42 protein-coding genes are annotated in these 45,922 nt (G+C 73.4%); 26 read left to right on the forward strand and 16 right to left on the reverse strand.

What is annotated here, in order from left to right; translation table 11 throughout:
• Positions 1–196: 196 nt before the first annotated feature.
• On the forward strand, positions 197–1,021 hold the full coding sequence (locus tag ABD352_RS53090) for a sugar phosphate isomerase/epimerase family protein (RefSeq protein ID WP_425553982.1): 825 nt from the start codon (positions 197–199) through the stop codon (positions 1,019–1,021).
• Between the two features lie 3 nt (positions 1,022–1,024).
• Here the strand turns inward: ABD352_RS53090 and ABD352_RS53095 are convergent, their stop codons facing one another.
• From ABD352_RS53095 to ABD352_RS53105, 3 genes are all read right to left on the reverse strand, one after another.
• On the reverse strand, positions 1,025–2,431 hold the full coding sequence (locus ABD352_RS53095) for a serine/threonine-protein kinase (protein ID WP_344620312.1): 1,407 nt from the start codon (positions 2,429–2,431) through the stop codon (positions 1,025–1,027).
• A 230-nt stretch (positions 2,432–2,661) separates the two neighbouring features.
• Entirely contained in the window at positions 2,662–3,126 is a 465-nt protein-coding gene (locus ABD352_RS53100; protein WP_344620313.1) for a MarR family winged helix-turn-helix transcriptional regulator, read from the reverse strand.
• A 782-nt stretch (positions 3,127–3,908) separates the two neighbouring features.
• A complete protein-coding gene (locus ABD352_RS53105) occupies positions 3,909–4,676 on the reverse strand; it encodes a DUF72 domain-containing protein (RefSeq protein WP_344620314.1) in 768 nt (255 codons plus the stop codon).
• A gap of 168 nt (positions 4,677–4,844) precedes the next feature.
• Here ABD352_RS53105 and ABD352_RS53110 point away from each other — a divergent pair, with 168 nt between their 5' ends.
• The 14 genes from ABD352_RS53110 (at position 4,845) to ABD352_RS53175 (ending at position 18,856) form a co-directional block, all read left to right on the forward strand.
• Positions 4,845–4,976, forward strand: coding sequence for a hypothetical protein (locus ABD352_RS53110; RefSeq protein ID WP_344620315.1), 132 nt, complete (start codon positions 4,845–4,847; stop codon positions 4,974–4,976).
• A gap of 456 nt (positions 4,977–5,432) precedes the next feature.
• The gene (locus ABD352_RS53115) at positions 5,433–8,183 is read left to right on the forward strand and encodes a helix-turn-helix transcriptional regulator (RefSeq protein ID WP_344620316.1); all 2,751 of its coding nucleotides are present in this window, start codon (positions 5,433–5,435) and stop codon (positions 8,181–8,183) included.
• A gap of 167 nt (positions 8,184–8,350) precedes the next feature.
• The gene (locus ABD352_RS53120; RefSeq protein ID WP_344620317.1) at positions 8,351–9,055 is read left to right on the forward strand and encodes a sensor histidine kinase; all 705 of its coding nucleotides are present in this window, start codon (positions 8,351–8,353) and stop codon (positions 9,053–9,055) included.
• Positions 9,052–9,717: a response regulator gene (locus ABD352_RS53125; RefSeq protein WP_344620318.1), complete on the forward strand. Its 666-nt coding sequence runs from the start codon at positions 9,052–9,054 to the stop codon at positions 9,715–9,717. The genes ABD352_RS53120 and ABD352_RS53125 overlap by 4 nt, the downstream gene beginning before the upstream one ends.
• A gap of 467 nt (positions 9,718–10,184) precedes the next feature.
• The gene (locus ABD352_RS53130) at positions 10,185–10,673 is read left to right on the forward strand and encodes a hypothetical protein (RefSeq protein WP_344620319.1); all 489 of its coding nucleotides are present in this window, start codon (positions 10,185–10,187) and stop codon (positions 10,671–10,673) included.
• A gap of 113 nt (positions 10,674–10,786) precedes the next feature.
• A complete protein-coding gene (locus ABD352_RS53135; protein ID WP_344620320.1) occupies positions 10,787–11,041 on the forward strand; it encodes a DUF6412 domain-containing protein in 255 nt (84 codons plus the stop codon).
• 234 nt (positions 11,042–11,275) lie between these two features.
• Positions 11,276–11,887 (forward strand): membrane protein insertase YidC, encoded by a 612-nt coding sequence (gene yidC, locus ABD352_RS53140; RefSeq protein ID WP_344620321.1) that lies wholly within the window; start codon positions 11,276–11,278, stop codon positions 11,885–11,887.
• 159 nt (positions 11,888–12,046) lie between these two features.
• Positions 12,047–13,180 (forward strand): inositol-3-phosphate synthase, encoded by a 1,134-nt coding sequence (locus ABD352_RS53145; RefSeq protein WP_344620322.1) that lies wholly within the window; start codon positions 12,047–12,049, stop codon positions 13,178–13,180.
• Positions 13,177–14,025, forward strand: coding sequence for an SCO3242 family prenyltransferase (locus ABD352_RS53150; protein ID WP_344620323.1), 849 nt, complete (start codon positions 13,177–13,179; stop codon positions 14,023–14,025). The genes ABD352_RS53145 and ABD352_RS53150 overlap by 4 nt, the downstream gene beginning before the upstream one ends.
• Entirely contained in the window at positions 14,022–14,885 is an 864-nt protein-coding gene (locus tag ABD352_RS53155) for a sugar phosphate isomerase/epimerase family protein (protein ID WP_344620324.1), read from the forward strand. Before ABD352_RS53150 ends, ABD352_RS53155 begins: the two co-directional genes overlap by 4 nt.
• Positions 14,882–15,478, forward strand: a complete 597-nt coding sequence (locus ABD352_RS53160) for an EboA domain-containing protein (protein WP_344620325.1) — start codon at positions 14,882–14,884, stop codon at positions 15,476–15,478. Before ABD352_RS53155 ends, ABD352_RS53160 begins: the two co-directional genes overlap by 4 nt.
• A complete protein-coding gene (locus ABD352_RS53165; RefSeq protein WP_344620326.1) occupies positions 15,478–16,326 on the forward strand; it encodes a TatD family hydrolase in 849 nt (282 codons plus the stop codon). Before ABD352_RS53160 ends, ABD352_RS53165 begins: the two co-directional genes overlap by 1 nt.
• The gene (gene eboE, locus ABD352_RS53170; protein ID WP_344620327.1) at positions 16,326–17,483 is read left to right on the forward strand and encodes a metabolite traffic protein EboE; all 1,158 of its coding nucleotides are present in this window, start codon (positions 16,326–16,328) and stop codon (positions 17,481–17,483) included. The genes ABD352_RS53165 and eboE overlap by 1 nt, the downstream gene beginning before the upstream one ends.
• Positions 17,480–18,856, forward strand: a complete 1,377-nt coding sequence (locus ABD352_RS53175; protein ID WP_344620328.1) for an alkaline phosphatase family protein — start codon at positions 17,480–17,482, stop codon at positions 18,854–18,856. The genes eboE and ABD352_RS53175 overlap by 4 nt, the downstream gene beginning before the upstream one ends.
• On the opposite strand, the gene ABD352_RS53180 is transcribed toward ABD352_RS53175, so the two are convergent.
• Complete coding sequence (locus ABD352_RS53180; protein WP_344620354.1) at positions 18,816–19,160, reverse strand: GGDEF domain-containing protein; 345 nt, start codon at positions 19,158–19,160, stop codon at positions 18,816–18,818. The two genes, ABD352_RS53175 and ABD352_RS53180, sit on opposite strands and share 41 nt — an antisense overlap.
• Here ABD352_RS53180 and ABD352_RS53185 point away from each other — a divergent pair.
• The 5 genes from ABD352_RS53185 to ABD352_RS53205 all read left to right on the forward strand — a co-directional run bounded on the left by ABD352_RS53185 (position 19,060) and on the right by ABD352_RS53205 (position 23,469).
• Entirely contained in the window at positions 19,060–19,929 is an 870-nt protein-coding gene (locus tag ABD352_RS53185; protein WP_344620329.1) for a hypothetical protein, read from the forward strand. The genes ABD352_RS53180 and ABD352_RS53185 overlap by 101 nt on opposite strands.
• Positions 19,930–20,033: 104 nt before the next feature.
• The gene (locus tag ABD352_RS53190; protein WP_344620330.1) at positions 20,034–20,990 is read left to right on the forward strand and encodes an ABC transporter ATP-binding protein; all 957 of its coding nucleotides are present in this window, start codon (positions 20,034–20,036) and stop codon (positions 20,988–20,990) included.
• Entirely contained in the window at positions 20,974–21,843 is an 870-nt protein-coding gene (locus ABD352_RS53195; protein ID WP_344620331.1) for an ABC transporter permease, read from the forward strand. Before ABD352_RS53190 ends, ABD352_RS53195 begins: the two co-directional genes overlap by 17 nt.
• Position 21,844: 1 nt before the next feature.
• Entirely contained in the window at positions 21,845–22,756 is a 912-nt protein-coding gene (locus ABD352_RS53200) for an ABC transporter ATP-binding protein (protein WP_344620332.1), read from the forward strand.
• Complete coding sequence (locus tag ABD352_RS53205) at positions 22,756–23,469, forward strand: ABC transporter permease (protein ID WP_344620333.1); 714 nt, start codon at positions 22,756–22,758, stop codon at positions 23,467–23,469. The genes ABD352_RS53200 and ABD352_RS53205 overlap by 1 nt, the downstream gene beginning before the upstream one ends.
• Before the next feature lie 55 nt (positions 23,470–23,524).
• Here ABD352_RS53205 and ABD352_RS53210 read toward each other — a convergent pair whose 3' ends face one another.
• Positions 23,525–24,280, reverse strand: coding sequence for an alpha/beta hydrolase (locus tag ABD352_RS53210; protein ID WP_344620334.1), 756 nt, complete (start codon positions 24,278–24,280; stop codon positions 23,525–23,527).
• 62 nt (positions 24,281–24,342) lie between these two features.
• Between ABD352_RS53210 and ABD352_RS53215 the strand changes: the two genes are divergently transcribed.
• Both ABD352_RS53215 and ABD352_RS53220 read left to right on the forward strand, forming a co-directional pair.
• Positions 24,343–24,876, forward strand: a complete 534-nt coding sequence (locus ABD352_RS53215) for a CGNR zinc finger domain-containing protein (RefSeq protein ID WP_344620335.1) — start codon at positions 24,343–24,345, stop codon at positions 24,874–24,876.
• A 150-nt stretch (positions 24,877–25,026) separates the two neighbouring features.
• Positions 25,027–26,478: an MFS transporter gene (locus ABD352_RS53220; RefSeq protein ID WP_344620336.1), complete on the forward strand. Its 1,452-nt coding sequence runs from the start codon at positions 25,027–25,029 to the stop codon at positions 26,476–26,478.
• Here the strand turns inward: ABD352_RS53220 and ABD352_RS53225 are convergent.
• On the reverse strand, positions 26,441–28,594 hold the full coding sequence (locus ABD352_RS53225; protein ID WP_344620337.1) for a transglycosylase domain-containing protein: 2,154 nt from the start codon (positions 28,592–28,594) through the stop codon (positions 26,441–26,443). The two genes, ABD352_RS53220 and ABD352_RS53225, sit on opposite strands and share 38 nt — an antisense overlap.
• A 90-nt stretch (positions 28,595–28,684) precedes the next feature.
• Positions 28,685–29,116 (reverse strand): GtrA family protein, encoded by a 432-nt coding sequence (locus ABD352_RS53230; protein ID WP_344620338.1) that lies wholly within the window; start codon positions 29,114–29,116, stop codon positions 28,685–28,687.
• Between the two features lie 125 nt (positions 29,117–29,241).
• Between ABD352_RS53230 and ABD352_RS53235 the strand changes: the two genes are divergently transcribed.
• Positions 29,242–30,804, forward strand: a complete 1,563-nt coding sequence (locus ABD352_RS53235; protein ID WP_344620339.1) for a DUF2142 domain-containing protein — start codon at positions 29,242–29,244, stop codon at positions 30,802–30,804.
• Positions 30,805–30,869: 65 nt separating this feature from the next.
• Here ABD352_RS53235 and ABD352_RS53240 read toward each other — a convergent pair whose 3' ends face one another.
• From ABD352_RS53240 to ABD352_RS53250, 3 genes are all read right to left on the reverse strand, one after another.
• Entirely contained in the window at positions 30,870–32,891 is a 2,022-nt protein-coding gene (locus ABD352_RS53240) for a cell wall-binding repeat-containing protein (RefSeq protein ID WP_344620340.1), read from the reverse strand.
• A 426-nt stretch (positions 32,892–33,317) separates the two neighbouring features.
• Positions 33,318–34,073 carry a 3-ketoacyl-ACP reductase gene (locus ABD352_RS53245; RefSeq protein WP_344620341.1) on the reverse strand — a complete coding sequence of 252 codons (756 nt, stop codon included), beginning with the start codon at positions 34,071–34,073 and terminating at the stop codon, positions 33,318–33,320.
• Between the two features lie 174 nt (positions 34,074–34,247).
• Positions 34,248–35,540 carry a hypothetical protein gene (locus ABD352_RS53250; RefSeq protein ID WP_344620342.1) on the reverse strand — a complete coding sequence of 431 codons (1,293 nt, stop codon included), beginning with the start codon at positions 35,538–35,540 and terminating at the stop codon, positions 34,248–34,250.
• A gap of 84 nt (positions 35,541–35,624) precedes the next feature.
• On the opposite strand from ABD352_RS53250, the gene ABD352_RS53255 reads away from it, so the two are divergent.
• Positions 35,625–35,990 (forward strand): hypothetical protein, encoded by a 366-nt coding sequence (locus ABD352_RS53255; protein ID WP_344620343.1) that lies wholly within the window; start codon positions 35,625–35,627, stop codon positions 35,988–35,990.
• Between the two features lie 48 nt (positions 35,991–36,038).
• Here ABD352_RS53255 and ABD352_RS53260 read toward each other — a convergent pair whose 3' ends face one another.
• The 5 genes from ABD352_RS53260 to ABD352_RS53280 all read right to left on the reverse strand — a co-directional run bounded on the left by ABD352_RS53260 (position 36,039) and on the right by ABD352_RS53280 (position 41,367).
• Positions 36,039–37,631, reverse strand: coding sequence for a DUF2334 domain-containing protein (locus tag ABD352_RS53260; RefSeq protein ID WP_344620344.1), 1,593 nt, complete (start codon positions 37,629–37,631; stop codon positions 36,039–36,041).
• 14 nt (positions 37,632–37,645) lie between these two features.
• A complete protein-coding gene (gene wecB, locus ABD352_RS53265) occupies positions 37,646–38,818 on the reverse strand; it encodes a non-hydrolyzing UDP-N-acetylglucosamine 2-epimerase (RefSeq protein WP_344620345.1) in 1,173 nt (390 codons plus the stop codon).
• 94 nt (positions 38,819–38,912) lie between these two features.
• On the reverse strand, positions 38,913–40,223 hold the full coding sequence (locus tag ABD352_RS53270; protein WP_344620346.1) for a glycosyltransferase: 1,311 nt from the start codon (positions 40,221–40,223) through the stop codon (positions 38,913–38,915).
• Positions 40,224–40,228: 5 nt separating this feature from the next.
• Positions 40,229–40,396 carry an LPXTG cell wall anchor domain-containing protein gene (locus ABD352_RS53275; RefSeq protein ID WP_344620347.1) on the reverse strand — a complete coding sequence of 56 codons (168 nt, stop codon included), beginning with the start codon at positions 40,394–40,396 and terminating at the stop codon, positions 40,229–40,231.
• Between the two features lie 179 nt (positions 40,397–40,575).
• On the reverse strand, positions 40,576–41,367 hold the full coding sequence (locus tag ABD352_RS53280) for a serine/threonine-protein kinase (RefSeq protein WP_344620348.1): 792 nt from the start codon (positions 41,365–41,367) through the stop codon (positions 40,576–40,578).
• 197 nt (positions 41,368–41,564) lie between these two features.
• Here ABD352_RS53280 and ABD352_RS53285 point away from each other — a divergent pair, with 197 nt between their 5' ends.
• Together ABD352_RS53285 and ABD352_RS53290 are read left to right on the forward strand one after the other, a co-directional pair.
• Entirely contained in the window at positions 41,565–42,560 is a 996-nt protein-coding gene (locus ABD352_RS53285; RefSeq protein WP_344620349.1) for a LacI family DNA-binding transcriptional regulator, read from the forward strand.
• A 2-nt stretch (positions 42,561–42,562) separates the two neighbouring features.
• Positions 42,563–43,921 (forward strand): serine/threonine-protein kinase, encoded by a 1,359-nt coding sequence (locus tag ABD352_RS53290; RefSeq protein WP_344620350.1) that lies wholly within the window; start codon positions 42,563–42,565, stop codon positions 43,919–43,921.
• Positions 43,922–43,932: 11 nt separating this feature from the next.
• Here ABD352_RS53290 and ABD352_RS53295 read toward each other — a convergent pair.
• Positions 43,933–45,922: LuxR C-terminal-related transcriptional regulator (locus ABD352_RS53295; RefSeq protein ID WP_344620351.1), on the reverse strand; the 1,990-nt coding region annotated here is incomplete at its 5' end.

The raw sequence follows: 45,922 nt of genomic DNA on the forward strand, positions 1-45,922 counted from the left end.
GGCGTGGGCGGGGGGTGTTGGCGGAGAGGCGGCGGCCTGTTGCGCTCCGCGGTCGGGCGGGCCGGGGCGGAATGCTGCGGCTCGTCGTGCTTTGCGGGGTGGGCGGGGGTGGGCGGGGGTGGACGGAAAGGACAGCGGCCCGTTGCGCTTTGTGGTGTGGCGGGCTTGGCGCGGTACCGAATCGGAAATTGCCAATATTGGAGGCGAAGTGGGCGATTTATCGAGGTTTTCGCTCAACCAGGCGACTACCAAACGATGGCCGACCGCGGACACGATCGCGGGCTGCGCGGCCGCCGGCGTGAGCGGTATCGGGCTGTGGCGCGACCAGGTCGCCGAATGCGGCCTCGAGCGCACCGCCGCCCTCGTGCGCGAAGCCGGCCTCGCCGTCACCAGCCTGTGCCGGGGCGGGTTCTTCACCGCCGAAGGCTGGCGCGAGGACAACCTCCGGGCCATCGACGAGGCCGCGGCCCTCGGCGCCCCCGTGCTCGTGCTGGTCAGCGGCGGTCTCCCGGACGGTAGCCGCGACGTCGACGGCGCGCGCCGCCGGGTCGCCGACGCGATTGCGGAGCTGGTGCCGCATGCGCGGGCGGTCGGCGTACGGCTGGCAATTGAGCCCTTGCACCCCATGTTCGCGTCGGACCGTTGCGTCATCGCCACGCTCGGCAACGCCCTCGACATTGCCGAGCAGCACCCGGCGGATGTCGTCGGGGTCGCGGTCGACACGTACCACCTGTGGTGGGACGACGGCGTCTGGGCGCAGCTGGCCCGGGCCGGCGCGGGCGGGCGGATCGCGTGCTTCCAGGTCGCGGACTGGATCACGCCGCTGCCGGAGGGCGTGCTGCTGGGCCGCGGCCTGCCCGGCGCCGGCTGTGTCGAGCTACGCCGCTTCCGCGAGGCGGTCGACGCCGCGGGATACACGGGGCCGGTCGAGGTCGAGGTCTTCCACGAGGACGTGTGGTCCCGCCCCGGGATCGAAGTGCTTCAGGAGACCATGCGACGGTACGTCGAACACGTCGCCTGACGGCTACTGCGCCTGGACCCCGCCGTCCAGGGGCGGCGTCGAGGTGGTCGTCGGCGGGTCGGGCGGCGTGGTAGGGGCCGGCGGCGTGGTCGTCGCCGGCGGCGTGGTGTCGGTCGGCGACGGCGTGGTGCGGGTCGGCGTCGGGGTGCCCTGCGACGGCGTCGGCTGACCGTCCACCGTCTGCGTCGCCACCGGCGTCTGGGCCACGTTCGTCGGGTTGCCGATGAGCGTGGCGGTCGCGCCGCCGTTGGGCTTGCCGGCCTCGCCGTTGCCGGCGGTGCCGTGCGGGCCCGGCTGCGGGGAGGCGTTGGCCGGCCCGCTGTCGCCGCCGTTGGTGGTGCCGTGGTGCGAGTCGCCGCCGGGGTTGCCGCCCATGAGGTCGGAGGTCGTCTCGGCGGCCGCGAAGACGAGGGCCAGGGCCATCGGCAGGGCGATCGCCATCGAGGTGACCCGCCGGCGCGACATCTGGCCGGCGCCGCGCAGCCAGCGGCGCTGGACCGGGACGGTGGCCGCCTCGAGGTCGTCGATGGCCAGGCCGAGCAGCAGCTGCCGGGCGTCGGGGCGGTCGCCCGGGTCGCGGCTCAGCGCGGCGGCGACGAGGTCGCGGACCGGGTCGGGGATGCCGCTGAGGTCGGGCTGGCCCTCCAGGATCTTCCAGGCCCGGGCGGCCGCCTCCTCCCCGCCGTAGGGGTGGCGGCCGGTGGCGGCGAACGCGACCAGGCAGCCCCAGCCGAAGATGTCCATCGCCGCGGTCGGCTCCTCGGCGCGCAGCTGCTCGGGGGAGGCCCAGCCGAGGCTGCCGACGATGTTGCCGGTGCCGGTGATGTCGCTGGCCGCGTCGAGCGCCCGGGCGATGCCGAAGTCGATGATGCGCACGCCACCGAGCGTGACCATGAGGTTGCTCGGCTTGAGGTCCCGGTGGACCAGCCCGACGTTGTGGATCGCGGCGAGCGAGGCCGCGACGCCGAGCGCGACGCTGTGCAGCATCGCCGGGTCGAGCGGGCCGTCGTCGGCGACCAGCCGGGACAGCGGGATGCCCTCGAGGTACTCGGTGACGAGGTAGGGGCGCTCCTCGTACACGCCCGAGTCGAGCACCCGGGCGGTGCAGAACCCCGGCACCCGCTGGGCGGCGCGGACCTCGCCGGCGAAGCGCACCCGGAAGCGGGGGTCGCGGGCCAGGTGGGCGTGGACCAGCTTGACCGCGACGCGGTTGCCCTCCGGCGACTGGGCCAGGTAGACGGTCCCCATGCCGCCGATGCCGAGCTGGCCGAGCAACCGATAGTCGTCGATGTGTAACGGATCGTTCTGGTTCAGGTCCCCGACGGTGGCCCTCCGGGCCGGCGCGGCCGAGCGCAGGGGCAGGTCCGGCGCGCCACCGTCGGCGTCGTCGTGCTTGCCTGCCTCGGTCATCGGGGTCCTTCCACGTGTACTAGGGGTGGTCGTGCGGTCTGGTTCACGTGCAGTCTGGCCCCTTCACCGGGAGATGAAAAGACCGCGGGGGCGCACCGTCCGAACAGTAGTCCAGGCAGGCACGTCCGTCCGCGCCGGAGGTCACACCAGAAGTGTCACGGTTCCGGTACTTGCCCAACGATCGCGACGCCCCGCGATGACGCGATTTCCCCCGTTCCCGGGCCAATCGGTCAGCGTTGTCGCTCCAGGTGATCGACCAGTCCACGCAGCGCCGCGGTGACCCGGGCGAGCTCGCCGGGCTCCAGATAGGACAGTGCGTAGGCCTCGGCGGTCTGCGACTCCGGCAGGAGCTCGCGGATCAGCCGGTGGCCCTTGCGCGTGAGCTGCAGCAGGACGAGGCGCCCGTCGTCGGGGTGGTTGTTGCGGCGCACCAGCCCCCGGCCGGACAGGGTGTCGACCACGCCGGTGAGCGTGGCCTTGGAGATGCCGGCCTGCTCGGCGACGTGCCGGGTCTCGATGCGGCGCGCGGCCCACACGGTGCGCAGGACCACGAACCCGGTCCAGGTCAGCTGGCGCGGCCGGAGCACCTCCTGCTCGACGTGCTGCCGGACGGCGTTGGCGGCGCGGTGCAGGTGCAGGACGGTCTCGGTCGGCCCGGAGAAGCCGCCGCCGTCCCTGCCGACCGTTGCGGTCACCGTGTCCTGCGCCGAGCTGCTCGCGCCGGCGCAACCCCGTGCTTGCCCATATGGGCGGCCCCCCTCTGGTCCCCGCATCGAACACACAGAATATCGGGAACGTGCTGGTTCCGTTGTCCCCTCATTACGCTGAGCGATCTTCCACCCACCCTGCGGCGCCGCCAATTGCGGGCATTGACCGTCTTTGTCCGCCTGCTCTGTCGGTTATCCGGTGAATTGGAACTTCTCGTGATCCTTGGGAGGCTCGTGGGCATGCGTCCCCGCCCGTGCTGTCTGTGCGTGTAGTGGCACTTGACGAGAGAAGGGCTGTGTCCCGCCTGATACACCCGTCGCGTCCCGGCCTGCTCGGACGGCACTGACGGACGCGCCCGGCCCGGGCGCACTGAGGCGGCCGCCGCGACGCCCGCGGGCTGCGGCCGCGCCCACCCGGGCGCGCGCGGACGGCCATCGTAGTGCGGCCCGGCGGCCCAGTCGGGGTCTGCGACGCAGGGCCGATCCTGGTCGGTAGGCCGGAGCCCCCGTTCTCCGTCTCGGGCGGTGCCACCGGCGGGTCGGGCGCACCGTGTTCTGCCGGTGCTTCTGCCGCCGTTCCTGCCGGTCGATGGTGGCGCTGCGTAGCCGGGCCGCCCGCGGCGGGACCTGCGCGGCGGGCCCGCCGGCCCGTTTCAGCGGCGGCGGTCGCCGGGGCCGCGGTTGATCAGACGGCGGCGTTGCCACACCAGGAACGCGAGGAAGGCGACGACCACGAAGATCGCGCAGCAGAACTTGGCCACGGTCGAAGCCTACGACCAGTTCGGGCGGCGGTCCGGGGCGCGGCCGGTGCTGAGCTTCCGGTGCTCGGCCAGCCGGGCGAAGGCCACGGCGTCGGCGACGGCCGCGCAGCCGGGGTCGTTGTTGAAGTACACGTAGACGTCCTGGCTCTTGAATGCCTCCCACAGGCGGCCCGTCCACGTGTCGAGGGCCGAGCGGCCGTATCGGGGTCGGGGCGTCGCGCGGCCCTCGTGCATGCGTAGGTAGCCCCAGTCGGCGGTGCGCCACAGCGGGGCCTGCGGACGGCCTTCACGGTCCGACCAGCACAGTGCGGAGTTGTGCGATTGCAGTACGTCACGAATCTCCGGCGTCCACCAGGAGTCGTGCCGCGCCTCGACCGCCACCCGCACGCCCTTCGGGAACGCGGCGAGGGTCTCCTCCAGCGCGCCCGCGTCGGCCGGCAGCGTCGGCGGCAGCTGCAGCAGCACCGGGCCGAGCTTCGAGCCGAGGCCCTCGGCCCGCTGCATCAGGCGGTGGACCGGCTCGCGGGGCTCGCGGAGGCGCTTGATGTGGGTGAGGTACCGGCTGGCCTTCACCGCGACCACGAAGTCGTCCGGGGTGCGGGCCCGCCAGTCCTCGAACGTGGCGCGCTCGGGCAGCCGGTAGAAGGCGTTGTTGACCTCGACCGTGCCGAACGCCTGCGCGTAGTGCTCCAGCCAGAGGCGTTGCGGCAGGTCGGACGGGTACAGGCGGCCCTTCCAGTCCTTGTACTGCCAGCCGGACGTCCCGATGCGCATCATGCCCGCACTGATTCCCCGCGCCGGGATGACTAGTCACGCCGAGGGGATACGTAGACGCCGCGGTGGCCCGTCTACGTATGTCGGCGGCGCCGGAGTACGTAAGCGTTACCGATGGCACGGAAGCCTTACGCGGCGAGGATGGAGTCACAAGGTTGAGAGGGGAATGCGATGAACGTCCACGATGGTCTGCTGACCGAGCTCGTCCGCCAGCGCCGCCTGCACATGCTCGACGAGGCCAAGAACTGGTCAGGCCGCGTACGGCTACGGCGGCGAGCACAGCGCGTGCGGGCCGCGGCGTAGCCGGCGTGACCGGCCCGCCGCGACCGAACCGCGGGGGAGTTCAGCCCCGGCGCTCCATGTGGACCACACCCCTCCTGGTGGTCCACACGGGGCGCCGGGGCTGTTCTGGTTCTACCGGGTAGCGCGTGCGGCCGTCATGACTAGGCCCCCGCAGGCCATGACTAGGCACCGCCGGCGGGCGAAGATACGTAACAGGTACAGATGGCAGGGGCTCCTTACCTCGACAGGATGGAGACACAACACCGAACCGTCCGGCCGAGGAGTCCAGATGATGCACCCCGCGTTCCTGTACAGCCAGCTCCAGCACCGCCAGCAGAGCCTGCTGGGGCTCGAACCGCACGAGCGCCCCGCCGCGCGCCACGCGCGCCGGCCGTGGTGGCGCAGGTCGCGCCCATCACAGCCAGAGCACCGGCCACGCGCCGGTAGGCTGGTGGCGTGCGGGCCAGCCGTAGCGGAATGAGTCAGGTGATGGTCGGCCGCGACGATCAGCTGCGCCGGTTGCGCCGGCTGATCGACGGGTCCGAGCCTTCCATCGCCATGCTCGGCGGGGAGGCCGGGATCGGCAAGAGCCGCATGGTCCAGGAACTCATCTCGGGGCTGCCCGGTGCGGTTCCGATCCTCGACGGCCAGGCCGACCCCGGCACCCTCAGCCGCCCCTTCGAGGTGCTGCTCGACGCGATCGACAGCTGCCACCGCTCCGAGGGTCTCGACCCGGAGCTGCTGGAGGTGGTCACCGACGCGTCCCGGTCGATGATCGACCGCATTCAGGCCGGGCTGGAGATCGTCCGGCGGCTGACCACCCCGGGGCCGTCGATCGTCGTCTTCGAGGACCTGCACTGGGCCGACTCCGAGAGCGTGGCGCTGTTCGAGCGCATCGCCGAGTTGCCCGGCAGCCGGCTGCTGATCGGCACCTACCGCCCGGACGAGATCACCCGCCGGCACCCGCTCGCCGACCTGCTGACCCGGCTGGAGCGGCGCTACACGGTGAGCAACGTGCGGCTGGAGCGGCTGAGCCTGGCCGACACCTCGATGTTCGTCAAGTCCGCCACCGGCCGCGCGCCCGCCTACCGCACGGCGCTGTCGCTGCACAACCGCACCGGCGGCAACCCGTTCTTCCTCGAGGAGCTGCTCAAGGCCAACGGCGACAACGACCTCGACACGCTGTGCGACCGGCCGCTGCCGTGGAACATCGCCGAGGCCATGCGCCGCCAGCTCGACGAGCTCGACGACGAGGAGAAGCGCATCGTCGAGGCCGCCGCCGTGCTCGGCCGCAAGGTGCCCTTCGACCTGCTCGCCGCGGTCACCGGCTTCGACGAGCCCGCGCTCATCGACGGGCTGCGCGACCTGGTCCGCCGGGGGCTGATGGTGGAGACCGGCGACGACGAGTTCAGCTTCCGCCACGCCCTGACCCGCGAGGCGCTGGTCGACGAGATGCTCGCCCGGCAGCGGCGGCGGCTGCACGAGCTGGCCCTGGAGACGCTGCTGTCCACCGGCAGCAGGGACTACGCGCTCGTCGCCCACCACGCCAGGGGCGCCGGGCGCTATCTCGACATGGTGGAGGCGGCGCGGCGGGGGCTGCACGTCTACATGGGGATGGGGTCGCCGTACCAGGCGCTGCAGCTGGCCGAGATGGGCCTCGACGAGCTGCCCGACGACGTCGAGCTGCTCTCCTGCGGGGCCCGGGCCGCCTGGCTGGCCGGCCTGCTCGACGACGCCCAGGAGCTCGGCAAGCGCTGGCTCGGCGCGGCCGCCACCCACGAGGAGCGGGCCGACGCGCTGCGGCTGCTGACCCGGCTCGGCTGGGAGATCGGCAGCAGCAACACCATGCAGGAGCGGGCCGCGCAGCTGCGGGCCGAGATCGCGCACCTCGACGACGGGCCGGCCAAGGCCCACGCGTTCGCCGCGATCGCGCAGGCCTACATGCTGCACGATGACACCGAGCGGGCCGTGGCCTGGGCCGACATGGCGATCACCCTCGGCGAGGAGCTCGGGATGCCGGCCGTCTGGCTGGCCGGCAAGGTCGAGAAGGGCTGCGCCCTGGTCGGCGTCGCGGCCGGCGTCGAGGAGGGCATCAAGCTGCTCAACGAGGCCGCGCAGGAGGCCGAGGAGGCCGGCGAGTGGCTCATCGCCGCGCGGTCGATGAACGGCCTCTACAACCTGCTGCCGGGCGGGCCGGCCGACTGGGCCGCGGCGCTGGAGAAGATGCGCACGTTCGCCGAGCAGGCCGGGTTCGAGTCGCTGGCCGTGGCCGCGTACTTCCAGGGCCGCGCCCGCCTCGCCGTGCAGGAGGGCAACCTCGCCGCGGCGATCGCCGAGCTGGAGGCGGCCCGGCGCCGCGACCGGGGGCTGCTGCGCACCCGCAACGGCAGCGACTACCACGGGGTGCTGTTCGCCGGCCTGCTGCTCGAGGCGGGCGAGCTGGACAAGGCCGACATGGTGATCCGCGGCCTCATCGAGAGCTCCACCGACGCCTACACGATGCTCACCCAGACCTCCGTGCCCGGCCTGCAGTTCCACCTGGCCTGCCGCCTCGGCCGCGCCGAGCAGGCCCGCGAGCTGCTGCGCGTCGTCCTCGACGCGGTCCGGGTCACCGGCATCTCCGGCCGCGACTTCGCCCACGACCTGATCTCCGCCGGCCTCGCCGCGGGCCTGAGTGCCGACGAGCTGCGCCCGCTCGCCGTGGCCATCGACGACCCGCTGTTCGACGACGCGTACCGCTGGCTCGCCGACGCCCACATCGCCGAGGCGTCCGGCGACCTCGCCGACGCGTTGCGCCTCTACCGGGCCGCGGTCGCCGAGCCGACCATGCTGCTGCCGGCCCAGCGCGGCAGCGGCCACCTCGGCGCGGCCCGGTGCCTGCTCGCGCTCGGCGACGCCGACGCGGCCCGGGAGCACGTCCGGGCCGCGGAGCCCCACCTGGCCCGGTGGGCGGGGTGGCGGGTGGCCGAGCTGACCGGCCTGCGCGGCCGCCTGGGCCTGGCGACGCCGGTGGCCGCCGGCGCGGCGGGCGCGGGGGACGAGGCCCTGACGCCGCGGGAGCGCGAGGTGGCGGTCCTGCTGGCGGAGGGCCTGACCAACGCGGAGCTGGCCCGCCGCCTGTACATCTCGCCCCGCACGGCGGCGGTGCACGTCTCGAACATCCTGAACAAGCTGAACCTGGAGTCCCGGACGCAGGTCGCGGCCTGGGTACGGTCCCGGCCCGCCTGAGCCCGGGGCTACCGGGCCGGCAGGGTCGGTCGACGTTGGGCGTAGGCCGGTGACGCACGCAGCGATCCCGGGCCGCATCGGCCGCGTGGGTCGCGGGTCCGCGTCCGGCGAGGAACGGCGGGCGAGTGGACGAGCCGGGGTGCGACCGGCCGCGTAAGGTGCGGCGCATGGGGGACGGGTACACCGCATGGCTCTCCCGGCGGGCCCGGGGGCTGTTCGCGCTCGCCGCCGTGGCCGTGTCCCTGCCCATGCTGCTGTGGGCGCCGGCCGCCGGTGGGGCGGCCGGGCGGGCGGCGGCGGTGGTGTGCATCGCGGTGTTCGACGCCGACCCGCAACGGGCCCGCGAGGCGGTGCGCCGGACCGAGGCGGCCGGCCGGGCGGCGCTGGAAGAGCTGCGGTCGTTCCTGAGAACCGTGCGCGAGGGCGACGACAGAACCGTGCGCGAGGGCGACGACGGCGACGACCGGGGCGCGCGGCAGGACGGCGGGCCGCAGCCGACGCTCGACGACCTCGACCGGCTGGCCGAGACGGTCCGCGCGGCGGGGCTGGAGGTCGACCTCGACCGGGAAGGCGGCGGCGAGGTGCCGCTCGGGGTACAGCTCAGCGCGTACCGGATCGTGCAGGAGACGCTCACCAACGCGCTACGGCACGCGCGGGCCGGGCGCGCCCGCGTCGTCGTCCGGATCTCCGCGGCGGCCGTGGACGTGCTGGTGCGCGACGACGGGCGCGGGGGTGTCGTCTCCGGCGGCGGGCACGGGATCGCGGGGATGCGCGAGCGGGCCGGGCTGCTCGGGGGGACGCTGCGGGCCGAGGGGCTCGCCGGGGGCGGGTTCGAGGTGGAGGCGCGGTTGCCGTACGGGGAGCGGGCATGACGATCAAGGTGCTCATCGCGGACGACCAGGCGCTGGTGCGGTCCGGGTTCCGGATGATCCTCGAGGCGCGCGAGGACCTCGAGGTGGTGGGGGAGGCGTCCGACGGGGAGCAGGCGATCCGGCTCGCCGGGCAGACGCGGCCCGACGTGGTGCTCATGGACGTGCGGATGCCCGGGGTCGACGGCGTGGCGGCGACCGCCCGGCTGACCTCGCGGGAGGGGGCGCCGCGGGTCATCATCCTCACCACGTACGACCTGGAGGAGCCGCTCTGCGCGGCGCTTCGGGCCGGGGCCAGCGGGTTCCTGCTCAAGGACGTGCGCCCGGCCGACCTGGTGGAGGCGATCCGGGTCGTGGCCCGCGGCGACGCGCTGCTGGCGCCCACGGCCACCCGGCGGCTGCTCGACCGGTTCGTGGCGACCGAGGTGACGCCGGCGGCGCCCGCCGGGGCGCTCGGGCAGCTCACCGACCGGGAGCGGGAGGTCCTGCTGCTCATGGCCCGCGGCTCGGCCAACGCCGAGATCGCGGCGCGGCTGGTGGTGACCGAGGCGACCGTGAAGACGCACGTGTCGGCGATCCTGCGCAAGCTCGGCGTGCGCGACCGGGTGCAGGCCGTGGTGCTCGCCTACGACCTCGGCCTCGTGCGCCCCCGCCCGCCGGGCTGAGCCGCGAAGGGCGCCGAAGGCCGCAGGCTCATCGCGAAGCCCGCAAGTTCGCGCACATGCAAAGCGGGCTCGTCCGAAGGGCCACATCCAAAGGGCCACATCCAAAGCGGGCTCGTCCGAAGAGCGCACATCCAAACCGGACTCGTCCGAAGGGCGCACATCCAAACCGGGCTCGTCCGAAGGGCGCACATCTACAGCGGGCTCGTCCGGAGGTCGTAGGAGCGGGACCGCTCTCGCGCCGGACGCCGGATTCCTAGCGTCGACGGCATGACGACACAGCAGCAGCGCAGGGCGATCCACATCGTCGTGGGTCTGCTCGTCACCGGGGTCGCCGTGAGCGTGACGTTCGCCGCGCTGACCCTCATCTTCCGGCGGAGCATCCTGGCGTACCAGGGCAGCACCGACGGCGCCGCGACGCTCTGGACCCGGGCGGGCATGGTGTTCGTAGTCGGCGGCCCATCGCGGCGGTGGTCGTCGCGCTCGCCGTGGCCGCGCTGCGGGTGCGGGTGCCGGCGGCGCGCCCCGCGAACCCGCCCCGGCCGGGCGCGGTGGCGCTCGCGGCCGGCCTGGCCACGCTCGGGTTCATGGGGCTGATCTGGCCCTTCGGCGGGGCGCGGCAGCCGATGTTCACGCACGGCGCGTGGGCGTTCGCGCCGATGGCGGGCGCGGCGGTGGTGGCCGCGCTGGCCGTCATCGCCCTGCGGCGGTGGGCCGCGCACCCGGCCGCCGACAGCAGCAGGAACACGATGACGCAGGCCGCGCCGAGCTCGCGCCCGGCGGCGTGGACCCCGCGGCACCGCCTCGCCGCGTGCATCGGCGCGCTGGTGAGCCACAGCCTCTTCGGGCTCGCCGCCAACGCGGACAACGCGGTGGATCGGGCCTTCCTGCTCGGCGTCGCCGCGCTCACGGTCGTCCTGGGGCTGCTGGTGGCGGGCCGGCTGGATCGCGCGGCCTGAACCTCGGCGTCGCAGCGCTCGTGGTCGTCCTGGGGCTGCTGGCGGCGGGCCGGATGCATCGCGCGGCCTGAAGCGGTGGCCGGCGCTTGCATCCGGTGCGTAGCATCGGTTGCATGTCGTGGTCGATGACCACCATGTTCGCCGCGTGGACGAGCGCGGCGACGCCGGCCGACCTCGTCGCGGTGGCGACGGCGGTGCTGGCGGCGTTCGCCGTGGTGCTCGCCACGCGGCTCGTCGCCGGGGCGCCGGCGACCCCGGCGCGGGTACGCGCCGTTCCGGCCCGGGCCCGGGCGGCCCGGGGGCAGGCGATCCGCTCGGCGGACCCCGACGCGCCCGGCCGGCCCAGGCCCCGCGCGCCCGGAATCTGACCCGCGCGGCCTCGAGCCGCCGCGCGAATTGACACAGTCACGACGAAGGCCCGGACGCACGCGCGCGGCCTTCATCGGGTGACGCCTGCGCCGAAACAAGCGGACCGCCGAAGCAAGCGAGCAAGCGAGCCCGCCGTCGAACGAGCGCGCCGCCGCGACAAGCGAGCGCGCCGTCGAACACGCGCGCCCAGAACAGGGCGCCCCCCGTACACGAAGGAACGAAAGGACCGTTCCGTGCTGCACCCTGCCCTCATCGCGCTGGCCGGAGCGCTCGGCTCCGTGCCGGCCGCCATCGTCGTGGCCACCCTCCTGCTCCGCGCCGCGCTCCTCCCGCTCAGCATCCGCGCCTACCGCGCCGAGCGGGTCCGCGCCCGCCTCGCCCCCCGCCTCGCCGACCTGCGCGAGCGGCACGCCCGCGAGCCCGTCGTCCTGGCCGAGAAGACCGCCGAGGTCATGCGCGCCGAGGGGTCCGGGCCGTTCGCCGGGCTGCTGCCGATGCTCGCCCAGGCCCCGTTCGTCTGGCTGCTGTACCGCGAGTTCACCGGCCCCGCCATGCACGGCCACACCCTGCTCGGCGCCGACCTGACCGCCCGCCTCGCGACGCACCCGGCGCTGCTGGCCGGTTGGCTCATCGTCGCCGCCCTCGCCGCCGTCGCGCTCTGGAACGTGCGGCAGCTACCCGCCGGCGCGCCCCGGCTGAGCCGCCTCCTGTCGTTCGGCACGGTGGCGTTTGCGCCGCTCGTGCCGGTTGCGGCCGGGATTTACCTGGTCACCAGCGGGGCGTGGACCGCGGCCGAGCGGTGGTGGCTGCGCGGCCGGGCGCCCGCGGATTCGGTCACACTTTAGTAGTCAAAAACGAAAGTTTGAATCAAAACAAGAAAAGTTCGGTTGGTACTGGCGGAAGGGTATCGGCGGGCTCTAGGCTCCGTAGCCAGCGACAGCCGGCGATATCGCCCACCCCATGTACCGCTGTCGCATACGTCCTCACCGCTAGGAGGAGCCCCCGTGCGTACGGGTGTGTGGCTGGTCGGCGCGCGTGGATCCGTGGCCGTCACCAGCATCGTCGGCGCCTCGGCGCTGCGGGCCGGTCTGGCCGAACCGATCGGCTGCGTCACCGAGCATCCCGCCCTTCGTGGCGCGGCCTTACCCGGCTTCGGCGACCTGGTGTTCGGCGGTCACGACGTCGCCACCACCGGGCTGCTGAAGCGGGCCGAGGCGCTCGCCGCGGCCGGGGTCGTCCCCGGGCCGCTGGTCGCCGCGCTGCACGGCGAACTGTCCACGGTGGACGAGGAGGTCCGGCCGCTGCCGCACGCCGAGACCCAGGCCGCGGCCGCGGCGGCGATCGCGGCCGACCTGACCGCGTTCCGGGAGCGGCACGGGCTCGAGCGCGTGGTGGTCGTCAACGTCGCCTCGACCGAGCCGGCCCCGGCGCCGCACCCCGCCCACGCGGACCTGGCCGCCCTGGAGCGGGCCATGCAGACCCCGGAGGTCGTACTCCCACCCAGTGCCCTCGTGGCCTACGCCGCCCTGCGCGCCGGGTGCCCGTACGTCGACTTCACCCCGTCCACGGGCGCCCGCCTGCCGGCCCTGCACGAGCTGGCCCTGGCGCAGCGGCTGCCGTACGCCGGCCACGACGGCAAGACGGGCGAGACGCTGCTCAAGGCCGTCCTCGCCCCGATGTTCGCCATGCGCCGCCTCGCCGTGCGGTCCTGGTCGGGCATCAACCTGCTCGGCGGCGGCGACGGCGCGACGCTCGCCGACCCCGGCGCCAACGCGGCCAAGTCGGCCAGCAAGCAGCGGGTGCTCGGCGAGACCCTGGGCTACGTGCCGGACGGCCACACCCGCATCGAGTACGTCCCCGACATCGGCGACTTCAAGACCGCCTGGGACCTCATCACGTTCGCGGGCTTCCTCGGGACCCCGATGCGCATGGAGTTCACCTGGCACGGCTGCGACTCCGCGCTGGCCGCGCCGCTGGTGCTCGACCTGGTCCGGCTGGTCGCGGCCGCGCACCGCAGCGGCCACGCCGGCCCGCTGCCGCAGCTGGCGTTCTTCTTCAAGGACCCGCTGGGCGAGGTCGACCACGGCCTGGCCGCCCAGTTCGAGGCCCTGGTCGAGTTCGCGGCGAGCCTGCAATGAGCCCGACCTGGCGCGACCTCGTCGAACTGGTCCGGGCCCCCGCCGCGCTCTCCGTGCCGGGCGACGTCGTCGCGGGCGCGGCGGCGGCCGGGCGCCTCGGCCCCCGCACCGCCGGGCTGGCCGGGGCGAGCGTCCTGCTCTACTGGGCCGGCATGGCCGCCAACGACTGGGCCGACCGCGAGATCGACGCCGTCGAGCGCCCGTCCCGCCCGATCCCGTCGGGCCGCGTCGAGGCCCGCACGGCCCTCGCCGTGGCCGCCGGGCTCACCGCCGCCGGGGTCGCCGCCGCCGGCCTGGTCGGCGGGAAGAAGGCGCTCGCCGTCGCCGCGCCGCTGGCCGGCGCGGTCTGGGCCTACGACCTCGGGCTGAAGAACACCCCGGCCGGCCCCGCCGCGATGGCCGCCTGCCGCGCGCTGGACGTGCTGCTGGGGGCGTCCGGGGGACGGCTGCGGCGGGCGGCCTGGCCGGCCGCGACCGTGTTCGCCCACACGTACACGGTGACCGCGCTGAGCCGGTCCGAAGTGGACGGTGCCACCCCGGCGCTGCCCGCCGCCACCCTCGCCGGAACCGCGGCCGTGGCGGCCGCCACGGTGGCGACCAGGCGGCCGCTGGTCCCGGCCGGCCTCGCCGCCCTGTACGCGTACCGCTACGGCGCCCCGCAGCTGGCCGCCGTCCGCGACCCGGCCGCGCCGCGGATCCGGGCCTCGGTCGGCGCCGGGATCCTCAACCTGCCGGCGTTGCAGGGCGCCCTGACCGCCCGGGCCGGGCGTCCCGTCGCCGGCATCCTCGTCGCCGCCGCGGCCCCGCTGGCCCGGCTGCTGTCCAGGAAGGTGTCGCCGACATGACCGGGCTGCGGTTCGGCTACGGGACCAACGGGTTCAGCAACCACCGCCTCGACGACGCCCTCGACGTCATCGCCGGCCTCGGCTACCAGGGCGTCGCCCTGACCCTCGACCACCACCACCTCGACCCGTTCGACGCCCACCTGGCCCGGCACGTGCGGACCGTCGGCCAGCGGCTGGGCGAGCTCGGCCTCGGGGTGGTCATCGAGACCGGGGCGCGGTTCCTGCTCGACAAGTGGCACAAGCACGCACCCACGCTGCTGGACGACGAGCCCGGGCCGCGGCTGGACTTCCTGCGCCGGGCCGTGCGCATCGGCGCCGACCTCGGGGCGGAGGCGGTCAGCTTCTGGGCCGGGGTCCGCCCGCCCGGCGTGCCGGCCGAGGAGGCCTGGCGGCGGCTGGTGGGTGGCTGCGCCGAGGTGCTCGCCGCCGCCGAGGGCGCCGAGATGATGCTCGGCTTCGAGCCCGAGCCCGGCATGCTGGTCGAGTCGATGGCCGACTGGGAGCGGCTGCGCGCCGACCTCGGCGCGCCCGTGCGCTTCGGGCTGACCCTCGACATCGGCCACTGCCGGTGCCTGGAGCCCGTGCCGGCCGACGAGTGCGTGCGCCTGGCCGCCGGCTCGCTGGTCAACGTCCAGATCGACGACATGGTCCGCGGGGTGCACGAGCACCTCGAGTTCGGCCAGGGCGAGGTCGACTTCCCGCCGGTGATGCGGGCCCTCGCCGACATCGGCTACGGCGGCCTGGTCGCCGTCGAGCTGCCCCGCCACAGCCACGCCGCGCCGAGCGTGGCCCGCGACTCGCTGGCCTTCCTGCGCGAGGCCGAGCAGCGTTCGCTGGACCGATTCCAGGAGGTGTCATGAGTACCGAAGCCCTGTACGCCGCCCTGAAGTCGGAGCTTTCCGACACTGTCTGGCTCGACACCGCCCTGGAGACCGTGGCCCGCCAGCCCTCGGCGATCGGGCGGCTCTTCCCCGCGGCCGGGCGCCGCTGCGGCCGGTGGATGCTCACCAGCATCGACGGCTGGAGCGCCGACGACGCGGCCAGGGTCCTGCTGCTGAGCAAGGCCGGGAACAACGAGGCGGAGATCGAGGCGCTCTACCGCTACGGGGACGCCGCCGAGAAGCGGGCCGTCCTGCGGGCCCTGCCGCTGCTCGACGTGCCATCCGCCGGCAGGATTCTCGAGGACGCCCTGCGCACCAACGACACGCGGCTCGTCGCCGCGGCACTGGGCCCGGCCGCCAAGCACCTCGCCCAGCCGGCCTGGCGCCAGGGGGTCCTGAAGGCCGTGTTCATGGGCCTGCCGCTGGCCGGCATCGCCGACCTCGACGCCCGGGCCGACGCCGAGCTGGCCGTCATGCTCGCGGGCCTCGCCGAGGAGCGCCGCGCCGCCGGGCGCCCCATGGCCGACGACGCCACCGCGCTGCTGCACCGACTTCAGGAGAGGGTCTCGTGATGCGCATCTTCGACCCCCACATCCACATGACCTCCCGGACCACCGACGACTACGAGCGGATGGCCGCCGCCGGGGTGCGGGCCCTCGTCGAGCCGGCCTTCTGGCTCGGGCAGCCGCGCACCAGCGTCGGCTCGTTCACCGACTACTTCGACTCCCTCGTCGGCTGGGAGCCCTTCCGGGCCGGGCAGTTCGGCATCCGCCACCACGCCACCATCGCGCTCAACCCGAAGGAGGCCAACGACCCCCGCTGCCGCGAGGTGCTCGGCGTGCTGCCGCGCTACCTGGAGAAGGACGGGGTCGTGGCGGTCGGCGAGATCGGCTACGACTCGATGACCCCGGAGGAGGACGAGGTGTTCGCGGCCCAGCTGCAGCTGGCGGTCGAGCACGAGCTGCCGGCCCTGGTGCACACCCCGCACCGGGACAAGGCCCGCGGCACCGAGCGCACCCTGGCCGTGGTCCGCGAGTCCGGCATCGACCCGGGCCGGGTCGCCGTCGACCACCTCAACGAGGTCACCGTCGCCGCGGTGGCCGGCAGCGGCTGCTGGATGGGCTTCTCCATCTACCCCGACACGAAGATGACCGCCGAGCGGATGGTGCACATCCTGCGCGAGTTCGGCCTGGAGCGGATGCTGGTGAACTCCGCGGCCGACTGGGGGCGCTCGGATCCGCTGCTGACCCTCCGTACCGGTGAGGCCATGCTCGCCGCGGGGTTCTCCGACGACGACGTGGACCGGGTGCTGTGGCGCAACCCGGTCGAGTTCTACGGCCAGTCCAAGCGCCTCGACCTGTCCGACATCGAGACCGAGGCGACGTTCGAGGGCAACTCGATCCTGCGCGGGGGATCCTGATGCGGCTGCGCCACCCCGACGGGCAGACGGTGCACCTGGCGTACGGCACCAACGTCCACCCCGCCGAGGACCTGCCCGGCATCCTGGCCCAGCTCGACACCTACGCGACGCCGATGCGCGAGCGGCTCGGCACCGACGTGCTCGGCCTCGGGCTGTGGCTGGGCGCCGCGGTCGCCGCCGAGCTGGCCGCCGACCCGTCCCGGCGCCGCCGCCTGCGCCGCGAGCTCGACGCGCGGGGCCTGGAGGTGGTGACGCTCAACGGGTTCCCCTACCGCGAGTTCCACGCGCCGGTGGTCAAGCGGGCCGTGTACCGCCCCGACTGGGCCGACCCGGCCCGCCTGCGGTACACCCTCGACCTGGCCCGGATCCTCGTCGACCTGCTGCCCGACGACGCCGCCCGCGGCTCCATCTCCACGCTGCCGCTGGGCTGGCGCGACCCGTGGGACGGCATGCAGGCGGCCCGGGTCCACCGCGCCCTGGACGCCCTGGCCCAGGGGCTGGCGGCGCTGGAGGTGCTGAGCGGCCGTACCGTCCGCGTCGCCTTCGAGCCGGAGCCCGGCTGCGTCATCGAGAACACCCTGCAGGCCGCCGTCCACCTGTCCCGGGCCGACCGGCAGTGGCTCGGCGTCTGCGTCGACCTGGCCCACCTGGCCTGCGCCTGGGAGGACCCGGTGGCCGCGGTGCAGCGGCTGTCCCGGGCCGGCCTGCCGGTGGTGAAGATCCAGGTGTCGGCCGCGCTGGAGGTCGCCGACCCGGACGGGTCGCGCGAGGTCGTGGAGCGCTACGCCGAGCCGAAGTTCCTGCACCAGACCCGCACCGCCGGCTGCGCGCACTCGTTCGACGACCTCGACGAGGCCCTTGAGGCCGGGCCGGACGGGCCGTGGCGGGTGCACTACCACGTGCCGCTGCACGCCGCGCCCGAGCCGCCGCTGCGCGCCACCACCGCCGTGCTGCGGGCCGGCCTGGGCGCGCTCGTCGGCGGGCCGATCGCCGCCTGCGACCACCTCGAGGTCGAGACGTACACCTGGAACGTCCTGCCACCCGCCCAGCGCCCGGCCGGCCCGCGGGCCCTCGCCCACGGCATGGCCGCCGAGCTCGCCTACGCCCGGGACACCCTGCAGGACCTGGGCCTGAAGACCCTGGAGCGCACCAAGTGAGCAAGCCGCTGCTCGTGCTGGACGTCGTCGGGCTCACCCCCCGCCTGCTGCCGCACATGCCCAACCTGTCGAAGCTCGGTCCCGCGGTACCGCTGGACCCCGTGCTGCCGGCCGTGACGTGCTCGGTGCAGTCGACCTTCCTGACCGGCGAGGCGCCGGCCGGGCACGGGATCGTCGGCAACGGGTGGTACTTCCGCGACCTCGGCGAGGTGTTCCTGTGGCGGCAGCACAACGCGCTGGTCGGCGGGGAGAAGCTCTGGCACGCGGCGCGGCGGGCCGAGCCCGGCTACACCGTGGCCAACGTGTGCTGGTGGTACGCGATGGGCGCCGACGTCGACTGGACCGTCACGCCCCGCCCCATCTACTACGCCGACGGGCGCAAGGAGCCCGACTGCTACACCTTCCCGCCGTCGCTGCACGACGAGCTCACCGACCGGCTCGGCCCCTTCCCGCTGTTCACCTACTGGGGCCCGACCGCCGGCATCCCCTCGTCGGCCTGGATCGCCAAGGCCGCGCAGCAGCTTCTGGCCGACAAGTCGCCCGACCTGACCCTCGTGTACCTGCCGCACCTCGACTACGACCTGCAGCGCTACGGCCCGTCCGACCCGCGCGCCGCGGCCGCCGCGGCCGAGCTCGACGCCGTGCTGGGGCCGCTGCTGGAGGCGGGCCGGGCGCGCGGGGCGACGACGGTGGCGCTGTCGGAGTACGGCATCACGCAGGCCCGCCGGCCGGTCGACGTCAACCGGCTGCTGCGCGCCGAGGGCCTGCTCAACGTGTACACGCAGGACGGGATGGAGTACCTCGACCCGTGGACGTCGCGCGCGTTCGCGGTCGTCGACCACCAGATCGCCCACGTGTACGTGCGCGACCAGCAGGACGTCGCGCTGGTGCGCAAGCTGTGCGCCGGGCTGGCAGGCGTCGGCGAGGTGCTCGACGAGGCCGGCAAGGCGGCGCAGGGCCTCGACCACGAGCGCTCCGGCGAGCTGGTGCTGCTGGCCGAGCCCGACGCCTGGTTCACGTACTACTACTGGCTCGACGACGCGCGGGCGCCCGACTTCGCCAAGCTGGTCGAGATCCACCGCAAGCCGGGCTACGACCCGGCGGAGCTGTTCCTCGACCCGGCCGGGCCGGGGGCGGCGAAGGGGCGCGCGGGGCTCGCACTGCTGCGCAAGAAGATCGGGATGCGGTACCTCATGAGCGTCGTCGGCCTCGACGCCGGCGCGAAGGCGGTGCGGGGATCGCACGGGCTGCGCCCGGCCGCCGACGAGGACGGCCCGGTCTGGCTGTGCGACGACCCATCCCTGACGCCGGAGCGGGTCGCGGCCGCCGACGTCAAGTCGCTGCTGCTGCGGCTGGCCGGGCTGGCGGGCTGACGCTCTCGCGCAGCAGGTGGTGGGCGGACTTGACGCGGTACATCTCGGCGTCCGCCGTGCGCAGCAGGCTGTCCAGGTCGCCGTCGCGCGCGGTGGCGGTGCCGATGCTGGCGTCCACCCGGACCGTGCCGGGGCCGAGCGGGACGGGGGCGCCGATCGCGGCCCGCAGCCGCTCGGCCACCTCCCGGGCGGCCGGCGCGTCGGTGGCCGGCAGCATCACCACGAACTCGTCGCCGCCGAGCCGCGCGGCCAGGTCGCCGTCGCGGACCTGGGCGCGCAGCCGGTCGGCGACGACGCGCAGCAGCTCGTCGCCGGCGGCGTGGCCCAGCTCGTCGTGGGACCGGCTTGAAGCCGTCGAGGTCCAGGACGAGTACCGACGCGACGTCCCCGGGGCGAAGGACGCCGCGGGCGTGCTCGTGCAGCAGGTTGCGGTTGCCCAGCCCGGTCAGCGGGTCGTGCAGGGCCTGCTCGCGCAGGCCGGCCCGGGCGGCGGCCAGCTGGCCCAGGTGGTTGTGGTGGGCCCGGGACAGCAGCCCGGTCATCATCGCCACCACCAGCTCCAGCCCGGGCGCGACGCTGATCAGGTCGGCGGGCATCTGGCGGCCCACCAGCTGCGGCGACTGCCAGTACAGCAGGAAGTCGGCGGCGCAGGCCACCGCGCAGACCAGCAGCGCGCCGGTGAGCTGGTGGCGGTACGCGGCCACGATGATCGGGATGATGAGCAGCGGCCAGAACACCAGGTCGGGGGAGCGGGCCGCGCTGAAGACCATGCCGACGATCGCCAGGGTGTCCACGGCCACCAGGACGGCGCTCAGCCGCAGGTAGCGCGGCTTGGCCACGCTGCGGAGCGCCACCACGGCGAGCCCGTTGATGAGCCCCTCGGCCCCCGCCGCGGCCAGGCCCAGGGCGGTCGACATGCCGGGGATGGCCGGCAGCACGGCGATGGACGCGATGATCCACAGCATCGCGCAGGTGCGGCTGATGATGCCGGCCCACTCCAGGCTGCGGCGCATGCGCACGAGCGCCTCGTCGACGGGCATATCACTCACTCGGCGGCGTCACCCCCGACCTGAGGACGGGGCGAACCTGAGAAGTATCACAGGTAGAACCCCTAAGGAACGCCTTTCAGGTGCGATCCGGATAGTCGGAGGGGGACACGGTCCGTAGTCTCGGCGACGTGACACTCATCGAGACGCGTGCGCTGACGAAGCGATACGGCGGCGGCGTCACGGCCCTGGCGGATCTCACCCTGGCCGTGCAGCCCGGGATCATCGGTCTCGTCGGGGCCAACGGCGCCGGCAAGTCCACCTTCATCAAGATCATGCTCGGCCTGCTCGGGCCGACCTCCGGCGAGCTGCGCGTTCTCGGGCTCGACCCGACCGCCAGCGCCGAAGAGGTCCGCTCCCGGGTCGGGTACATGCCGGAGCACGACTGCCTGCCGAGCGAGGTCTCGGCGGCCGAGTTCGTGACCCACCTGGCCCGCATGAGCGGCCTGCCGGCCACCGCGGCCCGCGAGCGCGCCTCCGAGGCGCTGCGCCACGTCGGGCTCTACGAGGAGCGCTACCGGCAGATCGGCGGCTACTCGACCGGTATGAAACAGCGGGTGAAACTGGCCCAGGCCCTGGCGCACGACCCCGACCTGCTGCTGCTGGACGAGCCGACCAACGGCCTCGACCCGGCCGGCCGCGACGCCATGCTGGAGCTGGTGCACCGCATCGGCACCGAGTTCGGCATCTCCATCGTGGTCTGCTCCCACCTGCTCGGCGAGGTGGAGCGGATCTGCGACTCCATCATCGCCATCGACGGCGGGCGGCTGCTGCGCTCGGCCACCGTCGAGGACATGACGACCAGCCGGGACGTGCTCACCGTCGAGGTGAGCGAGGGCGTCGAGCAGCTCACCGCCCGCCTGGCCGAGCTCGGCATCCCGGCCACCCGCGAGGGGGCCGCGCTCAGCGTGCCGCTGGACAGCGAGGACGTCTACGACCGCATCCTGGTCGCCGTCGCCGAGCTCGACCTGCCGCTGCACCGGCTCGACCAGCGCCGCCACCGGGTGGCCGAGCTGTTCCAACCCCCGACCGTCACCGCGCCCGCGGTCAGCGTTGCTCAGGAGGCCGGCCGTGGCGCCGCAGACTAGTGTCATCCATGACATCGGCTACCAGCGGTACAAGGGACCGCGCCTCGGCCGGTGGTACGCCAACCGCTCCCTCTACGAGCACAGCCTGCGCAGCGCGTTCGGCATCGGCCGGGGCGCCAAGGCGAAGGTCTTCCCCTGGCTCGTCATCGGCATCGTGCTGTTCTTCGCGGTGATCGTCATCGCCGTCCGCTCGATCACCGGCGAGACGTTCATGAGCTACCGGCAGTACGCCGCCAACCTGAGCTACCCCGTGATGCTGTTCCTGGCCATCGTCGCCCCGGAGCTGGTCTCCCGCGACCTGCGGGACCGGACCCTGCCGCTGTACTTCTCCCGCCCGCTGGCCCGGACCGACTACGCGCTGGCCAAGTACGCCGCGCTGGTCACCGCCGTGCTCCTGCTGCTCGGCGTGCCGCAGCTGCTGATCTACCTCGGCGCCGTGTTCACCCGCACCGACGGCTTCCACGGCGCCTGGGACGAGCTCGGCGACCTCGGCCCGGGCCTGGCCGCCGCGCTCATCCGGGCCCTGGTCCTCGCCTCGGTGTCGCTGCTGATCGCCTCGCTCTCCGGCCGCCGGGCCTTCGCCGCCGCGTTCATCGTCGGCGTCTTCCTCATCACCTCGCCGATCGTCGGCATCCTGAGCGTGCTCGGCAACGCCACCCTCAAGTCCCTGGCGTTCCTGGCCAACCCGATGTTCCTCATGCTCGGGCTGGAACAGTGGCTCTTCGGCCCGCCGTCCGCCGGCGAGGGGCTGCCGCTGGGCGACTACGGCCCGGTCTACGGCGCCGCCGCCCTGGTCCTGCTCGGCGGCTCCGTCGGGCTCCTGCTGCTGCGTTACCGGAAGGTGGCCGCCTGACATGAGCACCGTCGAGCTGCAGCACGTTTCGCGGTGGTACGGCAACGTGGTCGCCGTCAACGACGTCACCATGACCCTGGGCTCGGGCGTCACCGGCCTCCTGGGCCCCAACGGCGCCGGAAAGACCACCCTCCTGCACATGATGTCCGGTTTCCTGGCCCCGTCGCGCGGCACGCTGACCGTCGACGGCGCGCCGACCTGGCGCAACCCCGACGTCTACCGCAGCCTCGGCCTGGTCAGCGAGCGCGAGTCGGTGCACGGCTTCCTCACCGGCAAGGAGTTCGTGGTCGCCAGCGCCAAGCTCTTCCGGCTGGCCAACCCGCAGGAGGCGGCCCGCCGGGCGCTCGCCCTGGTCGAGATGGAGCCGGCCCAGGACCGGCGGATCGACACCTACTCCAAGGGCATGCGCCAGCGCATCCGGGTCGCCGCCGCGCTCGTGCACGAGCCGAGCGTCCTGCTGCTGGACGAGCCCTTCAACGGCATGGACCCGCGGCAGCGCTTCCACATGATGGACCTGCTGCACAAGATGGGCGACGACGGGCGCACCGTCCTGTTCTCCTCGCACATCCTGGAGGAGGTCGAGCAGGTCTCCGGCACCGTGCAGGTCATGGTGGCCGGCCGCCTGGCCGCGTCCGGCGACTTCCGCACCATCCGCCGCCTCATGACCAACCGGCCACACGTGTTCACCATCCGCTCCAGCGACGACCGCCGCCTGGCGGTGGCCCTCATGGGCCAGGCCTCGGTGGCCGGCGTCGACATCGACGCCACCGGCCTGCAGGTGCGCGCCTCCGACTACGGCACGTTCACCCGCGCCCTGCCGCGCATCGCCCTCGCCGAGGGCGTGCGGGTGCGCCGCCTCCTGCCGGCCGACGAGTCCCTGGAAAGCGTCTTCTCCTACCTGGTGGGTGCCTGATGAACGCCACGATCGCCATGATCACGACCCGCGGCCTGCTCGGCCGCCGCCGGATCTGGCTGCTCGTCCCGCTGCCCCTGCTCCTCATCGGCCTGGCCCTGGTCGTGCGCGCCTTCGGCCCGCCCCCGGCCGAGTGGGGCGAGGCCGTCATCGGCGGCCTCGGCATCACCGCCGTCCTCCCCGTCATCGCCCTCATCGTCGGCACCGGCGTGCTCGGCTCCGAGGTCGACGACGGCACCATCACCCACATCCTGGCCAAGCCGCTGCCCCGCTCGGAGATCATCTTCACCAAGCTCGGCGTGGCCACCGGCATCACCGCCCTCTTCGCCGGCGTGCCGCTGTTCGTCGTCGGCCTGATCGCCGGCGAGCCCGCCCTGGCCTTCGCCCTCATCGTCGGGGCCGTGATCGGCGCCCTGGCCTACTGCTCGCTGTTCCTCATGATGAGCGTGCTGACCCGCCGCCCGGTGCTCGTGGGCCTGGCCTACGTCGTGCTGTGGGAGGGGGTGCTGGGCAACATCCTGTCGGGCACGCAGAAGCTGTCCATCCAGCAGTACGTCCAGGCCATCGTCGACTACCTGGCCCCCACCGACCTCCTGCAGGGCCACGTGTCCGTCCCGCTGAGCTGCGTGATGGCCGGCGTCTTCGTCGTCGCCTCGACCGCCTACGCCATCCAGCGCCTGCGCACCCTCTCGGTCGCCGGCGAGACGGGCTGAGCCACCCGCACGCCCCGGTGGTACCCGACGGCCGGCCGGCCGCCGGGTACCACCGTCAGCCGGTGCGCGCCTGCAGGAACTCCGTGAGCGCCTGCTCGACGGCCGGCTGGGCGGCCCCGGTCAGCAGCCGCACGCCGTGCTCCGGGCCGGGGACGATCAGGACCCGTTTCTCGGTGCTGGGCATGAGCGCGGCCAGCTGGCCGGCCACCTCGGCGCAGTGCATGGGGTCGTCCCGCCCGGCGATGAGCAGGGCGGGCACGGCGACCCGCGCGGCGGCGTCCCTGACCGGGCGGCCGTTCTGCCCGGCGACGTACAGCATGTCCTCCCCGGACAGCCAGGCCAGCCCGTCGACCGGCGGCGTGGTCCAGGCCGCGCCGAAGGTGGCGATGTTGGCCCCGTTGGACGCCCCGACCAGCACCACCCGCCGCGCGCCCGCCTCGCGCAGCACCGCCGCGAAGTGGGCGATCTCGGCGACCGGGTCGAAGCCGGGGTCCCAGATCAGCACGTGGTACCCGCGCCCGGCCAGCTTGCGCCCGAACGGCAGCCACTGGCAGATGGTCCCGCCGTGCTCCGGCGTGAGCACCACCCCGCGCGGGCCGCTGCCCAGCCGGACCGCGGTGACGGTGCTGGTCTCGCTCTCCCGCAGATCCGCGGGGACCCCCTCCCCGGGCTCGACACACCCGTCGACCCGGGACGGCTCCACCGGACTCGGCCTGCCGGAGGTCGCGTTGCCGGGCGTCGCGGTGCCGGGGGACGCGCACCCGCCGAGCAGGAGGGCCAATGACAATCCGGCGATCAGCGCGGTTCTCATGCCAGCGATGGTAACCGATGTCAGCTAATACCGGTTACATCGCGGCGGGAGATAATGTCCGGGTGCCCACCGCTCGCCGCCCTGCCCACGCCCCGGACGACCTGGACGTGCTGCGCGACTTCGCCAACGCGACCGACCTGCCCGCCGAGGACGCCGAACGGGTGGCCGCCTTCCGCCACGCCGTGCGCGGCCTGCTCGCCGCCAACGCCGAGCTGGCCGACCCCGGCCCCGCCCTGCGCGAGTTCAATGCGCTGCTCGACTGGCTGGGCGCCGCAGCGCGGCTGCTCTCCCTGCGACGCACCGGCATCACGACGGCCGGCGGCGGTGCCCGTCCAGCGCTGGCCCGCCTGGCCGGGATCGTCCTCGACGCCGTGCACGCCGGCACCTTCGCGCGGCTGAAGCTGTGCGCCAACCCGTCGTGCGGCCGCGCCTTCTACGACCACGGCCGCAATGCCGCCGGCCGCTGGTGCGACATGGCCACCTGCGGCAACCGCGCCAAGGTCGCCGGCTACCGCAGCCGGCTGCGTACCCCGGCCGACCAGCCCCATTCGATCGACGAGGCCCTGACCGACCTGGCCACGAGGCCCCCGCGATGACGATCGGGATCGCGGCCGGCCCGGTCGAGGTTGTGCCCGGGTGACCGACGTGCGCGGCCGGGACATGCGCGGCGGGCCCGGGCGGGTGCGGTCGTCGCCCGGGAACACGGCGGCGATGCCGTCGGGCAGGGCCCGCCACCGGCGGAAACGTTGGCACCCGCGGGCGCGCGGTGGTTGGGTGTGAACGTGCATCGGGTGTACAGCGTGGTCGTGTTCATCATCCTGGCCTCGCTCGACAATGTGGCCATCGGCCTGGTGCCCCCGCTCTACACGCCGATCAGCCGGTCGCTCGGGGTGGGGGAGGGCGCCCTCGGGGTGGTCACCGCGATCAGCTACCTCGTGACCGCGGTGGCCGCCGTCGCCTGGGCGTACGCCGGGGACCGCACCGACCGCAAGCCGGTGCTCATGATCGGCACGCTGCTGTGGGCGGCCGGGACGTGGGCGACCGTGCTGACGAGCGGCTACTGGGGCTTCCTCGGCGCCCAGCTGCTGGCCGCGCTCGGGCTCGGGGCGGTCGGGTCGGTCGGGTTCTCCGTGGTCAGCGACCTCATCTCGCCGCGGCGGCGGGGGCTGGTGATGAGCCTGTGGGGGCTGTCGCAGGGCGTCGGCACGCTCGCCGGGGTGCTGGTGGCCAGCCAGCTCGGCGGCCGCGACTGGAGGACCCCGTTCTACGTGCTCGCCGGGCTCGGGGTGGCGGCCGGCATCGCGTACTTCACCACCGCCGACATCCGCCGCGGCCAGAGCGAGCCGGACCTCGCCGCGGTGTTCGCGGCGGGCGAGGAGTACGAGCACCGGATCTCCCGCGACGACCTGCCGAGGATCGCCGCCCGGCGGACCAACGTGTGGCTGGTCATGCAGGGGCTCACCGCCCAGGCGGCGTTCGGCTCGCTGGTCTGGCTGCCGCGGCTGTTCCAGGCCAAGGCGCAGGCCCAGGGCTACGACGAGCAGAGCGCGATCGCGATCGGCGGCGTGCTGGCCACGCTGTTCCAGCTCGGCGGGGTGCTGTCGATCGTCGGCGGGCTGATCGGGGACCGCTGGCAGCGGCGCGACCTCGGCGGGCGGGCCAAGGTGGCGGCGATCGGCATCCTGGCCGGCGTCCCGCTGTACGTCCTGCTCTTCTTCGCCCCGCTGACGCTCCCGCCGCCGTCGGGCCGGCCGGCCGCCGCCCTGGTGCTCGGCTCCCTGTTCACCTCGCCCGGCCTGCTCGGGGCGTTCCTGCTGGCCCTCGTCGCGCTGGCGCTCACCTCGGCGAACTCCCCGAACTGGTTCGCGCTCATCGCCGACGTCAACCCGCCGGAGCACCGCGGCACGGTGTACTCGATGGGCAACCTCGTCAACGGGGTCGGCCGGGCCGCCGGCAACGGGGTCGTCGGGGCGGTGTTCGCGGCCCTCGCGCGCAGCTTCCCGCCGCCGGCCAACCTGGCCATCGGGCTCGCCGCGTTCCAGGTGTTCTTCATCCCGACCGGGGTCATGTACTGGCTCGCCGCCCGCACCGCCCCGGCCGACATCACGGCGGTGCACGCCCTGCTACGGGCGCGCGCCGCCGCGCCGGACCCGGCGGAGCTTACGAGCCGAACGCCGTCTGATGGCTCGGCGCCTTGAAGTCCTCGACCTTCAGGCCGTTCATCGCCGCCTTGAGCGTGTAGGCGACCGCGGTGTTCACCACCGGGTGCGACATGACCTTGTTGGTCTGCGGGTTGTCCGGGTCGGTGAGCATCCCGGCCACCGCCAGCTGCGGGGTCATCGCGATGAACGTGGCGCTCTTGCCGCTGTCGGTGGTGCCGGTCTTGCCGGCGACCGGGCGGCCCACCTGGTCGCGCACGCCGGTCGCGGTACCGCTGCCGGGGCAGGCGCTGAACGCGGACTGGTCGCCGACCGGGCAGCGGGCCATGTCCACGGCGGCGCGGGCGATGTCCGGCGCGACCACCTGCCGGCACTGCGGCTGGCCGGCGTCGACCTTGTTGCCGTGCAGGTCGTGGATCTCGACCACCGGGGTCGGCGCGCAGTACACGCCGTCGGCGTCCAGGGCCGCGTACGCCCCGGCGAGGTCCAGCGGGGTGGTGTCCGACACGCCGAGCGTGAACGCGCCCCACGTCTTGGCGTTCTTGGCGTAGCCGGCGTCCTGTGACGAGCGGAACTGGATGCCGAGCCGCTTGGCCACGTCGACCACGTGGTCCGCGCCGACGCGCTGCTCCAGGGGCACGAAGTACGTGTTGAGCGACATGCCGAAGCCCTGCCACATGTTGAACGTGCCGGTCGGGTCGCCGGTGGAGTTCTTCGGGCAGTAGTGCGGGCCGTTGCAGGCGGCCGGGCTCTCGGCGTTGAGCGGGTAGTCGGAGACGAACTGCGCCTGCACGTCCTCGGTGTGCGCCAGCGGGAGACCGGCCTCCATCGCCGCCACCGCCGTGAAGATCTTGAACGAGGAGCCGCCCTGGTACCCCGGCACGTCCGGCCCGCCGGTGATGAGCGGCACGGTCGTGTTGGGGTAGTTGCCCTTCTGCCCCTTCCGGGAGGGGCTGGTGCTCGGCCCGTTGTTCGTCTGGTCGTTGCTGAAGTTGCGGTTGGTCGCGAGCGCCTCCACCCGGCCGGTGCCGGGCTCCACCGCGGCGATCATGACCGCCTCCGGGTTGCCCATCCCGATCTTCTCGCCGCCGACCCCCGGCTGGTCCTGGGCGTACTTGAACGCCGCCGCCTGCGCCTGGATGTTGAGCGAGGAGACGATCGTGTACCCGCCGGAGCGCAGCCGGTTCTCCCGCTCGAACGTGTCGGCCCCGAAGGCCGGCTGGTCCACCCACCAGCGCCGCAGGTAGTCGCAGAGGAACCCGGCGCCGAGGTCGGGCCGCTGCACCGACCCGCACCCCTCGGGCGTGCGCTGCCCGATGATGTTGAGCTTCTCCGCCTTGGCCTGGTCGCGCTGCTGGGCCGTGATGTAGTGCATGTTCACCATCTGGTCCAGCACGTACGTCTGCCGGCCGAGCGCCTTGGGCAGCCCCTCCGCCGTGGCGGGGTCGTTCGTGGAGGGCGCCTTGACCAGCCCCGCCAGCAGGGCCGACTCGCCCAGCGTGAGGTCCTTCGGCGACTTGCCGAAGTAGACCTGCGCGGCCGCGTAGATGCCGTAGGCGCCGTGGCCGAAGGTGGAGATGTTGAGGTACCGCTCCAGGATCTGCTGCTTGGTGAGCTTCTTCTCCAGCGCCATGGCCAGCTTCATCTCGCGCAGCTTGCGCCCGGGCGTCTTGGAGGTCGCGTCGAGGACGTCCTGCGGCGTCTGCGCCGAGTAGGCGGTCGCCTGCCGCACGTACTGCATGGTCAGCGTCGAGGCCCCCTGCTGGTCCCCGCCGTTCTCGTTGTTGACGAACGCCCGCGCCACGCCCTTGAGGTCAACCCCGCGGTGCTCGTAGAACCGCGTGTCCTCGGCCGCCACGATCGCCTGCGTCATGAACGTCGACACGTCGGCGATCGGCACGTCGCGGCGGTTCTCGTCGTACATCATGGCGAGCAGCGTCTTGCCGTCGCTGGCGTAGATGTAGGAGATCTGCGGCGAGGGCAGCACGTCGAGGTCGGTCGGCAGGTCCTCGAAGGTGTCGGCCCCGCTCTTCGCGGCCAGGCCGGAGAACGCCAGCCCCGGGAATATGGCGGCGGCGACCACCACCCCGGCGAACAATCCACAGAGCAACAGCGAGGCGAGGGCCTTGAGGGCTACATGTCGACGCAGGCGCACCCTACAAGGCGTACCCGAGCGTGGCCGCGGTGACACGTGAAAAATGACACCGAGCCCCATGACAACCGATTTGCCGGTTCACGCAAAACCCTACTGCTCTTTGAAGACCCACAGCCGGTAGCCGACGTAGTTGCCGGCCGACGCCACGGCCAGCGTGATCAGCTTGGCGACCAGGAAGTAGAGGCCGAACTCGGTGAGGGCCCACACCGCGAACGTGGTGAACGCCCAGTTACCGCCCGCGAGGATGGTGTAGCGGACCAGCTGGCGGGTCGTGAAGCCACGGCTGCTGAACGACCAGAACTTGTTGAGCGCGAAGTTGGCGAAGAACGCGGCCATGACGGAGAACAGCGTCGCCGGAGGCAGCGAAACGTGCAGCTCCTCGTGCAGCACCCACAGCAGGGCGGTGTCCAGCGCCGCGCTGACGCCTCCGGTGGCCAGAAACCGCAGCAGGCTGTTGTTCAGCGCCCGGCGGCCAAGGCTCGATGCCTTAGATCTGGCCGGCACGGCCACGTTGTCGCTCACGGGCGCGGAGTCTAGTCCGCCCATCCGGCCCGGCGCACGCCTGGATGCTGGACGGCGGGTAAGCGGGAGGTAAAGGCAGCTTTTCGGATGGTGCTTAGCCGTCGCCGCTCGACTACTCTCACGGCGTGTCCAGGCTCCGCGATCGCCTACGGTTCAGCAGCCGCACCCTGCTGGCCATGTTCTTCGTCGGCTACTTCGTCGTGGCCGCCGGCTGGGCGCTCGCCACACCCTACAACGGCGCCGCCGACGAGATGCCGCACCTGATCCGCGCGGCCGGCGTGGTGCGCGGCCAGATCGCGCCCGCGCCCGTGGACGCGGTCTCCGGCACCGGCGCCTACCAGACCGTGCCGAAGAGCCTCGTGCGGCCCAAGTGCTGGCAGCAGCAGCCGAGCGTGCCGGCGTCGTGCGACCACTTCAACCACGACGACCGCACGCCGGTGCGCACGCCCACTACCGCCGGTCGGTACAACCCGGCGTACTACGCGATCGTCGGCCTGCCGCTGCTGATCTGGCCGTCGATGAAGGGGCTGCTGCTGGCCCGGCTCATCGACGCCGCGCTGGTGGCCGGCCTGCTGACGCTCGCGTTCTCGGCGGTCCTGCGCTGGTTCACCAACCGGGCCGGCGTGGCCGCGGTCGTCCTGATGACCACGCCCACCGTGCTGAGCCTCGCCGGGGCCGTCAACCCGTCGTCGGTCGAGATGGCGGCCGGCATCCTGCTGTTCGCCGCGCTGATCCCGCTCGCGCACGGCAAGCTGGCCGCCGAGCCGCGAATGGTCCACTATGCCGGCATCGCGTCGCTGGTGCTGCTGACCGTCCGGGCGGCCGGGCCGCTGTGGCTCGCCGCGGGCGCCTTCGCGCTGCTGATCCCGAACCGCTGGGCCCACATTCGCGAGCTGCTGCGGATGCGCACGATGCGGATATGGCTCGGCGCGCTGGCCGCGGCCGGCGTGGCGTCGCTGGCGTGGACGATGAGCATGCGGACGCTGGCGCTGATGTACATCGACCCGCTGAGCCCGCCGTTCACGTACAAGCAGGCGCTCGAGGTCGTGGTGCTCCAGCAGTGGGGCACCTACCTGCAGCAGATGGTCGCGGCCGTGTCGTGGCTGGACGTGCCCGTCCCGACGTACGTCTTCGCCGTGTGGCTCGTCGCCCTGGGCGGCCTGCTGATGCCCGCGCTCGTCGTCGGGTCGCTCCGGGACCGGTACCGCATCGTGATCATGGTCGTCATCGCGTGGATCGTCCCGACGATCACCGACCCGGCCAACGCCAACCTGCACGGGTTCCCCACCCAGGGCCGCTACCTGCTGCCCCTGTTCGTCGGGGCCCCGCTGCTGGCCGCGGAGATCCTGGGCCGCGAGGGGGTGCTGACGGCCGCGCGCAGCCGGACGATGGCCGGCTGGATCGCCTTCGTCGTGATGCCGGTCGTGCACCTGACGGTCCTCGCCGCCACGATGGTCCGCTGGCAGTCGGGCGTGTCGCCCGACCCGATGCGGCCGCACTTCAACCCCTTCAACGGGGTCTGGCATCCAGAGTTCGGCTCCGTCGTGCCGTTCGTCGCGGTGGTGCTTGGCCTGGTCGCGATCGCGTTCGCGAGCTGGGCCGCGACGAACCCCTCCTCGGCCCGGGGGGACGCCGCCGCGGAGACGGTCGAGATGCCGTCGGTGCGGGCGGCCCTGAGCGTGGCCTGAACCCAGCGGGACGAACGAAAGGGCCGCGGCTTCGCGCCGCGGCCCTTCTGTCGTTTCCCGCCGGGTTACCGGCTGGCCTGCACCGGCTTGGCCGCGAGGCCCGGGGCCTTGTCCTGCTTGGCGGCCGGGTTGGTGGCCGCCTTCTTCGGGTCCGTCGCGGCGAGCGACTTGGCCTGGGCCTTCGCCTGCAGCGAGTTCTCCGGCGTGGTCTCGCTGGTGGTGTAGTGCCCCGGCAGCGAGAAGGAGTTGCCGAGCTGCGGGATGAGGTTCGGCGACAGGGCGTTGGGACCGCCGATGAGCACCACGTCGACCATGGCCGCCGAGTTGTGGGACAGGTAGTCCGAGACCTGGTGGTCCAGGCTGTTCGGCGCCGTGAGCAGCAGCGGGCCGTAGTTCCCGCCGATCATCGCGCCACCGGTGAGGGCGTCGTACCACGACGTCATCGTGGCGATGCCGGCGCAGCGCGGCGAGCCGAAGAAGAACTCGGCGATGAGCTGCGCGGTGTCCTGCGCGAACTGGCCGATGATCGCGTAGTAGTAGAGCTCGTCCGGCCAGCTCGGCAGCTGCCCGCGCATGTAGCCGCCGATCACGGCCCGGTCGCCGGGGCCGCCCGCCGTGACGATGTCGACCTGGTCCGGGTTGAACTTGTTGAGGTACGCCGCCGTCTCGGCCGGCAGGGTGTCACCGGCGGTCAGCACGATGACGGTGCCCGGGTTGGCGCCCGCCGCCGCGCCCGCGGCGAGGGCGTCGTAGTAGTTCAGCGCGGTGGAGACGATGATGGTGTCGGGCGTGGTGGTGATCGCGTTGGCGACGGCGATGGCCGTGTCGAAGAGAGTGTTGCCGGCGACACGGTGGGTGGTGAACCCGATGCTCTTGAGCCGGTTCTCGATCGGCGTGGGGATGGCGGCGGTGCCGCCGAGCAGGTAGACGTCGCCGGAGGTGCCCAGCACGCGCTTGATCTCGGCCTCGACGCTGGCCGGCAGGCCGTCGCGGGGGGTGATCAGCAGCGGGGCCTGCTTGTTGACGGCGAGCGCCGAGCCGGACAGGGCGTCGTAGTACACGTCGTTGCGGGACAGCACCACGGCCTTGGCCTGCGGCCGCGCCTTCTCGGCCAGGCCGTGGTCGGCGAAGTTGTACCGCGAGGTCGCGATCGCGGTGTCCAGGGCGGTCTGCCCCCAGACCCGCTCGACCAGGCCCGACTTGACCGGCTGCCACGTCGGGTTGGCGCCGTTGGCGACCACGGACGCGACGGCCTTGCTCTCCACGTTGATCTTCTTGATGCCGGTGGTGCCGCCGTTGCTGGCGGCGCTGGCGAACAGGATCGTCGCGCCGTCCGGCGACCACTTCGGCTGGATGTTCCACGCGCCGGCCGCCGCCTCGGTGGTCAGCTGGGCGGGGTTGGAGCCGTCGCTGCCGGCCAGCCACAGCTGGGCCTTGCCGTTCGCGCTGTCGCTGCGCACGAAGACGACCTGCGAACCGTCCGGCGAGACGTCCGGGTCCCAGCCGTTGGTGATGATCTCCTGGGGCCCGGTCTGGTTGCTGAACCGGACGATCGAGCGGGTGTCGAGGGTCGCGCCACCCTGGTCGTAGAAGATCGTGCCGTCCACGGAGACCGTCGGCCGGTCGATCGAGCCGACGCCGTAGAGCACCGACGAGTCGTACCAGTTGGCGCCCGTGCCGGCGTAGCGCAGGCCGGTGTCGCTGCTGAAGACGACGTAGCGGCCGTCCTGGGTCACCGTGACGTCCCGCGCGGACTTGCTCGGGTTCGTCAGCAGCCGCAGCCAGCCCGTGCCGTCGGCGCGCACGGAGTTCAGCTGGGTGCCGCTGCCGTAGAAGAACCGGCTGCCGTCCGGCGCCCAGTCACCACTGCCGCTGACGCCACTGGCGAGCACGCGCGCGTTGGCCCCGTTCGCGTCCGCGACGTAGAAGGTGCTGCCGACGCTGTACGAGATGCGGCCCAGCTCGCCGGGGACCGTGGCGGAGGCGGCCTGCTCGGTCGCCGACATGATCAGCGGCGCGGCGGCGGTCGTGGCCGCGGTGGCGGCAGCCGCCCGCAGCACGGAGCGGCGGGTGAAGGTGGATGACAAAGCGTTTCCTCCCCGAGAGTGGTGAACCCCGGCCGCGGCGGCGGTGATGCGGCCGCGCCGAAGGCGATCCGCAGTGTAAGACGAGCGGTGCTCGTTCATGTGCCCCGAGAAATCGAGCACCGTGAGGGTGGGACCGCGCGGCGGTCGGCCCGGATTGCTCGGTATGCGATCGATTGCCGGAAATACCGGGCCGCCTGGCCCCCGAATTCTGAAGCGCCGCTTTGTTCGAAGCGTGTCCGTGCGGTGACGATCAGCATGCTCATCTGGCAAATGCCCAGGTGGCGGCCCTTGTCGGCGAGTGGTTCCGAAAATTTGCTCCGCATTAAGCCGCGACCTCGAAAATTGTCCGAACGGTGGAGGTCAGTCCGGCTGTCCGCGATCGGCGGCGCCTACGATACGTGCGCCGCCGATCGCCGTGCGTCGCGGCTACAGCGTGCGGAGGTGGAAGCCCCCATCGACGTCGATCACCTGGCCGGTGGAGAAGGGCAGCAGGTCCGTCGCGATCGCCACCACCGCCCGGCCCACGTCGTCGGGGGTGCCCCAGCGGCGGATCGGCGTCACGCCCTCGTCGAGGATCAGCCGGTCGTACTTCTCCCGCACCCCGCCCGTCATGTCGGTCTCGATGATGCCCGGGCGCACCTCGTAGACGTTGATGCCGTGCTCGGCCAGGCGCGCGGCGTACAGCTTCGTCAGCATCGACAGCCCGGCCTTCGTGATGCAGTAGTCGCCGCGGTTCACGCTGGCGGTGTAGGCGCTCATCGACGAGATGGTCACGATCCGGCCCCTCGTGCCGGCGGCGATCATGCGGTTGGCGACCAGCTGGGTCAGGAAGTACGGGCCCTTGAGGTTGATGCCGACGAGACGGTCGAAGGACTCCTCGCCGGCCTCCAGGATGTCGGCGCGGACCGCCGGGGCCACGCCGGCGTTGTTGACGAGCAGGTCGATGTCGCCGAAGGCCTCGTAGGACGCGTCGACGAGCCGGGCGCGGTCCTCGGCGAGCGCGAGATCCCCCCGTACCACCGCGGCCCTTGCTCCTCGCTTCTGCACCTGCGTGGCAACCTCCTGCGCGGCCGCCGCGTTGCTCGCGTAGTTCACGACGACGTCGAAGCCGGCGCTCGCCAGGCAGAGGGCGATGCCGCGGCCGATGCCCCGGGAGGCGCCCGTGACGAGGGCCGCGCTCATGCCGTCACCTCCGCTTCGCTCCGGTGCCGGCCTGAGCCAAAGCTGCTTCCATGTTTCGCGGCCCCTCCGCTCCGCTCCGGACCGCTCATGCCGTCACCTCCGCTTCGCTCCGGTGCCGGCCTGAGCCAAAGCTGCTTCCATGTTTCGCGGCCCCTCCGCTCCGCTCCGGACCGCTCATGCGACACCGCCGAAGAACGTGTAGTACGGGCCGTCGTCGAGGCGCAGCAGGTACAGCCCGAGCTCCCGCAGGTGGTAGTCGCCCCACATGCTCGACTCCCCGTTCGGCACCGACTGCCCGGCGTGCACCTGGTCCCAGCCGTTCGGCCGGTGGTACACCGAGTGCAGCAGCAGCCCCTGATGCGCGGGGTCGGTGGACAGGTACGGCTCGGCCAGCAGCGTCCGGGCCACGGTCAGCCCGGCCTGCACGTAGTGCGCGCGACCGAGGTGCCGCCCCAGCCGCAGCAGGCCCTGGGCCGCGATCGCCGCCGCGCTCGAGTCGACCGGCTCGTGGGCGTTGAACGGGTCGGCCGGCGCCGACAGGTCCAGGTGCGCCAGGCCCGGCGCGCCGGTGTCCCAGTAGGGCACGCCGTCGGCCGCGGCCGCGTGCTCGACGTAGAAGTCGCAGGTGGCCAGGGCCGCCTCGGCGAACACCGGGTCCTCGTGGAACTCCAGCAGTTCGGCGAAGCCGAGCATCGCCCAGGCCAGGCCCCGGGTCCAGGTGGAGAACGGGGAGTACCCCTGCTGCGTGCCCGGCGCCCGGAAGCGCCCGTCGTTGACGTTGAACAGCGCCTCGTGGGCGGTGCGGCCGCGCACGTCGTAGGCGTCCCGGCCGGTGCCCGGGTAGACGTTGTAGCGCGCGGTGTTGTGGGCGTGCTGCGTCAGCCGCCGCAGCAGGTCGATGCGCTCGTCGTGCTCGCCCATGAGCACGTGGCCGAGGGCGTGGGCCACCGCGAGGGAGCGGCACGAGCGGATGGTGTCGACGAACAGCGACTGCGGGCCGTTGAACGAGTAGATGTAGCCGGTGCCGTCCTCGGTGCGCGTCCAGCGGGCGGCCTGCACGGCGCCGGAGACCTTCAGGGCGAGGGTGGCGGCGGCCACGTCCCGCTCGTCGGTGCGGCCCTCGCGGGCCAGGCGCAGCAGCGCGCCGTACGTGCTGACGTTGTTGAACCCGTGGTCGTGCACGCCGACGTGGCTGACGTGCGGGGCCATCAGCCGCGCGGTCTGCTCCCGGCCGAGGTCGAGGAACCGCTCCTCGCCCGTGGCGTCGAACTGCAGCAGCGCCGCGCCGACCTGGAAGCCCTGCGTCCACTCGGTCCAGCCGCGGGCCGTGTAGCGGCCGTCGACGGTGAACACGGGGGAGCCGTCCGTGAAGTGCAGCCCCAGGATCTTGCCGGCGGACAGCGCGAACATCCGCTCCACCGCGGGGCGCAACGCCTTCGCCGTGAGACCCTCGTCGATCCTCAACATGACCGGATGGTACCTAGGAAAGCCCTTTCCTGGAACCCTGGCCCGGCCGTGGGGACGCGGCGGCCGCATGGGAGGATGTGCGCGATGGACGAAATCGCGGTGGAGGGCGTCGCCGAGCGCTGGGTCGCGGCCTGGACCGCGGGGCGCACGAGCGACCTGTTCCGGCTGATGGCCGCCGCACCGGCGATCGAGTCCAACCTCGACCCCGACGGCGACTTCGTCGAGCTCATGACCGGCTACGCGGCCGCCCTGGAGGGCATCGCCGTGTTCGCCCGCACCGTCGTCGAGCGCCGGGTCGCCCTCGTCTACGACTGCACCCTCGGCGGCGAGACGTTCCGCCTGGCCGAGTTCCTCACCGTCAACGAGGCCGGCCTCATCACCGGGATCCGCCGCGTCTACGACCTCGACGCGATCGAGCGGCTCATGCCGCACCTGCTGCTGGAGGCATGAGCAAAAGGGCCCCCCTGCCGGGAGGCCCTTTTCCTTACCGGATCCGGATCAGCTGGTCATCGCCGATGCGGCGACGAAGCTGTAGCCCAGGCCCTGGATGCCCTCGACCGTCTGCTTCAGGTACGAGGTGCCCAGGTACGGGTGGTAGAAGAAGCTCGCCACCCCGTCGCGCACCACCAGGTTGGCCTTGGCGTTGGCGACCAGGTCGGCCGGCAGCACCGCCGGGTGCTGGTTGAACGGCTCCGGCTCGATGTTGCCGATGTTCTCCGGGATGACCGTCGAGCCGTAGACGTCGCGGACCGTGTACGGGAAGAACTGCCCGACCATGTGGGCGACGCTGTTGTCCACGGTGGCGCCGGACAGCACGCCCGGGAAGTACAGGCCCCGGTCGTAGCGGACCCCGAACAGCGTGTTGATGGTCTTGTAGTCCAGCGCGCTGGCCGCGTAGTGCGGCGGCTCGAAGATGGTCGGCTGCGACAGGCCGGCCTGCAGCCAGTCGGCGCGGGAGGCGGTGACCCGGGCGGTCACGTTGAGCGCCGAGTCGTTCTTCACCGGGCCGTCGTAGATCACGGCGTCGCTGGAGTCCACGTGGGCCAGGAAGAACTCGAAGTCGTTGGCGCTCACGCCGTCGTAGGGGTTGCTGAGGCTGTCGAGCTGGTGCGTGTAGCCGTGCATGAGCAGCGTGCCGCCCTTGCTCTGCATGTACTTCAGGGCGCTGACCACCAGTGGCCGCTGGCGCAGCGTGTAGTCCTCGGCCTTGCCATTGTTGTGCACGCCCTTCGGGTCGCGGTAGCGGCTGTACACGGCGACGGTGAACGGGACCTTCCTGCTCGACAGGTAGTCGGCGATCGCCCGCAGCTCGGCCGGGTCCGCGTCCGGGCCCACGTCCTCGATGCGCACCAGGGCGCGGTGGCGGGCCGCGGCCTTCGGGGCCAGGGCGTCGTAGAGCAGGTCGGCGAAGGCGAGGTACCGGTCGTTGGACGTGATGTAGGAGAACGGCAGCTCGCCGATGTAGGTGAGGTTGCCCGACTTCACGCCCCACGGGAACTTCGAGCCGTCGGCGCGCACCGCGTCGGCCACGCTGACCGCCTTGGTGGTGTCGTAGATGACGGTGTCCATGATGCCGGCGTTGTTGCGCGTGTCGCGGGTCAGCGCGGTGCCCTTGTAGTCGACCTCGGCCACCGCGGAGGTGTCGAAGCCCTTCCAGGTGTACCCGTACCTGCTCGCGAAGTCCGCGGAGCGCGCGGTCAGCTGCCAGATGTTGTCGTACAGCCACAGCACCGGCTTCGTGGTGCCCAGCACGTCGTCGAGGAACGCGGCCGGGATCGGCTCGTCGTAGGTCGAGCCGACGTAGACCACGGCGCTGTACTTCGACAGCTCCCCGGCGGTGTAGCTGCCCACCGGGTGCGCGGTCCACGCCCCGAAGTGCGAGACCAGGTTCGTGGCCATCATCCCGTAGTCCTCACCGAGCCACGAGTAGGCGCCGGTGTTGTCGTACAGGACGAGCGTCTTCGTCGAGGCGCTGGAGCCGGGGGCGCCGGCGCCGGAGGCCACCTTGGCGGCGGTCGCGGCCGCGGCGGGCGCGGCGACGCCGAGCACCGCGGCGAGCACGAGGGAGATCAGGGCTGACAACTTGCGCATGGAACAGGCACCAATCAGACGAGCGAGGCGGACGTCGGCATGGGGGATGGGATCTGGGCGAGGCCGAGCATGGCGGCGACGGCCTGCTCGGTGCGCCGGGAGGCGAGGCCGTCGCCGTACGGGTTGCCGGAGGCGGTCATCGACAGGCGCAGCATCGGGTCGTCGAGCAGCTTGGCCGCCTCGGCGACGATGAGGTCCTCGTCGGTGCCGACCAGCTTGGCGCAGCCGGCGTGCAGTGACTCGACCCGCTCGGTGACCTCGCGCAGCACGAGCGCGGGCACCTTGAACGACGGGGCCTCCTCCTGGATGCCGCCCGAGTCGGTCAGCGCCAGGTAGGCGTGCGAGAGCAGGCGGGCCAGGGCCGGGTACGGCAGCGGGTCGGTGATCGTGACCCGCGGTACGCCCGCGAGCCCCTGCTCGACCTGGGCGCGGACGGCCGGGTTGGCGTGCGCCGGCAGCACGACCCGGATGTCCGGGTACGCCTCGACCAGCCGGCGCACGGCCCGCAGGATGCGCTCCAGCGGCTCGCCCCACGACTCGCGGCGGTGCGCGGTCACCAGGACCAGCCGGGCCTGGCCGTGCTCGGCGGCGTCGACCGCGGCGGCCACGCCGGCGTCGTCGAAGGGCAGCTCCTTGGCCGCGATCTCCAGCGCCGCGTCGACGACGGTGTTGCCGGTGATGAGCACGTTGGACGGGTTCACGCTCTCGTCGAGCAGGTTCGTCGCGGCGAGCGCGGTCGGCGCGAGGTGCAGCGCGGCGAGCTGGCCGACCAGCTTGCGGTTGGCCTCCTCCGGGAACGGCGAGTCCAGGTCGCCGGAGCGCAGGCCGGCCTCGAGGTGCACGACCGGGATGCGCCGCCAGAACGCGGCCATCGCCCCGGCCAGGGTCGTCGTGGTGTCGCCCTGCACGATGACGGCGGCCGGCTTGCGCGCCTCCAGCAGCGCGTCCATCTGCTTGATCATCTCAGTCAGCAGCTCGGGCTGGCTGCCGGTCACGCGCTCCAGCGGCAGGGTCACGTCGGCCTCGACGTCGAAGGCCGCGAGGGCCTGGGTCACCATGGTCGGGTGCTGACCGCTCGCCACGAGCACGGGGGTCAGGCGCCCGGCGGCGCGCATGGCGGCCGCGACGGGGGCGAGCTTGATGGCCTCGGGGCGGGTACCGGCGATGAGGAAGACTTCAGGAAGCATTTTTCGTCACCTTGACGATCACGCCGCATCCGTGCGGAATTTATCCTGGTGGTGCTGGTGTCGCGGGGCCTTGCAGGTTGTCGCAGTGAGCGAGCTACGCCGCGGCCGGCTCTTCGGCGAGCCGCTCGGTCTTGGCCCAGGCCTGCCGGCGGCTGATCTGGCGGCCGATCGCCCGCCAGGTGGCCACCAGGCCCAGGATCAGGAAGAAGGGGTACGCCAGCGCCGCCTTGAGCAGCGTCAGGCTGGTCTCGTCGCGCAGCTGGATGCGGTGCACGGCCGCCCAGGCCAGGCCCGGCGCGGTCATGCCGACCGCCCAGAAGGCCACGACCTCGCCCAGCTCCGGCCAGGAGTGGATCACGAACGGGTCGCCGTGGCCGGGGACGAGCCGCCACAACGCGTACGCCCACAGGCCCAGCACCGTCGCGGTGCCGAACGCGTTGAGCCACGGCGCGAGCAGGTAGTACAGCATCTCCAGCAGCGCGTGGTTGCGGATGCGCCGGGAGGCGATGAGCCGCGGCACGTAGGCGACGCACTGCAGGTTGCCCTGGGCCCAGCGGGTGCGCTGGCGGACCAGCCGCCGCACGTCGACCAGGCCCTGCTGTTTGACGTGCGCCAGGGAGGTGTAGCGGATCCGCTCGCCGCCCAGGTGCATGCGCAGCCCCAGCTCGAGGTCCTCGACCAGGCAGTGCGACCAGGGCGCGTCGCCCAGCCGCATGAGCGAGGCGAGCCGGGCGAACTGCCCGTTGCCGCCCAGTCCGACCGTGCCCGCCGCGTCGCGCAGCAGCTGGCTGGCGTTGGCGATGGCGGCGAACTCGAGGTCCTGCACGGCGCCCAGCACCCGGTTGCGGTTGTGGATGCGCACCCGGACCTGCACCGCGCCGACCTCGGGGTCGCGCATCAGCCGCGACACCTCGACCAGCAGGTTGCCGCTGCCCCGGCCGTCGCCGTCGATGACGCCGACGGCGACGCGCTCCGGGTCCTCGCCGCCCGCCAGCGAGAGGTCCCGGATGGCCCGGAAGGCCGCGTTGAGCGCCTCGCCCTTGCCCTTGCGGGCGTTGGGGAAGTCGCGGCGCAGCACCGTCAGGCCGGGGTGGTCGATGGCGGCCAGCACGTCCGGGGTGCCATCGTCCGATCCGTCATCGACCACCAGGACCCTGGTGCGTGTGCCCTCCGGCCCGGCGAGCGCCAGTGCCGCGGCGACCGTGCGGCCCACCACCCGCTCCTCGTTGAGCGCGGGGACGACGATCCAGAAGGTCAGCGGCTCGTTGCCGTTCGGCGCGATGGCGTCGCGCCGCCGGCGGCGGCCGGCCGTGGCCGCGTCCCTGGCTGAGAACGCGACCAGGGCCAGGTTGTACGCCGGCCACAGCGTCAGCAGCGCGAAGCCGACCAGGAGGATCGCCGCCATGGGCGTCAGGCGGCGTTGCGGTTGAAGCGGGAGGCCCGCACCATCAGGAAGCCGGTGGCGACGAGCGCGACGCCGGCGACGACGATGGCGAAGACCGGGCTTCCGGTGACTGGCAGCGATCCGGCGGCGGCCCCGCCCGTCACGACCACGCCGGTGACCTTCGAACCTGACATGACAGCTTCCCCTCGGCTCTGACGTTGGTGGTGCCCGTCGGCTCCTTGCCGGCAACCGTCGTGCACCTTGTCCGAGAAGCTTGTCCCGCCGAGGCGGCGATTACAACGGGTGATGGGGTCTGCGGACCGAAGTTCGACCGAGGACCCGACAGAGCCCTTACGCAGGCAAAAGTCGGCCGTTACACACCGTGGTTGGACGGTGTGCCGTAGCTCTCAGTAAAGACTCCTGGCTGTTGCCAGTCGGTGGCGAACTCGGCCCACAGCGACAGCGCGACGGCGGCGCTGTCCGGCCGCTCGTCGGGGCGCTTGGCCATGCACTGGCGGCACAGCTCGGCTACCGAGCGTGGCAGGCCCGGCGTGAGCACCACCGGCGTCGGGGCGGCCTGCAGCAGCCGGGCGCCGGGCGCGTGCGGGGAGCGGCCGGTGAGCATGTGGTACAGCAGCACGCCCAGCGCGTACACGTCCCAGGCCGGCGCGTGCTCGACCCGGGACGCCGACGGGTGCGCGAAGGGCACCGCCAGCCCGAAGTCGATGATCTTCACCCCGGCCGTGGTGAGCATGACGTTGTCCGCGGTCAGGTCCCGGTGCGCGATGCCGCGCCGGTGCGCGACGGCGAGCAGCTCGGCGATCGAGGCGGCGATCTCCACCGCCCGCTGCCAGGGCAGCGGCCCCTCCGCCAGGCGGGTGGCCAGCGGCACCCCGTTGAGCAGCTCCATCGCGACCGCGGGGACGGACACGCCCTCGGCCTCGATCTCGCCGTGCCCGAACACCTTCGGCACCGCCGGGTGCCGCATGCGCTGCATGAGGTGCGGCTCGCGGCGGGCCGCCAGGCAGGCGCGCGTGTTGCTGGCGAAGGTCGGCGCCAGGACCTTCAGCGCGGCCGGCCGGATCTCCTCGAGATCGACGGCCTCGTAGACCAGTGACATCCCGCCCCGAGCGATCGGGCGGATCAGCAGGTATCGCTCAAGCACCCTGCGGCCAACCTCGATCCCGGACACAAACGACGACTATTCCCTATTCGATCCGCCCAGCGGTAGCCCCAGCGACGCTCAACACAGCCCATTTAGGGGGAATTGCAGGCGGTTTAAGGATGATCGAAACCGATAGTTGACATCGCGGTAACTCGTGGCTGACGCTGACCGCAGGAATCGCTCCCACAGGAGACTTGATGCCTGACGAGCCAGCCGCCGAGCCCGCCCTACCCACCGTCACCGAGGTCGCCGCCGCCGCGGGGGTCTCCGCCGCCACCGTGTCCCGCGTCCTCACCGGCCGTGTCCGGGTCAGCACCTCCGCCAGGGTGCAGGTCCACGACGCGATCGCCCGGCTCGGGTACGTCCGCCACCGTGCGCCGCGCCGCACCGACCAGAACGCCGGCCTGCCCGTCGCCGCCGTCGTCTTCGAGCCCGCCGCCCGGCTCTTCCGCGACGGCTTCTGCGCCCGCCTGCTCGCCGGCGCCGAGGAGGAGCTGGCCCGCCGCGGCGTGCCGCTGCTGACCATGTCCGTCACCCGCGGCACCGTCGCCAGCGCCACCCGCTTCCTCACCGACGGCAACGTCGGCGGCGCCCTGCTCGTCGGCGCGCCCGGCCGCCACCCCCTCGCCGTGTCGCTGGCCGCGTCCCTGGTCCCGCTGCGCGCCGCCGGCCGCCCGGAGGTCGACATCCCCTACGCCGACGTGGACAACGCCGACGGCGCCCGCCAGGCCGTCGAGCATCTGCTGCTGCGCGGCCGGCGCACCATCGCCGCCATCGCCGGGCCGCCCGACTCCCCGGCCGCCGTCGACCGCCTGGAGGGCTACCGCCGGGCCATGCAGGCCGCCGGCCGGGCGCCCCTGGCCGCCTACGGCGACTTCACCACGGCGTCGGGCAACCACGCCGCCGCCTGGCTGCTGGACCGCACCCCGCGCCTCGACGCGCTCTTCGTCGCCTCCGATCTCATGGCCGCCGGCGCCCTCCAGGCGCTGCGCAAGGCCGGCCGCCGGATCCCCGAGGACGTCGCCGTGGTCGGCTTCGACGACGCACCGCACGCCGCCTTCACCGCCCCCGCCCTGACCACCGTCCGCCAGCCGGTCGAGGAGCTCGGCGCGGTCGTCGCCGCCCTGCTCTTCGAGGCCAGGGAGGACAACCCGATCCTGCCGACCGAGCTCGTTGTGCGGGCCTCCACGTAGTGATGCCGGGCGCACAGCTGCGGGAGGGCGACATCCTCGCCCGCCGCTACATCCTCAAACAGCCCGTCGGCCAGGGCGGCATGTCCGTCGTCTGGCGCGCCTGGGACTCCACCCTGGAACGCACGGTGGCCGTCAAGGTCCTCGACGGCCCGATCGACGCCGACGGCGGCCAGCGCGACCGCATCCGCCGCGAGGCGAGGGCCGCCGCGCGCATCGAGCACCCCAACGCCATCGGCGTGTACGACTACGGCGAGACGGTCACCCCGCGCGGCCGCATCGCCGCCTACGTCGTCATGCAGCTGCTCGACGGCGCCTCCCTGGCCGGCCGCCTCGCCGAGGGCCCGCTGCCGTGGCCCGAGGCCGTGGCCGTCGCCGCCACGGTCGCCGACGTCCTGCACGCCGCCCACCGCCGCGGCGTGGTCCACCGCGACGTCACGCCCGAGAACGTCATGCTCACCACCGACGGCGTGCGGCTGCTGGACTTCGGCATCGCCGCCGACATCGGCCAGCGCGAGGAGGCGATGACGTTCGGCACGCCGCCGTACGTCGCCCCCGAACGCCTGGTCGGCGCCCCCGCCAGCGGCGGCACGGACGTCTACGCCCTGGGCGTCCTGCTCTACGAGATGCTCACCGGCGCGCCACCGTACCCGGCCACCACCTGGGAGGAGCTGGAGCGCGCCCTGGCGTCGGAACGCCGCCCGCCGCTCACCGTCCCCGGCCTGCCCGCCGGGGTGGCCAGCGCCTGCCTGCGCTGCCTCGACAAGGACCCCCAGCGCCGCCCGACCGCCGCCGAGGTGGCCACCCTGCTGGGGGCCGGGCCCCCGGGCACCGCCGCGCTCACCCGCCGCCGCGCCTGGCTGGCCGTCCCGGTCGTCGTGGTGGCCGCCGCGGTACTGGCCGTGCTCCTGCTCCGGGACGACGACCCCGGCCGGCACCCCGACGCGGCCGCTCCCGCCCCGTCGGTGAGCTTCATCGTGTCGGTGGTCCCCGCCCCGCCCGGCTCGACCCCGACCGGCACCCTGGGCCCCACCGCCCGCTCGTCCGCCCGCCCGGGCGCGAGCGGCCTGCCCTCGACGGCGTCCCCGCCCGGCCCGGCACCGCAGACCCGCCAGGCCGCCGCCAAGGCCGTCCTGGAGATCGTCGACCGCCGCTCCGAGTCGGGCGAGATCCGCAACGACGTGGCCCTCGACATCCGCAACCAGGTCGGCAACCTGCTGGGCGACGAGACGGACGCGGCCCGGCGGGTCGCGCAGCTGCGCCAGAACCTGAGCAGCCGCGTCCGCGACCACTCCATCTCCGACGCCGCCTACGAGGAGCTGGACGCCGCCGTGGTCGCCTTCGGCCGCACCTTCACCACGTGACGTTCCTGTTCCTAGCGTTCCGGGGCCAGCCGGTGGCGCACCGCCCACAGCGCCGCCTCGGTACGCGACGCCGCCCCCGTCTTGCGCAACAGGTTCGACACGTGCACCGCCACGGTCCGGATCGAGATCCCGAGCGAGCTGGCCACCTGCTGGTTCGTCATCCCGGCGGCGAGGCAGCCGAGCACCTCGAGCTCGCGGGCGGTGAGGTCCCCGCCGGCCCGCAGGCTGTGCAGCAGCGTCTCCGCCTCGGCCAGCCGCCAGCCGGGCCAGTGCGCGAGCAGGGCGACGGCCCGCTCCGCGTGCCGCCGGGCCTCGCCGGCCCGCCCGAGCCGCACCAGCGCGTGGGCCACCGCGGTGTGCACGGCGGCGTCCTCGGGCCGGCCGTCGGCGTCGTGCTCGTGCGACATGTCGGGCGCTCCGCGCCACGACATGTCGGATTTCTGCCCCGCCGGGGGAAATTCCGCCACGTTGCGCCCCTGGCTGCCGTCGTCGAGGACCTCCGGCAGCAGGGCCACGGCCTCGGCGTCCCGCCCGGCGAAGACCGCGAGCAGCAGCCGCAGCCGCGCCGGCCGCTCGGCCACGTGCTCCTCGACCGTGGCCGCCGGCACCCCGCCGTGCAGGGCCCACCGCGCCGCCTCGGCCAGCCGCCCCGGGCTGCACCGCCCCACGCACTCCCGCAGCGTCTCGGCCGGGTCCGCCGGGTGCACCCCCCGCGCGGCCACGGCCACCCGCAGCACCCTGACCAGCCCCGAGTCCCGCCCCTCGGCGTCGGCCCGGGCCAGCATCCGCACCGCGAGCGGATCGTCCCCGCGCTCGAGGGCGAGCAGGCCGGCGTGGGCGATGAACCGTACCCGCTCGACCGGGTCCCCCTCGATCGGCAGCCGTGACCAGACCAGCGCCTCGGCCCGGGCGAGGTCCCCGACCCGTACCGCGTGCGCCACGCCCAGGCTCGTGGTGCTCCCCGCGCAGAACTCCAGCCCGTAGCGCCCGATCGTCGCCATCGCCTCGTCGTAGAGCCGCCACCCGAGGACCTCCCCGAGCCGCGGCAGGCTGACCGCCACCAGGGCGTGCACGGCCCGCCCGATCGCCACCGGATCGTGCTCCCGGCCCGCGATCTGCCGCGCCGCCCGCAGCAGCGCCGCCCCTCGCTCGTGGCTGCCGCTCAGCGCGAGCGCCGTGCCGAGGGTCACCGACGCCCCGGCGACGCCCACCCCGGCCCGCTCCGCCGCCGCCACTGCGGCCTCGGCGAGTGGCAGCGCCGCCCGGGGGCCTTCCGCGCGCAGGACGCGCTCCACCTCCGCGACCCGCTGCCGGGCGCACGACGCCGCCGAGCCACCGGCCGCCGCGGCCCGGTCGAGCGACCGGCGATGCCCGGCCGCGTCCCCGAGACTCCACCGCACCGCCGCCAGCATCCGATGCGCGTCGGCCACCTCGTCCGCGGCGCACACATGCCGGTCGTCGTGGTGGTGCCGCGCTTCGTGGAGTCCGGTGCCTCGCTCGGCCGGCTCGGTGTTGGCGGCAGCCGGGTCCGGTGGGGCGACGTGGCGGTGTGGGGCCTCGTGAAGTCCGGGGCTCTGGCCGGCCGGCTCCGGGCTGGCGGCGGTGGGGTCGGGCGGGGCGTCGTGGCGGTGTGGGGCCTCGTGGAGTTCGGGGCTTTGGCCGGCCGGCTCCGGGCTGGCGGCGGTGGGGTCGGGCGGGGCGTCGTGGCGGTGTGGGGCCTCGTGGAGTTCGGGGCTTTGGCCGGCCGGTTCCGCGCCGATGGCGTTCGGGTCCGGCGCGTCGTCGTGCGCGGGCGGGGTGTCGTGGCCGTGGCGGGCCTCGTTCAGCCAGTCGGCGGCGTGGTCGGCGGCCAGGCCGAAGCGGGCGCTCACGAACGCGGCGGCGGCGCCGGCGGCGGCCAGAGCCCGGCGCTGGTCCGCGGCCTGCGCGGCGGCCCGGGTGCTCGCGCCCTCGTCGTCCGGTTCGGGGGCGGCCGCCTGGGCCGCCGCGGCGCGCACGGTC

The sequence above is a fragment of the Dactylosporangium salmoneum genome (assembly GCF_039532525.1).
GTDB lineage: Bacteria > Actinomycetota > Actinomycetes > Mycobacteriales > Micromonosporaceae > Dactylosporangium > Dactylosporangium salmoneum.

What these genes read in the sequence shown, in the direction of transcription:
- ABD352_RS53205 (WP_344620333.1), top strand. Translation starts at nt 22,756, where the DNA reads ATGAACGCCACGATCGCCATGATCACGACCCGCGGCCTGCTCGGCCGC.
- ABD352_RS53250 (WP_344620342.1), bottom strand. Translation starts at nt 35,540, where the DNA reads ATGTTGAGGATCGACGAGGGTCTCACGGCGAAGGCGTTGCGCCCCGCG.
- ABD352_RS53095 (WP_344620312.1), bottom strand. Translation starts at nt 2,431, where the DNA reads ATGACCGAGGCAGGCAAGCACGACGACGCCGACGGTGGCGCGCCGGAC.
- ABD352_RS53245 (WP_344620341.1), bottom strand. Translation starts at nt 34,073, where the DNA reads ATGAGCGCGGCCCTCGTCACGGGCGCCTCCCGGGGCATCGGCCGCGGC.
- ABD352_RS53200 (WP_344620332.1), top strand. Translation starts at nt 21,845, where the DNA reads ATGAGCACCGTCGAGCTGCAGCACGTTTCGCGGTGGTACGGCAACGTG.
- ABD352_RS53290 (WP_344620350.1), top strand. Translation starts at nt 42,563, where the DNA reads ATGCCGGGCGCACAGCTGCGGGAGGGCGACATCCTCGCCCGCCGCTAC.
- eboE (WP_344620327.1), top strand. Translation starts at nt 16,326, where the DNA reads ATGCGGCTGCGCCACCCCGACGGGCAGACGGTGCACCTGGCGTACGGC.
- ABD352_RS53160 (WP_344620325.1), top strand. Translation starts at nt 14,882, where the DNA reads ATGAGTACCGAAGCCCTGTACGCCGCCCTGAAGTCGGAGCTTTCCGAC.
- ABD352_RS53110 (WP_344620315.1), top strand. Translation starts at nt 4,845, where the DNA reads ATGAACGTCCACGATGGTCTGCTGACCGAGCTCGTCCGCCAGCGCCGC.
- ABD352_RS53120 (WP_344620317.1), top strand. Translation starts at nt 8,351, where the DNA reads ATGGGGGACGGGTACACCGCATGGCTCTCCCGGCGGGCCCGGGGGCTG.
- ABD352_RS53285 (WP_344620349.1), top strand. Translation starts at nt 41,565, where the DNA reads ATGCCTGACGAGCCAGCCGCCGAGCCCGCCCTACCCACCGTCACCGAG.
- ABD352_RS53125 (WP_344620318.1), top strand. Translation starts at nt 9,052, where the DNA reads ATGACGATCAAGGTGCTCATCGCGGACGACCAGGCGCTGGTGCGGTCC.
- ABD352_RS53275 (WP_344620347.1), bottom strand. Translation starts at nt 40,396, where the DNA reads ATGTCAGGTTCGAAGGTCACCGGCGTGGTCGTGACGGGCGGGGCCGCC.
- ABD352_RS53165 (WP_344620326.1), top strand. Translation starts at nt 15,478, where the DNA reads ATGCGCATCTTCGACCCCCACATCCACATGACCTCCCGGACCACCGAC.
- ABD352_RS53210 (WP_344620334.1), bottom strand. Translation starts at nt 24,280, where the DNA reads ATGAGAACCGCGCTGATCGCCGGATTGTCATTGGCCCTCCTGCTCGGC.
- wecB (WP_344620345.1), bottom strand. Translation starts at nt 38,818, where the DNA reads ATGCTTCCTGAAGTCTTCCTCATCGCCGGTACCCGCCCCGAGGCCATC.
- ABD352_RS53150 (WP_344620323.1), top strand. Translation starts at nt 13,177, where the DNA reads ATGAGCCCGACCTGGCGCGACCTCGTCGAACTGGTCCGGGCCCCCGCC.
- ABD352_RS53105 (WP_344620314.1), bottom strand. Translation starts at nt 4,676, where the DNA reads ATGATGCGCATCGGGACGTCCGGCTGGCAGTACAAGGACTGGAAGGGC.
- ABD352_RS53260 (WP_344620344.1), bottom strand. Translation starts at nt 37,631, where the DNA reads ATGCGCAAGTTGTCAGCCCTGATCTCCCTCGTGCTCGCCGCGGTGCTC.
- ABD352_RS53255 (WP_344620343.1), top strand. Translation starts at nt 35,625, where the DNA reads ATGGACGAAATCGCGGTGGAGGGCGTCGCCGAGCGCTGGGTCGCGGCC.
- ABD352_RS53115 (WP_344620316.1), top strand. Translation starts at nt 5,433, where the DNA reads ATGAGTCAGGTGATGGTCGGCCGCGACGATCAGCTGCGCCGGTTGCGC.
- ABD352_RS53155 (WP_344620324.1), top strand. Translation starts at nt 14,022, where the DNA reads ATGACCGGGCTGCGGTTCGGCTACGGGACCAACGGGTTCAGCAACCAC.
- ABD352_RS53135 (WP_344620320.1), top strand. Translation starts at nt 10,787, where the DNA reads ATGTCGTGGTCGATGACCACCATGTTCGCCGCGTGGACGAGCGCGGCG.
- ABD352_RS53270 (WP_344620346.1), bottom strand. Translation starts at nt 40,223, where the DNA reads ATGGCGGCGATCCTCCTGGTCGGCTTCGCGCTGCTGACGCTGTGGCCG.